At 62.8% G+C, this 54524-nt stretch carries 65 protein-coding genes and 1 tRNA gene (1 of these 66 running past the window's edge); 46 read left to right on the top strand and 20 right to left on the bottom strand.

Annotated elements, in window-relative coordinates:
* From AC2FNJ_RS01905 to AC2FNJ_RS01765, 29 genes are all read left to right on the top strand, one after another.
* Window positions 1-172, top strand: the 3' portion of a protein-coding gene (locus AC2FNJ_RS01905; protein WP_496761974.1) for a DUF58 domain-containing protein. Its footprint begins 815 nt before the window's first position; only the last 172 of its 987 coding nucleotides appear in the window; the start codon falls outside the window, past its left edge; its stop codon occupies window positions 170-172.
* Window positions 169-666, top strand: a complete 498-nt coding sequence (locus AC2FNJ_RS01900; RefSeq protein ID WP_496761972.1) for a DUF4381 domain-containing protein — start codon at window positions 169-171, stop codon at window positions 664-666. Before AC2FNJ_RS01905 ends, AC2FNJ_RS01900 begins: the two co-directional genes overlap by 4 nt.
* Entirely contained in the window at window positions 663-1646 is a 984-nt protein-coding gene (locus AC2FNJ_RS01895; RefSeq protein ID WP_496761970.1) for a VWA domain-containing protein, read from the top strand. The genes AC2FNJ_RS01900 and AC2FNJ_RS01895 overlap by 4 nt, the downstream gene beginning before the upstream one ends.
* Window positions 1643-3211 (top strand): VWA domain-containing protein, encoded by a 1569-nt coding sequence (locus AC2FNJ_RS01890; RefSeq protein ID WP_496761969.1) that lies wholly within the window; start codon window positions 1643-1645, stop codon window positions 3209-3211. The genes AC2FNJ_RS01895 and AC2FNJ_RS01890 overlap by 4 nt, the downstream gene beginning before the upstream one ends.
* Window positions 3208-4482 (top strand): hypothetical protein, encoded by a 1275-nt coding sequence (locus AC2FNJ_RS01885; protein ID WP_496761967.1) that lies wholly within the window; start codon window positions 3208-3210, stop codon window positions 4480-4482. Before AC2FNJ_RS01890 ends, AC2FNJ_RS01885 begins: the two co-directional genes overlap by 4 nt.
* A gap of 73 nt (window positions 4483-4555) precedes the next feature.
* Window positions 4556-4831, top strand: a complete 276-nt coding sequence (locus AC2FNJ_RS01880; protein WP_496761965.1) for a hypothetical protein — start codon at window positions 4556-4558, stop codon at window positions 4829-4831.
* Between the two features lie 87 nt (window positions 4832-4918).
* Window positions 4919-5311 carry a helix-turn-helix domain-containing protein gene (locus tag AC2FNJ_RS01875; protein WP_496761963.1) on the top strand — a complete coding sequence of 131 codons (393 nt, stop codon included), beginning with the start codon at window positions 4919-4921 and terminating at the stop codon, window positions 5309-5311.
* A complete protein-coding gene (locus AC2FNJ_RS01870; protein ID WP_496761961.1) occupies window positions 5308-5778 on the top strand; it encodes a hypothetical protein in 471 nt (156 codons plus the stop codon). Before AC2FNJ_RS01875 ends, AC2FNJ_RS01870 begins: the two co-directional genes overlap by 4 nt.
* Window positions 5779-6539: 761 nt before the next feature.
* On the top strand, window positions 6540-6755 hold the full coding sequence (locus AC2FNJ_RS01865) for a helix-turn-helix domain-containing protein (RefSeq protein WP_496761959.1): 216 nt from the start codon (window positions 6540-6542) through the stop codon (window positions 6753-6755).
* Entirely contained in the window at window positions 6737-7069 is a 333-nt protein-coding gene (locus tag AC2FNJ_RS01860; protein ID WP_496761958.1) for a hypothetical protein, read from the top strand. The genes AC2FNJ_RS01865 and AC2FNJ_RS01860 overlap by 19 nt, the downstream gene beginning before the upstream one ends.
* Before the next feature lie 168 nt (window positions 7070-7237).
* Complete coding sequence (locus AC2FNJ_RS01855; protein ID WP_496761956.1) at window positions 7238-8416, top strand: phage portal protein; 1179 nt, start codon at window positions 7238-7240, stop codon at window positions 8414-8416.
* Window positions 8406-8795 carry a phage-derived protein YdaY family protein gene (locus tag AC2FNJ_RS01850; protein WP_496761954.1) on the top strand — a complete coding sequence of 130 codons (390 nt, stop codon included), beginning with the start codon at window positions 8406-8408 and terminating at the stop codon, window positions 8793-8795. Before AC2FNJ_RS01855 ends, AC2FNJ_RS01850 begins: the two co-directional genes overlap by 11 nt.
* Window positions 8795-9298, top strand: a complete 504-nt coding sequence (locus tag AC2FNJ_RS01845; protein WP_496761952.1) for an HK97 family phage prohead protease — start codon at window positions 8795-8797, stop codon at window positions 9296-9298. The genes AC2FNJ_RS01850 and AC2FNJ_RS01845 overlap by 1 nt, the downstream gene beginning before the upstream one ends.
* Window positions 9299-9300: 2 nt before the next feature.
* Window positions 9301-10464, top strand: a complete 1164-nt coding sequence (locus tag AC2FNJ_RS01840; protein WP_496761950.1) for a phage major capsid protein — start codon at window positions 9301-9303, stop codon at window positions 10462-10464.
* A gap of 12 nt (window positions 10465-10476) precedes the next feature.
* Window positions 10477-10863, top strand: a complete 387-nt coding sequence (locus AC2FNJ_RS01835; RefSeq protein WP_496761948.1) for a hypothetical protein — start codon at window positions 10477-10479, stop codon at window positions 10861-10863.
* 155 nt (window positions 10864-11018) lie between these two features.
* Entirely contained in the window at window positions 11019-11363 is a 345-nt protein-coding gene (locus tag AC2FNJ_RS01830) for an HNH endonuclease signature motif containing protein (RefSeq protein WP_496761947.1), read from the top strand.
* An 11-nt stretch (window positions 11364-11374) separates the two neighbouring features.
* Complete coding sequence (locus AC2FNJ_RS01825; RefSeq protein WP_496761946.1) at window positions 11375-11848, top strand: hypothetical protein; 474 nt, start codon at window positions 11375-11377, stop codon at window positions 11846-11848.
* Between the two features lies 1 nt (window position 11849).
* Window positions 11850-12161 (top strand): head-tail connector protein, encoded by a 312-nt coding sequence (locus tag AC2FNJ_RS01820; protein WP_496761945.1) that lies wholly within the window; start codon window positions 11850-11852, stop codon window positions 12159-12161.
* Window positions 12158-12568 carry an HK97-gp10 family putative phage morphogenesis protein gene (locus tag AC2FNJ_RS01815; RefSeq protein ID WP_496761944.1) on the top strand — a complete coding sequence of 137 codons (411 nt, stop codon included), beginning with the start codon at window positions 12158-12160 and terminating at the stop codon, window positions 12566-12568. The genes AC2FNJ_RS01820 and AC2FNJ_RS01815 overlap by 4 nt, the downstream gene beginning before the upstream one ends.
* A complete protein-coding gene (locus AC2FNJ_RS01810) occupies window positions 12565-12978 on the top strand; it encodes a DUF3168 domain-containing protein (protein WP_496761942.1) in 414 nt (137 codons plus the stop codon). The genes AC2FNJ_RS01815 and AC2FNJ_RS01810 overlap by 4 nt, the downstream gene beginning before the upstream one ends.
* Window positions 12978-13292, top strand: a complete 315-nt coding sequence (locus AC2FNJ_RS01805; RefSeq protein ID WP_496761941.1) for a phage head closure protein — start codon at window positions 12978-12980, stop codon at window positions 13290-13292. Before AC2FNJ_RS01810 ends, AC2FNJ_RS01805 begins: the two co-directional genes overlap by 1 nt.
* Entirely contained in the window at window positions 13292-13687 is a 396-nt protein-coding gene (locus AC2FNJ_RS01800; RefSeq protein ID WP_496761939.1) for a phage terminase small subunit P27 family, read from the top strand. Before AC2FNJ_RS01805 ends, AC2FNJ_RS01800 begins: the two co-directional genes overlap by 1 nt.
* Complete coding sequence (locus tag AC2FNJ_RS01795; RefSeq protein ID WP_496761938.1) at window positions 13659-15266, top strand: terminase large subunit; 1608 nt, start codon at window positions 13659-13661, stop codon at window positions 15264-15266. Before AC2FNJ_RS01800 ends, AC2FNJ_RS01795 begins: the two co-directional genes overlap by 29 nt.
* 9 nt (window positions 15267-15275) lie before the next feature.
* Complete coding sequence (locus AC2FNJ_RS01790; protein WP_496761936.1) at window positions 15276-17603, top strand: phage tail tape measure protein; 2328 nt, start codon at window positions 15276-15278, stop codon at window positions 17601-17603.
* 26 nt (window positions 17604-17629) lie between these two features.
* Entirely contained in the window at window positions 17630-17938 is a 309-nt protein-coding gene (locus AC2FNJ_RS01785) for a phage tail assembly chaperone (protein ID WP_496761934.1), read from the top strand.
* 457 nt (window positions 17939-18395) lie between these two features.
* Window positions 18396-18866, top strand: a complete 471-nt coding sequence (locus AC2FNJ_RS01780; RefSeq protein WP_496761933.1) for a hypothetical protein — start codon at window positions 18396-18398, stop codon at window positions 18864-18866.
* A gap of 188 nt (window positions 18867-19054) precedes the next feature.
* A complete protein-coding gene (locus AC2FNJ_RS01775; RefSeq protein ID WP_496761932.1) occupies window positions 19055-19537 on the top strand; it encodes a hypothetical protein in 483 nt (160 codons plus the stop codon).
* Window positions 19538-19586: 49 nt separating this feature from the next.
* Window positions 19587-19802, top strand: coding sequence for a helix-turn-helix transcriptional regulator (locus AC2FNJ_RS01770; protein WP_496761931.1), 216 nt, complete (start codon window positions 19587-19589; stop codon window positions 19800-19802).
* Window positions 19799-20830: a site-specific integrase gene (locus tag AC2FNJ_RS01765; protein ID WP_496761930.1), complete on the top strand. Its 1032-nt coding sequence runs from the start codon at window positions 19799-19801 to the stop codon at window positions 20828-20830. Before AC2FNJ_RS01770 ends, AC2FNJ_RS01765 begins: the two co-directional genes overlap by 4 nt.
* 84 nt (window positions 20831-20914) lie before the next feature.
* Here AC2FNJ_RS01765 and AC2FNJ_RS01760 read toward each other — a convergent pair.
* Together AC2FNJ_RS01760 and AC2FNJ_RS01755 are read right to left on the bottom strand one after the other, a co-directional pair.
* Window positions 20915-20999 (bottom strand) — tRNA-Leu (locus tag AC2FNJ_RS01760).
* 76 nt (window positions 21000-21075) lie between these two features.
* Window positions 21076-22677: an NAD(P)H-hydrate dehydratase gene (locus AC2FNJ_RS01755; RefSeq protein ID WP_496761928.1), complete on the bottom strand. Its 1602-nt coding sequence runs from the start codon at window positions 22675-22677 to the stop codon at window positions 21076-21078.
* A gap of 168 nt (window positions 22678-22845) precedes the next feature.
* Between AC2FNJ_RS01755 and AC2FNJ_RS01750 the strand changes: the two genes are divergently transcribed.
* From AC2FNJ_RS01750 to AC2FNJ_RS01730, 5 genes are all read left to right on the top strand, one after another.
* On the top strand, window positions 22846-23184 hold the full coding sequence (locus AC2FNJ_RS01750) for a P-II family nitrogen regulator (protein ID WP_496761926.1): 339 nt from the start codon (window positions 22846-22848) through the stop codon (window positions 23182-23184).
* Between the two features lie 36 nt (window positions 23185-23220).
* A complete protein-coding gene (gene glnA / locus AC2FNJ_RS01745) occupies window positions 23221-24627 on the top strand; it encodes a type I glutamate--ammonia ligase (protein WP_496761925.1) in 1407 nt (468 codons plus the stop codon).
* Window positions 24628-24767: 140 nt separating this feature from the next.
* The gene (locus AC2FNJ_RS01740; RefSeq protein ID WP_496761923.1) at window positions 24768-25604 is read left to right on the top strand and encodes an amino acid ABC transporter substrate-binding protein; all 837 of its coding nucleotides are present in this window, start codon (window positions 24768-24770) and stop codon (window positions 25602-25604) included.
* Window positions 25605-25632: 28 nt separating this feature from the next.
* The gene (locus AC2FNJ_RS01735) at window positions 25633-26427 is read left to right on the top strand and encodes a lytic murein transglycosylase (RefSeq protein ID WP_496761922.1); all 795 of its coding nucleotides are present in this window, start codon (window positions 25633-25635) and stop codon (window positions 26425-26427) included.
* A gap of 197 nt (window positions 26428-26624) precedes the next feature.
* Window positions 26625-27539 (top strand): hypothetical protein, encoded by a 915-nt coding sequence (locus tag AC2FNJ_RS01730; protein WP_496761920.1) that lies wholly within the window; start codon window positions 26625-26627, stop codon window positions 27537-27539.
* 208 nt (window positions 27540-27747) lie between these two features.
* On the opposite strand, the gene AC2FNJ_RS01725 is transcribed toward AC2FNJ_RS01730, so the two are convergent.
* Entirely contained in the window at window positions 27748-28500 is a 753-nt protein-coding gene (locus AC2FNJ_RS01725) for a heme-dependent oxidative N-demethylase family protein (RefSeq protein ID WP_496761918.1), read from the bottom strand.
* 124 nt (window positions 28501-28624) lie between these two features.
* Between AC2FNJ_RS01725 and dddP the strand changes: the two genes are divergently transcribed.
* Window positions 28625-29968 carry a dimethylsulfonioproprionate lyase DddP gene (gene dddP, locus AC2FNJ_RS01720; protein WP_496761917.1) on the top strand — a complete coding sequence of 448 codons (1344 nt, stop codon included), beginning with the start codon at window positions 28625-28627 and terminating at the stop codon, window positions 29966-29968.
* 146 nt (window positions 29969-30114) lie between these two features.
* Window positions 30115-31329 (top strand): bifunctional alpha/beta hydrolase/OsmC family protein, encoded by a 1215-nt coding sequence (locus AC2FNJ_RS01715; protein ID WP_496761915.1) that lies wholly within the window; start codon window positions 30115-30117, stop codon window positions 31327-31329.
* A 133-nt stretch (window positions 31330-31462) separates the two neighbouring features.
* On the opposite strand, the gene AC2FNJ_RS01710 is transcribed toward AC2FNJ_RS01715, so the two are convergent.
* From AC2FNJ_RS01710 to AC2FNJ_RS01700, 3 genes are all read right to left on the bottom strand, one after another.
* Window positions 31463-32050, bottom strand: coding sequence for a biotin transporter BioY (locus tag AC2FNJ_RS01710; protein WP_496761914.1), 588 nt, complete (start codon window positions 32048-32050; stop codon window positions 31463-31465).
* Window positions 32051-32126: 76 nt separating this feature from the next.
* The gene (locus tag AC2FNJ_RS01705) at window positions 32127-32549 is read right to left on the bottom strand and encodes a DUF6314 family protein (RefSeq protein WP_496761913.1); all 423 of its coding nucleotides are present in this window, start codon (window positions 32547-32549) and stop codon (window positions 32127-32129) included.
* Entirely contained in the window at window positions 32546-32878 is a 333-nt protein-coding gene (locus AC2FNJ_RS01700; RefSeq protein WP_496761911.1) for a hypothetical protein, read from the bottom strand. Before AC2FNJ_RS01700 ends, AC2FNJ_RS01705 begins: the two co-directional genes overlap by 4 nt.
* 87 nt (window positions 32879-32965) lie before the next feature.
* Between AC2FNJ_RS01700 and purB the strand changes: the two genes are divergently transcribed.
* From purB to AC2FNJ_RS01670, 6 genes are all read left to right on the top strand, one after another.
* Window positions 32966-34270: an adenylosuccinate lyase gene (purB, locus tag AC2FNJ_RS01695; protein WP_496761910.1), complete on the top strand. Its 1305-nt coding sequence runs from the start codon at window positions 32966-32968 to the stop codon at window positions 34268-34270.
* A 120-nt stretch (window positions 34271-34390) separates the two neighbouring features.
* Window positions 34391-34546, top strand: a complete 156-nt coding sequence (locus AC2FNJ_RS01690) for a chitin-binding domain-containing protein (protein ID WP_496761908.1) — start codon at window positions 34391-34393, stop codon at window positions 34544-34546.
* Between the two features lie 107 nt (window positions 34547-34653).
* Complete coding sequence (locus tag AC2FNJ_RS01685; protein WP_496761906.1) at window positions 34654-35202, top strand: tetratricopeptide repeat protein; 549 nt, start codon at window positions 34654-34656, stop codon at window positions 35200-35202.
* Window positions 35203-35356: 154 nt separating this feature from the next.
* Window positions 35357-36367 (top strand): flagellar motor switch protein FliG, encoded by a 1011-nt coding sequence (locus AC2FNJ_RS01680; RefSeq protein WP_496761905.1) that lies wholly within the window; start codon window positions 35357-35359, stop codon window positions 36365-36367.
* 117 nt (window positions 36368-36484) lie between these two features.
* Window positions 36485-37339 carry a DMT family transporter gene (locus AC2FNJ_RS01675; RefSeq protein ID WP_496761904.1) on the top strand — a complete coding sequence of 285 codons (855 nt, stop codon included), beginning with the start codon at window positions 36485-36487 and terminating at the stop codon, window positions 37337-37339.
* A 9-nt stretch (window positions 37340-37348) separates the two neighbouring features.
* On the top strand, window positions 37349-38272 hold the full coding sequence (locus AC2FNJ_RS01670) for a lysophospholipid acyltransferase family protein (protein ID WP_496761902.1): 924 nt from the start codon (window positions 37349-37351) through the stop codon (window positions 38270-38272).
* Here AC2FNJ_RS01670 and AC2FNJ_RS01665 read toward each other — a convergent pair whose 3' ends face one another.
* Window positions 38273-38974: a DUF1223 domain-containing protein gene (locus AC2FNJ_RS01665; protein ID WP_496761900.1), complete on the bottom strand. Its 702-nt coding sequence runs from the start codon at window positions 38972-38974 to the stop codon at window positions 38273-38275. It lies immediately after the preceding gene.
* A gap of 224 nt (window positions 38975-39198) precedes the next feature.
* On the opposite strand from AC2FNJ_RS01665, the gene acnA reads away from it, so the two are divergent.
* Both acnA and AC2FNJ_RS01655 read left to right on the top strand, forming a co-directional pair.
* A complete protein-coding gene (acnA, locus tag AC2FNJ_RS01660; RefSeq protein WP_496761899.1) occupies window positions 39199-41889 on the top strand; it encodes an aconitate hydratase AcnA in 2691 nt (896 codons plus the stop codon).
* Window positions 41890-41961: 72 nt separating this feature from the next.
* Window positions 41962-42666, top strand: coding sequence for an SDR family NAD(P)-dependent oxidoreductase (locus AC2FNJ_RS01655; RefSeq protein ID WP_496761897.1), 705 nt, complete (start codon window positions 41962-41964; stop codon window positions 42664-42666).
* A gap of 9 nt (window positions 42667-42675) precedes the next feature.
* On the opposite strand, the gene AC2FNJ_RS01650 is transcribed toward AC2FNJ_RS01655, so the two are convergent.
* The 10 genes from AC2FNJ_RS01650 to yajC form a co-directional block, all read right to left on the bottom strand.
* Complete coding sequence (locus AC2FNJ_RS01650; RefSeq protein WP_496761895.1) at window positions 42676-43212, bottom strand: DsbE family thiol:disulfide interchange protein; 537 nt, start codon at window positions 43210-43212, stop codon at window positions 42676-42678.
* Window positions 43205-43363: a heme exporter protein CcmD gene (gene ccmD / locus AC2FNJ_RS01645; RefSeq protein ID WP_496761893.1), complete on the bottom strand. Its 159-nt coding sequence runs from the start codon at window positions 43361-43363 to the stop codon at window positions 43205-43207. The genes AC2FNJ_RS01650 and ccmD overlap by 8 nt, the downstream gene beginning before the upstream one ends.
* Window positions 43360-44133 (bottom strand): heme ABC transporter permease, encoded by a 774-nt coding sequence (locus AC2FNJ_RS01640; protein WP_496761892.1) that lies wholly within the window; start codon window positions 44131-44133, stop codon window positions 43360-43362. Before AC2FNJ_RS01640 ends, ccmD begins: the two co-directional genes overlap by 4 nt.
* A gap of 61 nt (window positions 44134-44194) precedes the next feature.
* Window positions 44195-44851 (bottom strand): heme exporter protein CcmB, encoded by a 657-nt coding sequence (gene ccmB / locus AC2FNJ_RS01635; protein ID WP_496761890.1) that lies wholly within the window; start codon window positions 44849-44851, stop codon window positions 44195-44197.
* Window positions 44848-45462 carry a heme ABC exporter ATP-binding protein CcmA gene (ccmA, locus tag AC2FNJ_RS01630; RefSeq protein WP_496761889.1) on the bottom strand — a complete coding sequence of 205 codons (615 nt, stop codon included), beginning with the start codon at window positions 45460-45462 and terminating at the stop codon, window positions 44848-44850. The genes ccmB and ccmA overlap by 4 nt, the downstream gene beginning before the upstream one ends.
* A 70-nt stretch (window positions 45463-45532) precedes the next feature.
* The gene (locus AC2FNJ_RS01625; protein WP_496761887.1) at window positions 45533-45886 is read right to left on the bottom strand and encodes an Mth938-like domain-containing protein; all 354 of its coding nucleotides are present in this window, start codon (window positions 45884-45886) and stop codon (window positions 45533-45535) included.
* Between the two features lie 12 nt (window positions 45887-45898).
* Complete coding sequence (locus tag AC2FNJ_RS01620; protein WP_496761885.1) at window positions 45899-46651, bottom strand: TSUP family transporter; 753 nt, start codon at window positions 46649-46651, stop codon at window positions 45899-45901.
* Window positions 46644-47612: a protein translocase subunit SecF gene (gene secF / locus AC2FNJ_RS01615; RefSeq protein ID WP_496761884.1), complete on the bottom strand. Its 969-nt coding sequence runs from the start codon at window positions 47610-47612 to the stop codon at window positions 46644-46646. The genes AC2FNJ_RS01620 and secF overlap by 8 nt, the downstream gene beginning before the upstream one ends.
* Window position 47613: 1 nt before the next feature.
* On the bottom strand, window positions 47614-49275 hold the full coding sequence (secD, locus tag AC2FNJ_RS01610; RefSeq protein WP_496761883.1) for a protein translocase subunit SecD: 1662 nt from the start codon (window positions 49273-49275) through the stop codon (window positions 47614-47616).
* A 33-nt stretch (window positions 49276-49308) separates the two neighbouring features.
* Complete coding sequence (gene yajC / locus AC2FNJ_RS01605; protein WP_496761881.1) at window positions 49309-49593, bottom strand: preprotein translocase subunit YajC; 285 nt, start codon at window positions 49591-49593, stop codon at window positions 49309-49311.
* Window positions 49594-50142: 549 nt separating this feature from the next.
* Here yajC and AC2FNJ_RS01600 point away from each other — a divergent pair.
* Together AC2FNJ_RS01600 and serS are read left to right on the top strand one after the other, a co-directional pair.
* Entirely contained in the window at window positions 50143-50559 is a 417-nt protein-coding gene (locus AC2FNJ_RS01600; RefSeq protein WP_496761880.1) for an SET domain-containing protein, read from the top strand.
* A gap of 125 nt (window positions 50560-50684) precedes the next feature.
* Window positions 50685-51977, top strand: coding sequence for a serine--tRNA ligase (gene serS, locus AC2FNJ_RS01595; RefSeq protein WP_496761878.1), 1293 nt, complete (start codon window positions 50685-50687; stop codon window positions 51975-51977).
* Between the two features lie 51 nt (window positions 51978-52028).
* Here serS and AC2FNJ_RS01590 read toward each other — a convergent pair whose 3' ends face one another.
* The 3 genes from AC2FNJ_RS01590 to AC2FNJ_RS01580 all read right to left on the bottom strand — a co-directional run.
* Window positions 52029-52556: a helix-hairpin-helix domain-containing protein gene (locus tag AC2FNJ_RS01590; protein WP_496761876.1), complete on the bottom strand. Its 528-nt coding sequence runs from the start codon at window positions 52554-52556 to the stop codon at window positions 52029-52031.
* Between the two features lie 101 nt (window positions 52557-52657).
* Window positions 52658-53644, bottom strand: a complete 987-nt coding sequence (locus AC2FNJ_RS01585; protein WP_496761875.1) for a fatty acid desaturase — start codon at window positions 53642-53644, stop codon at window positions 52658-52660.
* A gap of 164 nt (window positions 53645-53808) precedes the next feature.
* Window positions 53809-54524 (bottom strand): GTP-binding protein (locus AC2FNJ_RS01580; protein WP_496761873.1); only part of this gene is annotated, 716 nt, incomplete at its 5' end.

Genomic DNA, 54524 nt, shown 5'->3' with positions numbered 1-54524 from the left:
GATCGACACTGGCGACGCCATCAGCCATACCCGCCTTCAGGACATGGCGCGCGGCAGGCTGGCGCAGGTCATGGACTGGCAGCGCCGCTTTGGCGTTCCCGTGCTGCCCCTGACCTCGGCCGAAGAAACGCTGCCGCAGCTCAGGCGCCTGATGGGGTTGGGCCCGGCATGAGTACGCAGACGGAAACACCAGACACCACCAGTCTGGTCGGATTGATCGACCGGCTTGTCGAACCGCCCCCGCCCGAGCCTGTGTCGATGGTTCCCCAGACCGCCGGCTGGGTCATGCTGGGAGCCGTCTTGGTGCTGATGCTCGCGGCGGCCGCTTGGAAATGGCTTCACGTCTGGCGCGCAAACGCCTATCGGCGCGCGGCCCTGGTGGCGCTCGATGCCGCTGGCGACGACCCGGCCGAGATCGCGACGGTCCTGCGACGGGCCGCCCTGGCCGCCTGGCCGCGTAGCGAGGTTGCAGAGCTGTCGGGTGCGGACTGGCTGGCCTTTCTGAACCGCACGGGCGGCAAGACCCTGTTTGCGGGACGTGACGGTGAAATGCTGGTCACAGCGCCGTATTCGACAGCGCGTGTCCCAGCCCCGCCGGACTTGCGGCATGCGGCCCGCGACTGGATCCGGTCGCATCGCTCGTCACGGAGCGAGGATCCCGGATGATTTCGCTCGCTTTCCCCTGGGCGTTCGCTCTGCTGCCCCTGCCCCTGTTGATCTGGTGGCTGGTTCCGCCACATCGCGAAAGAACGCCAGCCCTGCGCTTTCCGTTCTTCCGGCGGATCGCCGAGGCTGCGGGGGCGGAACCCCGCGCCGGTGCGGTCATCCTGTCCCGCACGCGCCTGCAGATGGCGGCGGCAATTCTGGTCTGGCTGCTGGCAATCCTGGCGCTGGCGCGGCCGGACCGGGTGGGCGCACCCGTGGAAGTCACCAAATCCGCCCGCGACCTGATCCTGGCCGTCGATATTTCCGGCTCCATGGACCAGCGGGATTTCCTTGCGCCGGACGGCACCCGCCTGCAGCGGCTGGAGGGTGTGCGCGGCGTGGTTCAGGAGTTTGTCGCCGGGCGCGAAGGGGACCGCATGGCCCTGATCGTGTTCGGCACCAAGGCTTATATCCAGGCGCCGCTGACCGAAGACCTGGCGACGATCTCGGACCTGCTGGACCGGACCGAGGTCGGCATGGCCGGGCCGCATACCGCGCTGGGCGACGCCATCGGCCTGTCCATCCGCACCTTCGAAAACAGCGGCATAGAACAGCGTCTTCTCATCCTGATGTCGGATGGTGGCGACACGTCAAGCCGGATGAGCCCGATCAATGCGGCCGAGATCGCCAAGGGCGAAGGCGTCGAGATCTTCACCATCGCCGTGGGCGATCCCGAGGCGACCGGCGAAAACCGCGTGGACATCCCGACCCTGACCGAAATCGCCGCGCGCACCGGCGGCGAGACCTTCTACGCCAATGAGGAGGCGGCGCTGTCCGAAATCTATGCCCGCATCGACGCGCTCGCCCCGCGCGAAACCGAAACACTGTCCTATCGGCCCCGGCAATCTCTGGCGTGGATCCCTCTGGCCGCCGCACTGGCCATCAGCCTGGCGACCCTGGCCATTCTGACGATCCAGTCGCAGCGGAGGCGGCGGGCATGACCGGGTTCAGCGCCTTTCTGTCCGCCTTCCACTTTCTGCGGCCGTGGATCCTGCTGGCGCTGCCCGTCATCATGTATCTGTGGTGGCGCGTGCGCCGGGGATCGGCGCGCGACGGCTTGCCCCGGACCGGGATGGCCACGCATCTGCGGGATGCCCTGACCATCGGCGCGACACACAGACTGAGAGTGCGCCCGATCGATGCGGTGGCGCTGGCCCTTGCCTGCGCGGCCATCGGGGCGGCAGGACCGACATGGTCGCGCATTCCGAACCCGCTGATTGCGCAATCGGCACCGGCCGTCGTGGTGCTCGAGGTCACGCCCTCGATGCAGGACACCGACATAGCCCCATCCCGGCTGGAACGCGGCAAGCAGAAGATCCGGGACTTTCTGGATCTGCGCGCGGGTGCCCGAACCGCTCTGGTCGCCTATTCCGGCACGTCCCATCTGGTCGTGCCCATGACCGAGGATCCCGCCGTCGTGGTGCCCTATCTCGAAGGGCTGACGCCAGACGTGATGCCCAAGGACGGGACGCAGGCGGCCGCCGCCCTGGCGCTGGCCGAACAGCTGCTGTCATCGGAAGACGTGCCCGGTGGCATCCTGTTCGTGACCGACGGCATCGACCCGGCCGATGTAGCCGCGCTGGATGCGTCCGGACAGTCCGTCGCGATCCTGTCGATGCTGCCTGCGGGCACACGCGACCGTGGCATCGACGCCTTCTCCGGCCCGGTGGTTTCGGTCACACCGGACACCAGCGATCTGCACCAGATCGACCGGCTTTTGAATGCCGCGTTCCGTCAGGCGATGCTGGAAAACTCCGATCAGCCATGGGACGATCGCGCCCATTGGCTTGCCTGGCCTCTCGCCCTCTTGACCCTGCTCTGGTTCCGGCGCGGCTGGACCATGCGCTGGGCGGTGGTTGCGGTGGGGGTCGCGCTTGGTGGCGTTCCGTCCGGAGCAAGAGCCGAAGGGCTGGCGGATTGGTTCCTGACGCCGGACCAACAAGGCCAGATCGCGTTCAACCGCAAGAACTACGCCGAGGCCGCCGAGCGATTCACCGACCCGCTTTGGCGTGGCTATGCGCTCTACAAGAGCGGCCAATACGAGGAGGCGGTCGAGGTTCTCGACCGGGTGGACAGCGCGCAGGCCGCCTTCATCCAGGGCATGGCCCACATCAAGTCGCGCGGCTACCGGGACGGCGTGCGCGCGTTCGAGACGGCGCTCGAACGCGATCCGGACTATCCCGGAGCGCAGGAAAACCTCGAAACGGCGCAGGAGATCGTTGAATATGTCGAAAGCGTACGCGAGCAATCCGATACCGGAGAGGAAAGCGGCATCGGCGCCGATGAGGTCGTATTCGACAACGAGGCCGCGCGCGGCGCCGAAACCGAGATCGATGCCGAACAGGATCCGGTCGACAGCGGGTTGATGACCGCCGAGCACTGGATGAACACGGTCGATACCCGCACCGGGGATTTCCTTCGGCAACGCTTTGCGCTAGAGGCCAGCCTCGGCACCCAGTCGGCCGGCAACGAGGCCGAACAGAACGACGCAGGAGACTCCCAATGAGACACCTGCTTGCGGTGCCCGCGCTGCTATTGCTTGCCTGCACGTCCGTTTTCGCGCAGGGCGAAACCGGCACAAGTCCGTTTTTGCGGACCGAATTCGAGCAAACCGAGGCCATCCCCGGCCAGCCACTGAGCCTGCGGCTGACGGTCATGGTGCCCACCTTCATGCCGAACCCACCGGTATGGCCGAGTTTCGAGATGCCCAATCTGATGGTGCGGCTGCCAGAGCGGTCCACCAACCCGACCAGCGAGACAATCGATGGCCGGACCTGGTCGGGCATAACCCGCCACTACCGCCTGTCTCCGATGGTCCCGGGCGAATTCGACCTTCCGCCTCAGCTCGTCACCGTCACCTATGCCGATCCGGACACAAACGCCCCCACGCGGATCGACCTGCGAACCGAGCCGATCGCGTTCCGGGGCGTCCTGCCGGAAGGGGCCGAAGGGCTCGATCCATTCATTGGCGCGACAGATCTGACGCTCGACCAATCCATCGAAGGCGATCCGGCAAACATGGTTCCCGGCCAAAGCGTGACCTGGACCGTTACCGCATCGGTGCAGGGCCTTTCGCCGATGTTTCTGCCCGAGCTGCTGCCTCGGCCTGAAATTCCAGGACTCGCCATCTATCCCGACGAACCGGTGCTGGAGGAACACAGCGACCGCGGCCTGCTGTCCGGAACCCGCCGCGAACGCCTGACGCTGGTGGCCGAGGGCGGCGGTTCAGGTGAGATGCCGGGCATCGAGGTCTCGTGGTACGATCTGGAAAACGGTCAGGTCGAAACCGCGTCGCTGCCCGGCTTCGGCGTCAACATCGCCGGGCCGCCGGCCGGAGCCGACCGGCCCGCGCATTGGCGCTTTCTGGCCTGGATCGTCGCCGGAGCGGCCACGGTGGTCGCCGCCGCCTTGCTGGGGCGCAGGTTCGGGTCCGGCCTTCGCGACCGCATGGACGCCGCGCGGGAAAAACGCCGTGCTTCCGAGCGCTATGCTTATCGTGCGTTGATGCAGGTTGTCCGCCGCAAGGACCATGCCGCGCTCCACGCGGCGCTGGCAAACTGGACCAGCCGTCTGCCGGCCGGGTCGGACCCCCGCGGCGATCCCGACGTACAAACGGCTCTGCTGCGCCTCGGCGCAAGCCGGTATGGCCACGCCGCCGGTGATGCCGATGAGGATCCGGCCTGGCGCGATCTCGCGCTTGCCTTGCCCAAGACACGCCGCCGATCCGACAAGCACAGCAGCGTCCCCGCCCTGCCCCCGCTCAATCCCGGCGTGTAGATCGGTCTCGATCCGGGCCGAAACGCGGCGAACACCTGCTTGTTTTCTGGAAATCTGGTGCGGGTGGAGGGACTTGAACCCCCACGCCTTGCGGCGCCAGAACCTAAATTTTATGAACGCGGAACAGAATCAACGACTTGGCGAAGCAGTTTCGCAGGACATTGCGCGAACAAGCCATGAATCTGCGAAAACCGTGATCGCTGACCAGCCAATAGAAAACCCCGGCGCGCTGGCGGGCGCAACCGGGGCTCATTTCAAAAACGAAGTCACCATGCTTCCCCCGCACGATACGGCATCACTGGCGGCACGTCATCCCATAATCGCACTGCATTGGGGGATCGTTGCATGACAAGATTTGCGGCCAGTAAACAAGCGGGGCGTTGGGCGAAGCTCAACAACAACGGCAAGCTGCGCCTGCCGGGGCGGGAGGGTGACGATGATCTCGATCATCCCCGTTGAAAACCAGGTGTCCATTCCGGCCTCGACCATCGAAATGGTCAAGCGTGCCGTCTGCGAGGAATTCGGCGTCAGCAGGAGCGAATTGGTTGGATCATCGCGGCTGCATATTCATTGCTGGCCGCGTAGCGTCGCCATGGCGCTGATCCGCGACCTGACCGGGTGCAACCTGTCGGAAGTCGGCCGGCAATCCGGCGGACGCGACCACACCACGGTACTGAACGCACCGAGGTGGGTGGAAGGGGTACATATCGGGAATGATGCGTTCCGAGCTCGATACGACGCACTTCGAACGCGAATCGAGGCGCTTCTGTCGCCGGTGTTTATGCGCGAACCGGTGTTCCGGCTAGTGCGCGAAAGGGTTGCATCATGACAAAAGCGGCTTCGATCATCGAGGGGATGCTCTGGCCACTCAAGCGCGGTGAGACTTTGTCGAACCATGATTGGTTTCCCTTCTACACGCACCGTTTTCTCTCGTCCGGCTTCGTCAATCAGGTGGCGCTGGGAGCGCGCGGCAGGGCCGATCTGGGCACGGCGCTGATCCTCTGGGCGGAATCGATGCGCATGGATCCGGCGGGCACCCTGCCGGTCGATGACATCGATCTAGCAAGCGCTGCTCGGTTCCACTCGGTCGTTGCCTGGCGCGAAGCACGGGACGGCGCGCTGTGCGATTGGGCGCTTGTCCGGGTCGAAGATGAATGGACCGGGGATCTGGTCGAGCGGCTCGGGCATCCCTTCACTCTGGACGTTGTGGCCGAGATGATTACACGCGCTCCGGCGCGCTCGATCGAATGGGATCAGCGGCCTGTTGCGCCCCCTGATAGCGGGAGGGCGGTGTAGTGGGACGCGACAAGCAGAACGAAAATCGCGGCGAAAAGGCAACGATACTTCGGCTCTCTATGATGCAGACCCCTGCATGGCGGGCGCTATCTCCTACAGCGCAGGCACTTTACGTTTGGATCAAGCACGAGTGGCGCGGGGCGAAGTTCAACAACAATGGCAAGTTGCGCCTATCAGTGCGGCAGGCGGCAGAGCGCATGGGCTGCGTGCGAGACACGGCGGCCAAAGCTTTCCAAGACCTGCAAGCCAAGGGGTTCGTTATCCAGACAGAGGGCGCTTGCTTGGGCGTAGAGGGCATGGGGAAGGCGCCAGCCTACGAACTGACCGAAATACCTCCATCGGGCGAGAACGGCCCCGGCAAACAATGGTTTAAGAATTGGTCCCAGGGGCACGACTTCCCGGTGAGGATCACACCTACCAAGGCCCGCACCGGGCCCAAGCCGAAAACAGAACCCTGTCCTAAGAATCAGGACAGTACTGTCCTAGAATTTAGGACGAAGTAGCCATGGCCTGTCCTATTTTTTATGACACCCTGTCCTATTTTTTAGGACGAAATGCGCCAAATCCGGCTCTACCCTGTCCTAAAAATCAGGACATCCTTAATAGCCATGGGGTGGTGGTCGGGGGCGAGGTGGACATTCCCGCCAGAACACCCTCGCCGAAGAGAGATAAGCAGGCAGGCTGTCCGGTAGACACCAAATATCGGACGGACGGCCTGCCTGCGTTGTCGTTCAACTCACCAACAACAAATGAGCAGAGCAATGGACAGTAAACCACCACTCGATCCCTGGCGCTTCGACGCCCTCACCGACGGCCCCGAACGGATCTGGGGCGTTGAGGCGATCGCCCGCGCGATGGGCGTATCGTCGCAAACCGTGCGGAGGTATGCCGCACGCCCCGATACACCGATCTATCGCCCCGGCGGCAAGTACTTCGCCATCAGATCGGAATTGAATGAATGGCTGAGATCGAAATAGAGAGGGAGCACACCGTGACGCAGGGCAACGACATCAATACGATGACAATCATCGACGCATCGGTGAACCAGTTGGGCAACAAGCTTTTGGCAATCTTCGACGTGACGACCCGCGGCATCCTAATCCAGGGATGTGTCCTGATCGCCCATGCCGATGGCAGGGTGATTGCCAAGGGACCAATCGGCAAAACGCATACCGGCGCCACTATCCGCGTTCGCTTCGACGATCCGGCAATCCGCGATGCCGTCACACAGAGGGCGATACGGGCCTATGCCGCGCTGACCGGTCGCGAGCTTACCGGGGCGCAGGCATAGGGGGGGTGGTCTCGAACTTTTGGGAACCCATGGGGACCGGCGCGGGGTAAGTGGCGCGAGATTTGTACGAATCTGGTTTTACCAAATGGCCGAGAATGGCAGAGTTTGGAACATTCTGGAAGATTCTGATATCTAGCGCCGCCGCTACTTGCTTGAAATTATGGCCTCATGTGGCCATTCAAGCGCAAACCCAAAACCGAGACCAAGTCGCTCACGTCGCCGGAAGACTGGCTGGCCGAGATTTTCGGCGTGACGCCTACCAGCGCGGGCGTGAGCCTGTCGCCCGATGCGGCGCTCTGCGTTCCGGCCGTGAATTCCGCGATCCGGGTCATTTCCGAGGCAGCTGCAAGCCTTGACGTTTCGGTCAAGTCGCCAGACGAAAAAACGACCTTCGACGATGATCCGGCGCTCAAACTTCTGGCCGGCGCGGCGAATGAATGGACGTCCGGGTACGAGCTTATCCGAGACCTTGTTATCGACGCTCTGGGGCGCGATCAAGGCGGTCTCGCCTGGGTCAACCGGATCAACGGCAAACCGCAGGAAATCATTCACTACAAACCCGGCGTGATCACCGTCGAGTATGACCAGGACACGCGAGAACCGACCTATCGGATCAACAACCGCGTCGAGCCCGCTGCGAACATCATCCATCTGCGTTCCCCGTTCGGCCGGGCCCCGTTGACGCTGGCACGAGAGGCAATCGGCGTGGCTTTCGTCATGGAGCGTCACGCGGCGCGGTTGTTCGGGCGTGGGGCCCGTCCTTCCGGTGCTTTGATGTTCCCGAAAGGCATGGGCGAGGAAAGCGTGAAAAAGGCGCGCGCGGCGTGGCGTGCGACGCACGAGGGCGAGGATGCCGGTGGTCGGACCGCGATTTTGTACGACGGCGCCGAGTTCGTGCCGTTCACCCTGAATTCGACCGACGCGCAGTATCTCGAAAATAGGAAGTTCCAGATCCTCGAGATTGCCCGGGCGTTCCGGGTTCCGCCCTCGATGCTGTTCGAACTGGATCGGGCCACATGGAGCAACACCGAGCAGATGGGCCGTGAGTTCCTGGTCTATTGCCTCGAGCCGTGGCTGAAGGCGCTGGAAGCCGCCCTGGGCCGCGGGTTGTTCTTGCCGGATCAACGAAAGGACCGCGTCATTCGCTTCGATCGGGACGACCTGACCCGTGCGGACCTGAGCACCCGTGCGACCGTCATCAGCAGCCTCGTCTCCAGTCGGACGATCAACCCGAACGAAGGCCGCCGCTGGCTGGGTCTACAGCCTTACGAAGGCGGCGACGACTTCGCCAATCCGAACATCCAGACAACCCCCGATACCAGCAAGGAGCCAGCGGATGCAGCTTGATGAGATCATTGCGGACGCACAGGACCAGGATCGCGGTCGAGAGTTCGAGCTTTCCGATCCGGTCACCGGCAAGCCCACCGGCATCAAGCTGCGGATCGCGGGTCCGGACAGCGCCACGCAGAACCGTGCCCGGCTGCAACTGGCCGACGATCTGGCGGCAAGCGCCGATCTGGATGGCCGGGTGTCGGCAGGGGCCCGAGAAAAACTGCGAATCAAATGCCTGGCGACCTGCGTGCTGGGCTGGGAGATCGAGGAAGACGGCGAGCCGGTTCCCTTCTCCCAAGCGAATGTCATCCGACTGCTGACGGCCGCCAGCTGGGTGCAGGCCCAGGTCGACGATTTCGCGTCCAACCGGGCGGCGTTTCGGGGGGGCGTGTGATGGAGCGACTTTACATCGATACCAAGGTTCTGGCCGAGGATGACGGTTCGATTTCGGGCATTGCCTGGAAGTTCGGCCAGGGCGATCGGGTTGGTGACTGGATCGAACCCGGTGCCTTCAAATCCGTTTCGCTACCCTTGCCGATGTTGTTCGGCCACGATCAGAACGATCCGGTTGGCGCCTGGGATCTGGCCGACGAAACCAAAGACGGACTGCACATCAAGGGCAAACTCCTGGTCGATGATGTTCCCCGCGCCCGTGAAGTGCGCGCCTTGGTCAAAGCCGGTGCTGTTCGCGGCATATCGATCGGCTTTCTCACCAAGGATGCCGTAGCCCGCAAGGGTGGCGGCCGCACCATCAAGTCGCTCGAACTTCTGGAAGCGAGTCTGGTGACCCTGCCCATGCATCCCGGCGCCCAGGTCACATCCGCAAAATCCGCAATCGAGGCCCTGCGCCTCGCGACTTCCCTTCAACGCGCCACGGCGCAAATTTCAAAGAGGTAGGTATGAAACACACGCGATTGAAAGACCTGCGCGGCAGCACGGCACTGATCCGCAAGGGAGATGACGAAGATCCGATCGATGTCGTCAACAAGGCCCTCACCGACCTGACCAAGACCGTCGATGAGCGGCTTGGCGAAATCGAGGAAAAGGCTGACACGACCGAGATCGTCGAGCGGCTGGACAAGCTCGAAGCCAAGGCCAATCGCCCGGAGGGCGGCGGCAAGGACACGAAGGATGAGCCCTCGGCAGAGCGCAAGGCGTTCGCGACGTATCTTCGCCTGGGCAACAACACCCCGGCAGACGAGCTGAAGGCCCTGACCGTTTCCAGTGATCCGTCAGGCGGCTACCTTGCGCCGGCCGAGATGTCCTCTGAATTCATTCGCGACCTGGTCGAGTTCTCACCGGTCCGCAGCATCGCCAGCGTTCGCCAGACCGGCGCACCGTCGGTGATCTACCCCACCCGCACCGGCGTCACGAACGCCAAGTGGAAGGGGGAGGCCCAGGCATCCGAGGCATCCGAACCCGGCTTCGGCCAGGAAGAGCTGTTCCTGAAGGAGCTGACCACACACGTCGATATCTCCAACCAGTTGCTGTCCGACAGCGGCGGCCAGGCTGAGGCAGAGGTTCGCCTGGCACTGGCCGAGGACTTTGGTCGGAAAGAGGGCCTGGCCTTCGTGAACGGCGACGGTGTTCTGGAACCCGAGGGGTTCATGACCAACGACGACATCGCCGAATCGATCAACGGCAGTACGACCGCGATCGATCCGGACGCGATGATCACGTTGATGTACGCGCTGCCCGCGATGTACCGAAATGCCGGAACCTGGGTGATGAACGGCACCACGCTTGGCGTGATCCGCACCCTGAAGGACGGCGACGGCCGCATGCTCTGGCAGCCGAGTTTCCAGGCAGGTCAGCCGGAAACCATCCTTGGCCGCCCGGTGGTCGAAATGGTCGATATGCCCGATGTGACAGCCAACGGTTTTCCGATCATGTTCGGCGACTTCTCGGGCTATCGCATCGTGGATCGTGTGGCGATGTCCACCCTGGTCAACCCGTACTCGCGGGCGACCGAGGGTATCACCCGCATTCACGCCACCCGTCGCGTGACCGGCGGTGTCTTGCAGGCGGCCAAGTTCCGCAAGCTGAAAATGTCCACCTCGTAACGGAGAGAGCCAATGCGTGACATGTACCATAACATCAAGGCGGTGGCGGCTCTTGCTCCTGCCGTGCAATCGGCCTCGGTTGACGGGGCTGCGATCGACCTCAAGGGCGCGAACCGCGCGGTCTTTGTCCTGAACACCGGCGCGATCGTTTCGTCGGGAGACTTCAGCGCCAAGGTCCAGGAAAGCGACACCACCACACCCGGCGACTTTGCCGATGTGGCGGCCGACCAGGTCGATACTGACGCCCCGGCCACGCTCGAGGCGACGAGCACCTACAGGATCGGTTACCGCGGTCACAAGCGTTTCGCCCGGATCGTGCTGACCAAGGCGGCCGGCACGAGCATCGCGGCCGGCGCCGTCGCCGTCCTTGGCGATCTGCGCACCCGTCCGGAGGCGTAAAAGATGGCCTGCGCGATCCTTTCTGAGGGCGATGCGATCCGCCCAAAAGCGATAAGGGCCCTCCCCGTCGCGCAGGTTGAGATATTCGTGGGGTCAAGGGCCGCGAGATCGCAAACGGGCGGGGCACTCAGCCCCGTCCGATCAAGGGGGATAGGATGCCAAGAAAACCGCCGAGGCTCTGCGCGTGCGGCTATCGGGTCCCGGCCGGATTGCGGTGCCCCTGCGAACGCAAGTCGGACGCTGCAAGAAAGGCGCGGTTCGATAAGCGCCGTCCGAATTCCAGCGCGCGCGGCTATACCGGTAAATGGGATCGGGAGCGCAAGACGTTCCTGGAAAAACACAGACGATGCGTCCGGTGCGGGAAGCCCGCCGATGTCGTCGACCACATCACACCGCATCGGGGCGACGCCGATCTCTTCTGGGATCGGGCCAACTGGCAACCCCTGTGCACAACTTGTCATTCCGGCGCCAAACAACGTGATGAGCGGCGCATAACCTAGGGGAAATAACAATGGCAGTTTTCGCATCCAACGGCGCCAAAATCTTCATCAGCACGACGGCGCAGACGGCCGAACCGGCTGACCTGGCAGCCTACCAGGCGCTCAGCTATACCGAGATCGGGGAGGTCGAGAGCCTTGGCAGTTTCGGTGACAGCTCGAACGAGATCACGTTCACCGCTGTCGGGGATTCCCGGCAGCGCCGTTTCAAGGGCGCCCGCGACGCGGGGGTTCTCGAGCTCGTGATGGGCATCGACTATGCGGACGCAGGCCAACTTGCCCTGATCGCGGCCGAGAAGGAAATCCACGATTACGCCTTCAAGATCGTGTTCAACGATGCTCCCCCGGCCGGCACACCGTCCGAGCGGTATTTCATCGCCATGGTGGCCAGCGCAGGGGAACAGCTGGACAGCGCGGACAACGTCATGAAGCTGAATTCGTCGCTCTGGATCAATTCCGAGGTCACCCGAGTGGCGGCGTCCGCATAACATGGCGATCCTGGAACTTGGCGACCTCGAACAACACTTGTCGCTGACAGGCGACGAGGACGGCTGCGACTCCTGGTTGCTGTCGCGGCTCATCGAAGCCGCGCAAGGCCACGTCGAAAGGTTGCTGGGATACAAGATCGAAGACCAGTTCGGAGGCCAGGACCAGGATCCGGTGCCGGAAGAACTTGTTCAGGCCGTGAAGCTGCTGGCTGCGCACTGGTACGACCAACGGGAAACGGCAGGTGAAGGAATGAAGGAGGTTCCCTTCGGGGTGACCGAGATCGTGACAGAATATCGGGAGTTCACGTTTTGAGCGATGGTGGCCTGAAAAGCTTTCAAAGACGCATGAATGCGATTCCGCGTGAAGTGAGAAAGGCGGTCGAGCCCGCCCTGCTCAAGTCTGCGCACGAAATGCAGGACGCCATGGAAACCCTGGTGCCCGAGGATACGGGCGATCTCAAGGGAAGCATCGCCGTCACCGGGCCGGGGCAGGCGACGCCGCCGTACTCGCAACCGGGCGGAAGCCATGTCGTGCCGCCCGACGCGGTGGCGCTGACGGCCGGGAACACCGATGTGCGCTACGCCCACCTTGTCGAGTACGGCACCGGGTCGGCACCCGCGCAGCCGTTTTTCTGGCCGGCCTATCGCCTGTTGAAGAAGCGCAGCGCCAGGCGGATCAAGGCCGCCATTTCCAAGGCAGTTCGGGAGACGGGCAAATGACGTTGGATCTCGCTTGCCAGAAAGCCATACGCGCCCGCCTGGTGGCCACACAGGCCGTCACGGAACTGGTACCGCCGGCGAACATTCTCGATCGCAATCAGCGCCCGGCACCAAGCCCAAGCATCGTCCTGGGCGAGTCGCAAATGGTGGATGAAGGCAGCTCGCTCAGACGCGAACACAGCCGTGTCTATCACACGATCCATGTCTGGAAGCGGGAAGGATCGCTCGAGGGCGTAAAGCGCATTGGCGGGGCCATTCGCAACGCCCTGCAATGGAACCGGCTTGAGCTCGATCCCGGCTACCACGCTGCCGATGCCAAGGTTTCCGGCATGCGCTTCGTGCGCGATCCGGACGGCGAGACTTCACACGGCATAGTCACGGTCGAAGTACTGGTTGCGGAGGTGGCGTGATGCAGGCGGGAAAGTTGATCAACGTCATACGGGTGCAGCGGGTCACCGCCATGCCCAACGAGTTCGGCACGCCGTCGGAGGTGTGGTCTGACCACAAGCGGCTTCGTGCCGAGGTTCTTCGGCAGTCGGCAGAGGAATTCATCAACACCCAGGGCGCCAACGATCGCGAGACTGTCGTGTTCCGAACCCACTACGTCGATGACATCGCGGCTGCGGACCGGGTGCTGTACCGTGGCGAGTATTTCAACATCAAGGGCCTGACGGAAATCGGCCGGCGCAAGGGCCTCGAGATCAGGTGCGAGGTGCTGGACTGATGCGCGGAACCAAGCCGTATCTCAAGGAAGACCCCGAGGCCATCACCGATATGGCCCCGCCCAATTGGTTTTCTGCCGATGCTGCCGCGGAATGGAATCGCGTCATGCCAATCCTGGCGGAACGGCGGATCCTGACCGTCGCGGACCTCGGCAGCCTCGAAAACTATTGTGTTGCGATCGGCACCGTTCGGGAAACTGAACGTCATCTGCAAGAATACGGCCACGTTCTGGACGTAGACGGATTGTTCAAGCGCAACCCTGCCGTCGGCATCCAGGCCAACGCGATCCAGCAGGCCCGCCTTCTGGCGGCCGAGCTGGGACTCACGCCGGTGTCCCGATCGCGCCCAACGATACGGGAGAATGACGATGCTGATTCCCTCCTGGATCTCTGGTGACACGGAAATCCCGGATCCGCTCGGCTACGGTCAGCGCGCCGTCGATTGGCTACGCCGTCTGAAGCACCCCAAGAACCCGGCGCCAGGGCATCCCTTCCAGCTGGACCCGTGGGCCGAAAAGACGATCCGGAGAATCTACGGGCCCCGCAATGAAGACGGCACCCGCGTGGTGCGGCGGGTGATCCTCCTGGTACCGCGGGGGAACCGCAAGACGTCTCTTTGTGCCGCCATCACGCTCCTGCACCTGGTCGGACCGGAATGCCAGCCTGGCGGGCTGATCGTCTCGGCGGCGTCTGCGCATGATCAGGCACGGGAGTTGTTCGAGGAAGCCGCCCTCATCGTCGAAAACGATCGTCGCCTGGTCAAGCACCTTGAGGTTCGTGACTACACCAGCCGGATAACCTATCAGAAGAAACGGTCGCGTTACGCGGCGCTTTCCGCCGATGGCAAAGTTCAGCACGGCAAAACGCCAAACTTGGTGATTGCCGACGAATTGCACGTGTGGGAAGGCCGCAAGGGATTGATGCTTTGGGAGGCATTGGATTCAGCGTTGGTCAAGGTGCCCGGCACGTTGATGATCGTCGCGAGTACATCCGGTCGTGGCCAGGAAAACCTTGCCTGGAAAACCGTCGAATACGCGCTAAAGGTTCAACGGGGCGAGATCGATGATCCGGCCACCTTGCCGGTCATCTTCATGGCCGAACCCCAGGACGACTGGGCGAGCGAAGATGTCTGGTTCGCCGTGAACCCCGGCCTGCGGCACGGCTACCCGGACATTGCCGGGTTCCGGGACAAGGCGCGCAAGGCCCAACATTCGCTGTTCGAGCGCGACAGTTTCAGACAGTACAATTTGAACATGTGGTTGGACCAGTCCACGTCTGGATTTGTCGAGATGCACATCTACGACGAAGGCAACCATGCCGTCGATCTGGATGAGCTGGAGATGGTTCAGGCCCCCTGTTGGCTGGGTGTCGATCTGTCCAAGAATGAAGACCTGACCTGCGTCGTGGCGGCGTGGCAGGATGGTGACGATGGCTACCAGGTGTTTCCCTGGTTCTTCTGCCCGGAAGACAACCTGCGAGACCGTGGCGAGCGGCACGGGGTGGATTACATCGCCTGGGCCGAGGCGGGCCACATCATCCCAACGCCTGGCAACACCGTCGACCTAAGGGCCGTGGAAGATCACATTCGCGAGCTTTGCGCGCGGTTCGACGTCAGGGAAATTGCATTCGACCCGACATATGCGCGCGGCATGATGGCAGATCTGAACGACGAAGGATTCCCAGTTGTGGAGTTTCGTCAGGGATGGGTGAGCATGGCCCCGGCCGTCAAAGAATTGGAGCGCGCCATTCTGGCACGGCGCTTCAGGCACGGTGGCCATCCGATCCTTCGGTGGAACTTCGACAACATCCATTTGCATGTCGATCAGGCTGGGAACCGATCCTTCCACAAGGGCAAGTCCGGCGGAAAAATCGACGGCGCGGTCGCGACGGCAATGGCGGTTGCTCGCTGCGCGGCCGGGGAGATTCGGTTCGTGACCGAGGCCGATTGGTTCAACGATGACATGTTTCTGGCGTGAGGTGGGTAGATGCCTGATGAAGAGAGATTGATCGTCCAACTCGAGGCCCGCATAGCGGAATTCGAAAAGCGGATGAAGCGGGCCGAAAAACGAGGAACCACATCCTATACCCGGCTTCGCCGCGGATCGCGCTCCGCGACGCAGGCCATGGAGCGCGACATGATGCGCTCGACCACCGGGATCAACAGGGCGCTGGCGACCAGTTCCGTGAAGATCGGTGCCTTCAGCAAGGCGATGATCGGCGGCCTGGCCGGTGGGGCCATCACGGCCGCCTTTGCAGGGTTCTCCAGCAATCTGTCGGACGTGGTGAAAGGTATCGCGACCGTTGGCGATGAGGCCAAGAGATCCGGCCTCGACGTGAAAACTTTTCAGGAATGGAAATTCGTTGCAGAGCAGAACCGGATCGCGGTCGATTCCCTGATCGATGGGTTCAAGGAACTGAACCTGCGCGCGGACGAATTCGTCATCACGGGCAAAGGCACGGCGGCGGAAGCGTTTTCCCGCCTCGGGTTCGATGCCCGGAAACTCGAAAAGGCGCTGGAAGACCCGTCCGAACTAATGCTCGACATTATCGATCGAATGGAGGGCCTCGACCGGGCCGCGCAGATCCGGGTGGCCGATGAACTGTTCGGCGGCACTGCTGGCGAACGCTTCGTCGAGCTTCTCAGCCAGGGCGAACGCGGGCTCAGGGCGACCATCGGGCGCGCGCATGAGCTCGGCGCGGTCATGGATTCCGAGATGATCGAAAAGGCGGACGAACTGGATCGCAAATTCCAGGAACTTCAGGCCCGCATCAGCACCTTCGGCAAAACCATGGCCGTTGCCTTTGCCGAAGGCATCGAGGGGATGCTGAGCGCCAAGAAGGATCTCGAAGGGATCTTCGGCGATCTGGAACGGGCAGAGGCGGTTCTGGGGTCCGATCTGGCCGCCAGGCTGGAAGACGACAAGGACGCCATTGCATCCCATGCGGACGACCTGCGAAGCCTGCACGGAACTTACGACGAACTTTTCGGGTTGATCAACCAGATGACCGGGCCCGACGGTGTGCGGGTTTTCGAGATCGACGACACCGAGTCCCGATTTGCCCTGGCTGGCATTCTGTCCGACCTGAAGCGCCTGGTCGATGAGCTGGAAAACGGCAAGATCGAAGCGGCAGAGTTTGAAAGCGAAGTGACGGAACTGGTGGGCGAGGCACAGGATGTCGCGGCCGAGCTGGAGGCCATCGACGCGGTACGGTTTTCCGGCGTCATCGAGGCGATCGGCGACATCGGAACGGCGCTCGAGCGCGCCATCGGGCGGGCGCAGGAACTGAAGGCAAGCCTGCCCGGAGAGTTCAGCGCAGGGCCGCCTCGGCGGGGCGGGAAGCGGCGCACGAGTGAGTTCGCCCCGGAAGAGACGATCCGCCCCAGGCAGGCACCAGCGCTGCTTGGCGAACCGGATATCGGCTCCGGCGGCGGCTCCGACGGCGGCTCCGGCGGCGCGCGCGATGGTTTCGCGGCGGCGGTCGCGCGGATCAAGGAACGCACGGCGGCACTCAATGCCGAGGCGGCTGCATTGACGGCCGTGGCCGCGAGCGGAAAGGAATATGGATCCGCAATCGACTTCGCTCGCAAACGCGCGGAGCTGATGAACGCCGCCTCGAAGGCAGGCAAGCAGGTCACGCCTGAACTTCTGGCGGAGATCGACGCCCTGGCGCGGGCCTACGTGACCGCTGGGGATGCGGCTGACCACGCCGCGGACCAGATGGAAGAGGTTGAAGACGCGGCCGAGCGTGGAGCGGATGCGATGGGAGACATCTTCAGCGCTCTGATCGACGGCTCGAAATCCGCGCGGGACGCCGTGGTCGACCTGTTGATGGAGATCGCCAGACTGCAACTGCAGAAAGGCATCCGGGATCTGGTCGATTCCGGAGGCGATAACGGCTTCGTCGCGTTTCTCGGAAACCTTCTTGGCTTTGCGTCGGGCGGCTTCACCGGGCCTGGGGGAAAATACGAGCCCAAGGGTGTCGTTCATGGTGGCGAGTTCGTTGTTCAGGCTTCGCAGGTGCGCAAACCGGGCGTGAGGCCTTTGCTGGAAGCCATCAACAATGGCGTCCCGGGTTATGCAAACGGGGGGCTTGTTGCAGGGCCCGGCCCGGGACGCCCGCAACTGATGCCCGCCCAGAATACTCGCAGTGAGATCCATGTGGCGATGGATGTGCGGCTGTCAGAGGATCTGGATGCACGAATCGTCAATCGGTCACACGGCGTTGCGGTCAATGTCGTCAGGGAATACGACCGGAGCGCTCTGCCCGCACGAGTTCAGCAAATTGGTAGAGATCCGAGAGTGCGGGGATGATGTTGCGCAGAGGTACTGACAGGCTGATGCAGCAACTTGTGGACGCGATGCAGCTGCACCTGAAAACGGGTCAGCCGCCAAACGTCCCTGAGGCTGGCCGGCTGATCTGGCAAGCATTTCTGGTCCTGTCTCGGTCCCGGTCGTATGGCGGCGCGGGGCCGAACCCGATCAGCTTTATCGAGATCGAAGCGTGGTCGCGGCTCTACCGGACGCCGCTGCAACCGCACCACGTCGAGATGATCTGCGCGCTCGATCGGGCTTGGCTGCGCGCGGGCGCCAGGCAAGCGTCTAAGTCGGAGTTGACTGCAGAGGCGTTCGACGCGTTTCTAAAATGATGGATTGCACCGACGTGTTCGAAGAGCGTGGCGGTGCTCCAAGGCCGGGGCAGTTATCTTGGGAAGCGCTACTCGCAAATTGATCGAGCAAGGCCTGGAATGGGATGTCTCCAATTTTGGAGAGAACCCGAATTTGGGATCAGCAGTATGACGCAGCAGCCCCCAATGGGGCATTGCGCAACTCGCAGTTTTTCGGCAAGGTGTCCGTGGGCGTGGAAACCCGGACCAGAGACAACCGCATCCTTATTGGAAATTCGTCCGTTTGAGCGGACAATTGCGGTTTATGGCAGACTGCCTTGGCGGGCGTCTGACTTCGACACCTTATGTCGGGGTGCAGGCGAAATACAAGAGCCGCAAGGCAAATACGCCTGGCCTGTCTCTCTGGCAGGTTTCCAACGCCCCGGCGCCAGCCCGCCGCTGGCATGGCCTTGGAAAGCCAAACCAGAGAGAATGACAAATGACAGAATCCAAAATCGAAATGACACGTAGAGCCGCTGTGACCGCTGGTATCGCCGCCGCCGCAACCCCGTTGGCGGGTGTCACGCAAACGCCATTGGCACAACAACTCAGTGATTATGACCGAGGCTTTCAGGATGCTCTGCAACTGCTGTTGGACAAAGCTAGGGAAATCGCCGCGCTCCGAGCCATTCCGGACCCGCATACTGAGTGGCTGTTTGAATGGAAAATCCTGCGGGACAAGATCAACACCGAATATCCCGGCGACCACGATGCGATCTGGTCACGCTTGCGCAGGATCGAGGCCAAGCTGACGCAAACTCCCGCCACGACCGATGAGGGGTTGATCGCCCAAATCGAGCTTGCTTTGACCGACGGCTACAACTTGAGTGAGCCAGAGGGAGTGGCCCGAGACCTGGCAGAAACTATGATGACCGGCCTGAAAACGGTGACGGGTCCGGTGCCCGTGTGATAGCAAAATAGACCCTCGAAGCGTTGTTTCGCTCTATGACTGTCTTCCAACTTAAAGAGCTGATCCACCGGGTGTTTGAGGCTGATTTGATACCAAGGCAGTGAATCTAGTGCCTGCATTAAAGTTCATGTTGACCTTTTAGCGTCCTGGTGCATTATAAGGTCAACATGAACCTAAGGAGCCCAGCTATGCGGCCAGTCATCACTTCAATAACCATCGATTCAAACGCAACGGCTTCCACTCTCGGAACGCCCGTCGAGACCCTTGGAACGTGGGGCAAGCGGTACGGTTTGCTGGATCGTTGCCGAGGGGGACGAGGCTATCCTGCCGCCTTCACGTTTGCTGATGTACTAGCTGCATATGTCGCGAAACGTCTGATCGGTGAAGGTTTTTCGGGCGATAGCGCCTGCAAGGCCGCAAACAACGCCAACACCCTGACGGCATTTCTCAATTACGAGCCGGTCCATTTTTACACGCGTGGTCGCGAAATTTTACGTGGCGCTGCCGATCCGGAGGAGGATGTTTCCGTAATGGTGCCCTTGGAGCGGGCCGGGTGGGAAATCGCGGAGGCGTTCGCTCTTGACCTGGCTGCGCGCAAAGGCCGGCAGGCGGGTGCCGAAGCAATGAGCGAGTTCACCGCCCTTGTCACGGAACACAGGAGCCAGGGGTGATCATCGCCTGGCCGTTCGCCCGCCTTGATCAATCGAGCGCAGCCTAGCCATGCCTCGCACCAACTCCACAAACCGGTTGGCCGTGAAAGAGCAGGAAGCCGCAAAGCTCCTGTCCCTCACGGTTTCAGAGTTTGTGGAGCTGGTCGAGCAAGCGGCCTTGCCTCAGCCTGTCCTGATCGGCGGAAAGCATCCCCGGTGGCGGGTGTCTGAGATCGCCGCCGTTCTGACAGGTGAAAAGGTTGGAGACGAGGATTTCGAAACATGAAGCGACCCGATCTTCCGTATCTCGAATTCAAGACCATCAAAGGTCGGCAGTACATCTATTTCCGGAAAGGCAAGTTTCGCCGCAGGCTGCCAAGCGATCCGGATACCGAGGAATTCAGCCGGGAGTATTGGGCGACGCGCAACGGCAGGCGCAACACACCGGCCCGAACCACCTGGAACAAACTGATCATTCACTACTACAATTCCGCAGCGTTCAAGGCCTTGGCGAAGGGCACACAAGCCAACTACCGGCGCCATTGTGAAGCCATCCGGGAAAAGAACGGTGACAAGGATATGCGGCTCTTTCGGCGCAAGCATGCCATCGCCGCCCGCGACAAACTGGCCGACACATGGTCGAAAGCGAACGAGCGCGTTGCTGTTCTTAGCATCCTCTGTAGGCAGGCGGTCGATCTGGAATGGATCGATAGGAATCCGGTCGTCGATATCGCAAAGCTGAAGGGCGGCGAATACGAGCCGTGGCCCGCGGATAGGCTGGAAGCTTTCGAGCGGTACTGCGACCGGCACGATCTGACCGACGCCCGAACGATCTATGAGCTGTGCATTGGTACGGGGCAGCGCATTGGAGACTGCATCGCAATGCGTTGGGATGACTTCGACGGGGAATACATGCGCGTGGTGCAGGAGAAGACCGGCGCGCACATGTGGATCTACTGCCCCGAGCGGCTGCGAAATTATCTCGCTCGCCTACCCCGCAAGGGGCGTCACATCATGGCAAAGAACTTGAGCCAGCCCATAGGCAAGCGGGCGGCTCAGAAGACCGTCGAGGATGTCCGCACCGCTCTGGGCATCATGCACGGGAAAAGTCGATTGGTCCCTCACGGCTGGCGCTACACAGCGGCCGTGCAGTTGTCGGATGCCGGTTGCGGGGATGCAGAGGTCCAAGCCGTCACAGGTCACAAAACGATGGAAATGGTGCGAAAGTATCGCGCCCGACGCGATCAGAAAGCGGCATCGAAGCGTGCGCAACAGAAGCGCGACAAGCAGGAACAGAACAAGATCAGAACGTGAAAGTGCGAAACTGAGTGCGAAACTCACAAAACCAAAAACGGAGGCTAAGAGAGCAAGATGCTGAAAACGTCAATGAAAACAGAATGGTGCGGGTGGAGGGACTTGAACCCCCACGCCTTGCGGCGCCAGAACCTAAATCTGGTGCGTCTACCAATTTCGCCACACCCGCACGAATGGGTCGAAACCCCGAGGTGAGGCGCTCAATAGCAAAGCTTTGGGCCGAGCGCGAGGGGGAATCTGTGCCTTCACCCCACCAGTTCACGCAACACGCGGGGCAGTTCCTCGGGCAGGTCTTCGGCTATCAGGCCGGGGCCAAACGAGCGGGCGCATTCAACATGCAGCACGGCCCCGGTTTCCGCAGCACGCATCGGCGCGAATCCACGTGCCAGCAGGCCCGTTATGAATCCCGCCAGCACGTCCCCAGCGCCAGCCGTCGCCAACCAGGGAGCGGCCCGCTCACAATGCGCGGACCCGACCGAGCAGCCGCCATCCGGTTTCGCAATCACCGTGTCCGGCCCCTTGAGGAGAACGACGCAGCCCGCGCGTTCAGCGGCTTGGCGGGCGGCGTCGACCTTGGAAAAAGCCGGGCCTTTCACCGCGGGCTCGCCGAGCCTTGCCGCGATATCCGGGAACAGGCGCGCGAATTCGCCGCCATGCGGGGTCAGAACGCATTCCTCGTGAACAAGGTCGAGCAACTCGCCGGGATCTTCGGCAAAGGCGGTCAGCGCGTCCGCGTCCAGCACCGTCGGGCGTGGTTTCACGCCGCCCTGCCCCAGCGCCACCGGGACGAGTTCGCGCGCCCGCTCGACCCCAAGCCCCGGCCCCAGGCACAGCGCGTTCAGGCGCTCGTCCGCAAGCACCTCGGCCAGGCCGTCGGCCCCGTCGATACGCCGCAGCATCAGCGCCGTGATCTGGCTCGCCACCTCCATCTGAGCCGACGGCGGCACGCCGAGTGTCACCAATCCGGCCCCGATCCGCAACGCGCCACGCGCCGCCAGCCTCGCGGCCCCGGTCTTGCCCGCCCCGCCCGACAGGATCAGGGCGTGACCGTGCGCATACTTGTGCCCGCCTTCGTCCTTGGCAAGCAAATGCGGATATAGCCGGCACTCTTCGACGATCGGGCTCTTGCTGTTGAATAGCGCCCCATCCAACGGATGAGAGATCCCAAGCGGCTTGACGACCACCTTGCCCGAGACCTGGGCCGCCTCGTCCAGGCGATGCCCCAGCCGAAGGCGCTCGAACGTCACCGTCAGGTCTGCGCCCGGCAGCCTTTGCACGAACCGGTCACTGGCCTCGGGCCTTTCGGACAGACGGCGGCCACTGTCCGCGCAATAACCCGATGGCATGTCAACGGCCACCACGCGAACCGGCGCAGGTTGCTGGCGCATGATCCCCAGCAGCCGGACCGCTTGCGCAGCCACGTCATCGAGCCCACGTGCCAGGCCCGTTCCGAACAACGCATCGACGGCCAGAGCCAGCGGGCCCCCGGGCACGTCACTGAAGGTTTCGATGGGGTGGACCGCCCCGCCCAGTGCCTTCCACCTTTCGAAATTCAGCTTCGCATCGGGGGGCAGTCTTTCGGGGTCGCCATAGAGATAGGTAGCAACCTCCCACCCCCATTGCCTGAGCAACCGTGCCACAACGAATCCATCGCCACCGTTGTTGCCGGGTCCGCACAGAACAACGGCGCGCTGCGGCGCTTTGGCCAGATCCGGCCATTCTTCGAAGATCGCCTCGAGAATGCCCCGCCCGGCCTTCTCCATCAGCGCCTGACCGGTTGCCTGGCCGGACTCGATTGCCTCTTGCTCCACCGCCCGCATTTGTGCAGCCGTCAGCAATTCCGCCATCTCACCTCTCCTTGCGATTCACTTTTGCGCTTTTTTTGTGCAACGCGCCCAAAACTTCACCAACGCTACGGTTTCGGCACGGTGCACGGCGGCCATCCGCGCAAACGCATTGCCGCCCCTTCTTAGACGTGATCTGAGCCAGCCTGACAAGCATGCGAGGGACACCCGATGAAGAAGATCGAGGCCATCATCAAGCCATTCAAACTGGACGAAGTCAAAGAGGCGCTTCAGGACGTGGGCGTTCAGGGTCTGAGCGTGATCGAGGTCAAGGGATTCGGCCGTCAGAAGGGCCACACCGAACTCTACCGCGGGGCGGAATACGTGGTGGACTTCCTGCCGAAGGTCAAGGTCGAGGTGGTGCTGGACGACGATCAGGTCGACTCCGCCATAGAGGCCATCATCGCCGCCGCCAAGACCAACAAGATCGGGGACGGCAAGATCTTTGTCTCCCCCGTCGAACAGGCCATCCGCATCCGCACCGGCGAGACCGGTTCGGACGCATTGTAAGCAACATCCGAGATCGCAAACAAAGGACGAAAAAACATGAGCAAGGACGCAGTTCTTCAACTGATCAAGGAAGAAGATGCCGAATATGTCGACATCCGCTTCACCGACCCGCGCGGCAAGCTGCAGCATGTGACCGTGCTGTCGGACCAGGTCGACGAAGACTTTCTGGAAGAAGGTTTCATGTTCGACGGTTCGTCCATCGCCGGCTGGAAATCGATCGAAGCGTCGGACATGAAACTGATGCCCGACACCGCCAGTGCCTATGTCGATCCGTTCTATGCGGAAAAGACCATCTGTCTGCACTGCAGCGTGGTCGAGCCGGATACCGGCGAACCGTACGAACGCGACCCGCGCGGCACAGCGGAAAAGGCCGAAGCCTATCTGAGATCCTCCGGCATTGGCGACGCGGCCTATTTCGGCCCCGAGGCCGAGTTCTTCCTGTTCGACGACGTGCGGTATTCGAACTCGATCAACAAGGTGTCCTATGAAGTCGATGCGACCGATGCGTCGTGGAACACCGACACCGAGTACGAGATGGGCAACATGGGGCACCGCCCCGGCGTCAAGGGCGGCTATTTCCCGGTGAACCCGGTCGATGAATCGCAGGATCTGCGGTCGGAAATGCTGAGCACCATGAAGCGTCTCGGCATGAAGGTGGACAAGCACCACCACGAGGTGGCCTCGTGCCAGCACGAACTGGGCCTGATCTTCGACACTCTGACCAAGCAGGCCGACGAACTGCAGAAGTACAAATACGTCATCCACAACGTGGCGCACGCCTATGGAAAATCGGCGACCTTCATGCCCAAGCCCATCGCGGGCGACAACGGCACCGGGATGCACGTGAACATGTCGATCTGGAAGGACAACAAGCCGCTCTTTGCCGGTGACAAATATGCTGATCTGTCGGACGAGGCGCTGTGGTACATCGGCGGCGTCCTGAAACACGCCAAGACGCTGAACGCCTTCACCAATCCGGGCACCAACAGCTACAAACGCCTGATCCCCGGTTTCGAGGCTCCGGTCCTGCGCGCCTATTCGGCCCGCAACCGCTCGGGCTGCGTGCGTATTCCGTGGACCGAAAGCCCCAAGGCCAAGCGCGTCGAGGCCCGCTTTCCCGACCCGTCGGCAAACCCCTACCTGGCCTTTGCGGCCCTGCTGATGGCAGGTCTGGACGGGATCAAGAACAAAATCGATCCGGGCGAAGCCATGGACAAGAACCTGTACGATCTGCCCGCCGAGGAACTGGCCGGGATCCCGACCGTCTGCGGCAGCCTGCGCGAGGCACTGGAGGCGTTGGCCAACGACCACGACTTCCTGCTGCAGGGTGACGTGTTCACCAAGGACCAGATCGACGGCTACATCGCGCTGAAGATGGAAGAGGTCGAAACCTACGAACACACCCCGCACCCGGTCGAATACGCCATGTACTACAGCTGCTGACCGGCTGCAGGTTTCAAGCCTGAGAAAAGGGCGCCCGTGGCGGCGCCCTTTTTGCTTGGAGAGGCGCCGGCGGAATTCCCTTTGACCTTCGACCGGGCGGCGTTAGGCTGAAAATGATTTCAGACCGAAGGACTTGTTTCATGCGCTTCGTTTTCCTGACCCTCGCCGCCGGACTGCTCGCCGCGGCCGGCCACGCCCAGACGATCGACCGAATCCGGTCCAGCGGCACGCTGAACATCGGCTTTCGCAGCGATGCCGCCCCGCTGTCCTATGTCGACGGTCAGGGACGCCCGGCCGGATATTCGCCGCTGGTTTGCGACCGCATCGCACAGGGCATCGCCGATGCCCTCGACATGGAAACTCTTCACGCCGAATTCGTGACCGTGGGAACCGGCGAGCGGTTCGACAAGGTTGCCTCGGGCGAAATCGACCTGCTTTGCGGCGCGGCGACAATCACGCTTTCCCGTCGCGAAGCGGTTGATTTCTCGATACCCACCTATATCGACGGAACTTCGGTTCTGCTGCCACGGGATGCCAGCGACGATCTGGGGCAACTTGCGGGCAAGAGGATCGGTTTCCGCAGCGACACGACCACCGAACAGGCCGTGACCAACACCTTTACGGCGGAAGGTCTGGATGCCGAGATGGTGCGGTTCGCCGCTCATCCCGACGGGATCGGCGCCCTGGTCTCGGGCGAGATCGATGCCTATTTCGCCGATCAGTCGATCCTGCTTTTCAACTACGCGACGGGCAACCTTGCCAGCGATTTCAAACTGTCGAACCAGATCATGACGATCGAGAAGCACGGGCTCGCCCTGGCGCGCGGCGATACCGAGTTCCGCCTGCTGATCGACAGCATTCTGTCGGACCTCTATGCCGATGGCCAGATGGAGGAGATCTTTCGCGCCACCCTGCCCGGTGTCGAACCGGGCGCGGCCTTGCAAGCCCTTTTCGTGATTGCCCCGACCCTGCCCTGACCCGCATTGCATGACCCGAGTTTCGCCCATGCGTATTTCCACCCTGATCACCATTCTTCTCGCGCTGCTTCCGGCGGCTGGTTCCGCCGCCCCCTGCGGCAACACCGGCGCCGGGTTCGACGCCTGGAAAAAGGACTTTGCCCAACAGGCCAAACGCGCCGGGGTCGGCCGGCAGGGGCTTAAGGCGCTGGCTCAGACGCACTACGCGACGCGGACCATCGCGGCCGACCGCAACCAGAAGAGTTTCAGGTATTCCCTCGACAAGTTCATGCAGGTCCGGGGCGCGAACGCGATCGTGTCTCAGGGCCGCAAGCGCAAGGCCGCAAACCCGAACTTCTATGCGGCGCTCGAGCGCCAATACGGCGTCCCGGCCGGCGTTCTCATCGCCATTCACGGCATGGAAACGGGCTTTGGCCGCTTCATGGGCGACAGTCAAGTCGTTTCCGCAATCACGACATTGGCCTATGATTGCCGCCGCTCCGACTTCTTCATCCCGCACGTCATCGGTGCGCTGAAGCTGGTCGATCAGGGCTCGATCTCCATGGCGACAAAAGGTGCAAAACATGGCGAGCTTGGCCATACCCAGTTTCTGCCGGGCAATGCGCTGGTCTATGGCGTCGATGCGACGGGCGACGGGCGGGTGGATTTCTACAACATGACCGACGCGTTGGCTTCGACCGCCAACTTTCTGCGCCAGAAGGGTTGGAAACCCGGTCGCGGCTATCAGCCGGGGCAGCCGAACTTCAAGGTCATCGAACAATGGAACAGCGCGTCGGTCTACCAGAAGGCGATTGCCATAATCGCCCAGCGAATCGACGGCTGAGCATCCCGGTTGCGCGGCTCGCGCCACAACATCGCCGCATTTCGACGCGATCTTGCCGGCGTTCCCCTAGGTGTTGTGGTTTCCATTCCGAGATCAATCCAGAAGTTTGATCGAAACAATTCGCTTTCGGTCTAACTTTCCGCTACATCGTGAGGTAGTCTTTGCAACAGCAATACACGCATAGGAGGATTCTGGCAGTGACGCAAAAGGACAGGTACCACGGTGGTCTTGTATTTGCGGGCACAACGGAAGCCGCGCTGGACGAGTTCAGCCGGATCGTGGCTGCGACGCTGGAGGACTATGGGCACCACGTCGAGCGCCGCGCTCTGCTGAGCGCCCACGACGCGCGCGTCGTTTCGAGCCAGTACCTGGTGCGCCTGCATCTGGAGACCGATCTTCCCCGCGAAGAAAGCCGGCATCAGTGCCTCGACCGGGCCGCCGGTCTGAAAGGCGCGTCCGCGGCGCCGCGTCCATCCCCGCGAAACCGGCTGGTGATCACGATGACGCCGGTTTCGGACTTGTTGGACGACCGGGAAATCTCGGAAATGATGCTGGTGGTCATGATCTATCGGCTGGTGGACGCGCGGACCCCGGAGCGCATCGAATGGCTGTCGCCGTCCTCCACCCTGAGCGTCGAGCAATTCATGAGCGCTTTCGCGAACCTGTCGCCCAGCCGCCTGCGCGGACGCCGGCAGGTCTTCGGTTCGGTCTGCGGTCCTTTTGCGCCCGGTTCTTCGGACAAGAGTTCCGAGCGGCAACTGGCACCGAGCCCTGAGACCGATGCGGAACAAGATACGCAGAACAAGCACGCCGAGTTTTTTGACGATCAGGTGCTGGCGCTGACCTTTCGAGCAGAAGCGGATCAGGCGGCGGAGGACGAACCCGACCCGGAAGAGGCGCTCCGCCGCGATCTGCAAAGGTTGTCCAGTTGGTGCATGACCGGGGTTGTCGCCTTTCTGGCAACTCCGGTCGCCGTATCGCTGGCCGCCGTCAACCTGATCCGCGGCGAGGATTTCCGACTCAACACGCAGGTTCTGTCCTACACCGCAGCCATCGTGATGCTGGAACGCAGCGGCGCGATCGCCGATCTGGCTTCAGCGATCGGGATCTAGGGCCGCGGGTGTTCCCTTGGCCTGCGGGGATCAGGGGCTCTGCCCCTCTTGCCCTGTGGGCAATTCACCCCGGGGTATTTGGAACCAGAAAGAAGCATCGGCTTCATGAGCGCCCCGGCAGGTGTTGCGGCACCTGCTGCTTGAGCCGGTGAGGCCGGTCGCGGGCGGGCGTGCGAGGAATCTTTTTTGGGTGCCGCGCTGTTTGCTGTCAGCGCCGATCCGCGCCGGACTCTGGGCAGCGAAAATCAGAGGCTGCCAACACGTAGGTGTGGATCGAAAAGATCACGGCCCGGCTCTGCGGCAGGCGCAGCAGGCATTGTCGTTCGCTGCGCAGAAACGGCGCGCCCGCGGCATCGCGATCCGGGCGCGGCGCGCTGGCGCGGCGCGGCTGGAAAAGTTCGGCATCCCGATACCAGAGCGCGTTGTAGCGCCACAGGGGGCGGTCCGGCTGAATCCCGTCGAAAAGCCGCTGAACCCTGCGCGCGATGTTGGCGTCGTAACTCGCGACAGGCGCATGAATCGCGAGCAGTGGATGCAGAAACTTCTCGGACAGCGTCCAACTGGCCGGAAAACACAGGACCGCACCGGTCAGAACATGCGCGTCCGCGCGTTTCTGCAGGATGCAGAAATCCTCCTGCACGATCCGGCCCAGGGTGCCGAGCGGATCATTCCGGTCGAGTCTGACGACCGCGCCGTCCGGCCGGGTCACCGCGTCGCCGGCGACGGGATAGGCCCGATGCAGAACACTGGCAAGAAGTTCCTCCGCGGCGGAACGCGCGCCGTCGTCCAGGGCGATGACATCCGCGCGCCGTTCGGACAGGAGTTCCTCGCGGCGCGCCATCTGCTCGGCGAAGGCGTCGTCGCGATGCAGCCAGTCCTCGATCCGCAGCGGCTGGACGCCCGGTAGCGGCCGGCTGGTCAGAGGGTCATAGGGAATCGATTTCTGCAGGATCTCCGTCATTCCATCCCGGTTAGCACCGGAAATGTCGTCTGTCGGCACAAAAACGACGAGTCCCCCGTCGCAAACCTTGGCGACCGTGAGTCAAGAGACTCGCAGTCTGACCGGGCAAGCAGGGAGGCGCGCCGTGAACACGCATTATCGAGACAGCCGCAAGATCGACCCCAGCCGCGGTGCGGCGCTGGGCGACGGCACGCCCAACGACAATGACCGGATCGAGATCGGCCCCACTCAACTGGCCTTTGCCGAATGGGAGGCGGCCGGGCTGCAGTTGCCCAACCTGGAACGGATGCGCGAGTATCGCTGGCGGCGGCTGACGCAGGCGATCGTCGATAGGGGCTATGGCGGGCTCTTGATGTTCGACCCGCTCAACATCCGATACGCGACCGACAGCACCAACATGCAGCTTTGGAACACGCACAACCCCTTCCGGGCCGTGCTGCTGTGCGCCGATGGCTACATGGTGATCTGGGACTACAAGAACTCGCCCTTCCTTTCCACTTTCAACCCGCTGGTGCGCGAGCAGCGCTCGGGTGCGGACCTGTTCTATTTCGACCGGGGCGACAAGGTGGATGTGGCCGCCGACGTGTTCTCGAACGAGGTGCGGGTGCTGATCGAGGAGCATGGCGGCGGCAACAAGCGGCTGGCGGTGGACAAGATCATGCTGCACGGTCTGCGTGCGCTCGAGGCGCAGGGGTTCGAGATCATGGAGGGCGAGGAGGTCACCGAAAAGACCCGCGCCATCAAGGGCGCTGACGAGATCCTGGCCATGCGCTGCGCCAGCCACGCCTGCGAGACCGCCGTGGCCGAGATGGAGAAATTCGCCCGCGCCCATGTCGGCGATGGCAAGACCAGCGAGGATGACATATGGGCCGTACTGCACGCCGAGAACATCAAGCGCGGCGGCGAGTGGATCGAGACCCGGCTGCTGGCCTCGGGGCAGCGCACCAACCCGTGGTTTCAGGAATGCGGCCCGCGGATCACCCAGAGAAACGAGATCATCGCCTTTGATACCGATCTGATCGGCAGCTATGGCATCTGCATCGACATTTCGCGCACCTGGTGGATCGGCGACCAGAAACCGCGCCCCGACATGATCTATGCGATGCAGCACGCGCATGAGCACATCATGACCAACATGCAGATGCTGAAGCCCGGCGTGATGATCCCCGACCTGACGGCCAACTGCCACAAGCTGGACGACAAGTTCCAGGCGCAGAAATACGGATGCCTGATGCACGGTGTGGGCCTGTGCGATGAATGGCCCCTGGTGGCCTATCCCGACAAGGCCGTTGCAGGCGCTTATGACTATGCGCTGGAGCCGGGCATGGTGCTCTGCGTCGAAGCCTGCGTGGGCGAAGTGGGCGGCGATTTCTCGATCAAGCTGGAGGATCAGGTTCTGATCACCGAGGACGGATATGAGAACCTGACGACCTATCCGTTCGACAAGGCGCTGATGGGCGAAGACTGAGGGGGGCACTGCGCTGTTCGCGCAAGCTTTCGACGGGCACGGCCGCGGCTTCGGCAAGTGTCACCTCCGCGTGATTGGACGGACACAAAGCTTGTTGTCGCTGGCATGGCAACCCACTCTTGGCCAAGTCACCAAGGAGTCCCGCCATGCCCACCGAACGCATTACCTTTGCCGGCCATGACGGCAACCAGCTTGCCGCGCGCCTGGATCTGCCCGATGGGCCGGTTGTTGCCACGGCGCTGTTTGCGCATTGCTTCACCTGCTCCAAGGACATCCCCGCCGCGCGTCGGATCGCGGCCCGTCTGGCGGCGATGGGCATTGCGGTTCTGAGGTTCGATTTCACCGGTCTGGGGCATTCCGAGGGGGAATTCGCCAACACCACCTTCACCTCGAACGTGGACGACCTGGTTGCGGCGGCGCGGTATCTATCCGGACGGGACATGGCGCCCAGCTTGCTGATCGGCCATTCACTGGGCGGGGCGGCGGTGCTGCGCGCGCGGGCCGGTATTCCGTCGGTCAAGGCGGTGGTGACACTGGGGGCTCCGGCCGATCCAAGCCATGTCGCGCATCATTTCGAAGAAGCGATTCCGCGGATTCAGGCCGAAGGCACCGCCGAAGTGCAATTGGGCGGCAGGCCCTTTCGCATCGGCAAGGCGTTTGTCGACGATATCTCCGAAGCCTCCCTGACCGAGGCCATCGGCGGGCTCAAGGCCGCTTTGCTGGTGCTGCACGCGCCCCGCGATGAGACCGTGAGCATCGACAATGCCAGCCAAATCTTTCTGTCCGCGAAACACCCCAAGAGCTTTGTCACCCTGGACGATGCCGATCACCTGATCACGCGCGCCGCAGATGCCGAATATGCCGCCGAGGTGATTTCGGCCTGGGTGTCGCGCTATCTGGGCTTGTCGCCGCCCGCGCCGCCGCCCGGAGCGCCCGAAGGCGTTGTCCGCGTGACCGAGGCGGATCCGAACGGGTTCCTGCAGGACGTTCAGTCCGGCCCGAACCATCATGCCGTGGCGGACGAACCGGTGTCTTACGGCGGGACGGATCGCGGCATGTCGCCCTATGGTTTCCTGGCGGCCGGGCTTGGGGCCTGCACGTCGATGACGATCCGCATGTATGCCCGTCGCAAGGGCTGGCCTTTGAAAGGTGTGAGCGTCGATGTCTGCCACGACAAGGTCCATGCGCAGGATGCCGGGCTGCAATCCGACGGCAAGATCGACCATTTCCGGCGCAAGATACGGTTGGACGGGCCGCTGGACGCGGAGCAGCGACAAAAGCTGCGTGAGATCGCGGACAAGTGTCCCGTGCATCGGACCCTGGAAGGCGCATCCCACGTGACGACCGAGCTGGTGCCATAGGTCGATTTCCGTGACGGGTTTGGTCCACGCGCCTCAAAATCGCGAATTGGCCATGACGTGGAGCGGCCTTGGCCTCAAAAAAAAACCGCGCCCGGCGATGCCGGACGCGGGGTGTCGTGCATTATCGCGTGGATCAACCGCGGGCGCTGCCGACCAGTTTCCAAAGGCCCGGGATCAGAAGCGCTGCGAGAACGAGTTTGATCGCGTCGCCAACCAGGAACGGCGTCAGGCCCCATTCGAGGATCGGCTTGTCCCAGCCATAGAGCTGGCCCAGCCACAGCAAGCCGGGAACGTAGATGACGACATTGGCCAGAACCAGCGCCAATGCCATCTTGCCGAAGCTGCGGTCCCAGCCACGAGCGGCCAGGGCGCCCAGCAGCACGGTGGCCAGCAGATACCCCACAAGATAGCCGCCAGTGCCGCCCATCATGTAGGTCAGGCCGTATTTTTCTGCCGAGGAGTTGGCGAAAACGTCAAAGCCCAGCGCGCCGACCAGCAGATAGCCCAGCATGGTCACGAGCCCGAGGCGCGCGCCATAGGCCGTGCCGATGGTCAGCACGGCGAACGTACCCATGGTGATCGGAACCGGCCACATCGGCACTTTGATCTTGGCGGCCACCGCCAGGGCGACGATGCCCAGCGCCACCAGAACCACCTGTTTGACCCGCAGGGCCGTTCCTTCGCGCGGGCCGATTGCGTCGGCCAGAACACTCATGTTCATTTCATGGTCTCCCAGTTCTCTTTGGTATTGGCACACAGGAATGCCTTGTCACGCCCGGTGCTGCAAGTCGTTTCCTTCACCGCCGCGCGAATTCCGTCTGCATTTCGTAGGACTTGCGCGGGCCGGAAACGGACCACCGGACCCTCCAGCACGGCCAGCCGGAAAAATCATAGGCGGCGTCATAGCTGTCGGGGGCGCAGTCATGGTGATCGCTCGACTCACGTTGACCTAGGGTAAACTTATGAAAATAACGGCCATCTTCAAAACGTATCAGGATATGCTTCGACTCCTGATGCCACAGGTAACGGCGCGTCCCGCGCATGGGAGGCTGCCCGGGCACACGGAGTGCAAGTTCCTCGTCATAGACAAAGCCATCGCCGCTGCGACGCAGCGTCGCGACCCCCTGCCCTTGCAAGGCATGGCCGGCAAGGCGGTCGTCGATCACCCGACTCAGCGCCCATTCGCCTTCGAAATCCGCGATCGTCCGGGGCAGCGTCACCGTGCGTAGTCTCCATCGGTGATGTCGCCGCCAGGCCCGATGAACCGGATGGTTTCGCCCTGGCGTTCAACGTCGTAGCAGGCCCAGACATCCGAGGGTGGCCAGAGCGAACAATACTGGTCGTCCCGTACGGCCCAGCGGCCGATGCTGGGACGGTCCGAGACATACAGGGTCTCCATCGTCGGCTCGAAACTCTGCCGCGCGCCGTCCCGATAGTGCAGCGTGTGCCCGGCGAGCGCGGCAAGAATCTCATCGCCGTTCAGGTGCTGGAACCCATCGGCCAAAACTACCGAGGGCGCTGTCGCCAGAATCAGGGCAAACCGTCTCATCCGCGCTCTCCTGCCTTGTCCATGCGTCCGCGCGAGTCTAAGACCCGCGCCATCGCTCCTGCCAATCACAAAAAGGTGCCGTTGCCAATGATCCCCCGCTATTCCCGCCCTGACATGGTCGCCATCTGGTCGCCCGAGACCAAGTTCCGCATCTGGTACGAGATCGAGGCGCATGCCTGCGATGCCCAGGCCGAGTTGGGCGTGATCCCCAAGGCAAATGCCGAGGCGGTGTGGAAGGCCAGGGATGTCGAGTTCGACGTGGCCCGGATCGACGAGATCGAGGCCGTCACCAAGCACGACGTGATCGCCTTTCTGACGCATCTGGCCGAAATCATCGGCAATGATGAAGCGCGGTTCGTGCATCAGGGCATGACCAGCTCGGACGTGTTGGACACCACGCTGAACATCCAGTTGGTGCGGGCGGCCGACATTCTGCTGGCGGACATGGATCGGGTGCTGGCGGCGCTCAGGAAACGCGCCTACGAACACAAGGACACGGTTCGCATCGGGCGCAGCCACGGCATCCATGCCGAGCCAACCACGATGGGCCTGACCTTTGCCCGGTTCTATGCCGAAATGGACCGCAACAAGAACCGCCTGGAAAAGGCGAGATGGGAAGTGGCGACCGGCGCGATTTCGGGCGCGGTCGGAACCTTCGCCAATATCGACCCAAGGGTTGAAGAGCATGTCTGCGAAAAGCTGGGCCTTCGGCCCGAACCGATCAGCACGCAGGTCATCCCGCGCGACCGCCACGCCATGTTCTTTGCCACGCTGGGGGTGATCGCCAGTTCGATCGAGAACATCGCCGTCGAGATCCGCCACATGCAGCGCACCGAAGTGCTGGAGGCCGAGGAGTTCTTTTCCAAGGGTCAGAAGGGCTCGTCGGCGATGCCGCACAAGCGCAACCCGGTCCTGACCGAAAACCTGACCGGGCTGGCGCGGCTGGTGCGCATGGCGGTGATTCCGGCGATGGAGAACGTGGCGCTGTGGCACGAGCGCGATATCTCGCATTCCTCCGTCGAGCGTGGAATCGGCCCGGACGCCACCGTGACCCTGGATTTCGCGCTGAACCGGCTTGCGGGCGTGATCGAGAACCTTGTCGTCTATCCCGACAATATGCTGGCCAACATGAACAAGTTCCGCGGTCTGGTGATGTCGCAGAGGGTGCTGCTGGCGCTGACCCAGGCCGGCGTGAGCCGCGAGGACGCCTATCGCCTGGTGCAGCGCAACGCGATGAAGGTCTGGGAGGACGGCAAGGACTTCAAGACCGAGCTTCTTGGCGATCCCGACGTGACGGCGGCGCTGAGCCCCGCGAAAATCGAAGAAAAGTTCGATCTCGGCTATCACACCAAGCATGTCGACACGATCTTTGCCCGAGTCTTCGGAGAGTGAGCCGAGACATCCGGCGCAAGGTGCCCGTTTCGTTCCAAGATCCGTGCCGAAAAGGCTCGCTTTGCCAGATCGCGGGAAAACGGGTATGATGCGATTGAGAGTCGTTGGAGGAGACATGCGATGACGATCAAGACGCTCGCCTGCGCCGTGGTCCTAGGGCTGACGGCGTCCGCCGCGCTGGCCTGCCAGGCGCATCAGCAGCAGGCTCAGTCCTGTGCGCCGGGCACTGTGTGGAACAGCGAAACCCACAGTTGCGTGGAAGAGGTCAACAGCTGAACCTGACCTCACCGAAGTTTGAAAAGAAGCGGGCCACAATCGGCTCGCTTTTTTCGACTTGAGGCTATGATAAACACGAAATGATCATTTTGAATCGGAGTCCTTCGATGCGCTTGTTGCTTGCCACCGCGATTGCCTTTTCCGGATTTGCCCTTGCCCCCACCCATGCCGAAGCCGCGGGCGGCGGCAGCGCCAACCCGCCAACGACGACAAAGACCACCAAGAAGTGCCTGTTCGGCCGGGTCTGGGACGTGGACACGCAAAAATGCGTGAAACCGAACAGAACCAACTTCACCGACGACGAACTCTACGATGCCGCGCGTGAACTGGCCTATGACGGACAGTACGAACATGCCCAGAACGTGTTGAGGGTCATGGACGATCAGCAGGACGACCGCGTTCTGACCTATTGGGGCTTCACATACCGCAAGATGGGCGAAGTGGAACTTGCCAACGCGTTCTACCAGCAAGCGATCGACGCCAATCCCGACAATCTGCCGGCCCGCAGCTACATGGGCCAGGGTTTCGTCGCCGAAGGAAAGACCGCGCGCGCCATCGAACAATGGCGCGAAATCAAGGCCCGTGGCGGCGAAGGCACATGGCCCGAGACCTCGTTGCGGGATGCGATCCGGACCGGCCTGACATACAGCTATTGAGCTTCAGCCTTTCTTTACCTGCGCGCCACTATCCTCGCGGTCGGAATGACAGCGTTGGATGATGCAGGCAATGCGGAACGGCAGTGCTTTGGTTCAGGCGGCACCGGCTGGTCAACGCCTCGGTGCCGAATGTGATCCGCCGGAAGAACGGCGTGTGCCCCGGGATCTGACCAATCTGGAAAAGGCGGCGGTCGTCGTGCGGCTACTTCTCAACGAAGGGGCGGATATCCCGCTGGAAGAGTTGCCCGAAGACCTGCAGGCGCGTCTGACACAGCAGATGGGGCGCATGGGATTGGTGGATCGCGTCACCCTGTCCGCCGTAGCGCAGGAGTTCGTGGAAATACTCGAGGGAATCGGACTCGCTTTTCCGCATGGTCTGGCCGGGGCGCTGGATGCGATGAATGGCAAGATCGGCGCTGCCACGGCGGCGCGGCTGCGCAAGGAGGCTGGGGTTCGGCAAGCGGGCGACCCCTGGCAGCGCCTGCGGGCGCTGGACCCTGACGAACTGGCCGCCATGGCCCAGGCGGAAAGCACCGAAGTGGCTGCGGTGCTGCTGTCCAAACTCGACACGCCAAAGGCCGCGGCCTTGCTTGGCAAGCTGCCTGGGCCGGTGGCGCGCCGGATTACCTATGCCGTCTCGCAGACCGCGAATGTCACGCCCGAGGCGGTGGACCGGATCGGCTGGTCGCTGGCCGCGCAACTGGACCAGCGGGCGGTTCCCGCCTTCAAGGAACCGCCGGATGCCCGGGTCGGCGCGATCCTGAACCAGTCTCCCGCCGCCACGCGTGACGGACTGCTGACCGCGCTGGACGAGGAAGACGCGGAATTCGCCAGCAATGTCCGCAAGGTGATCTTCACCTTCGCCCATATCCCGTTGCGGCTGAACCCGCGCGACGTGCCCGCGGTGCTCCGAGGCGTCGAGCAACCGGTTCTTGTGACGGCCCTCGCCGGGGCCGAAAGCGACGGCGACCGGACCGCGGCGGAGTTCCTGTTGTCGAACCTCTCCAACCGGATGTCCGAAAACCTGCGCGAGGAAATCGGTGAGCGTGGCAAGGTCAAACCGTCCGAGGCGGAACAGGCCATGACCGAGATCGTCGGGGCGATCCGGGCGCAGGTCGATGAGGGCGCGATAACCCTCGTCGAACCGGAAGAAGAGGACGTCTGAGTCACACCTGGAACGTCGCGGCATTCCTTCCTGGACGGATGGACCGACGCAGCGCGTCGGCTTATCAATCCTCATGCGACCGGCTCTCTGTCCCCTTCCCTGCCCGCGGATTCCCGCATGAGCGCCCATGCCAGCCGCGCGATCCCCTACATGGTGCTCGCGATCCTGTGCTTTTCGCTGATGGATGCGTCGGTCAAGGCTCTGGCGCCGCAGACCGGTGTGCTGCCGGCGCTGTGGGTGCGCTATGCGGGTCAGATGGCGTTCGTGTTGCTGCTCGTCCTGCCGCGACTGCACCAGGTGGTGCGCACCCGCTATCCCGTTCAGCAATTCCTGCGCTCGCTTCTTCTGATGGGGGCGACCGCCTTTTTCTTCACCGGGCTGAGCCGCATCCCGCTCACCGATGCTGCCGCCCTGATGGCCATCAATCCGGTGCTGATCACACTGGGTGCCGCGCTTTTTCTGCGCGAACCCCTTGGCCCCCGGCGCATCACCGGAATCGCGGTCGCGGCTCTGGGTGCGCTCATGGTGATCCGGCCCGCATCCAGCGTGTTCCAACCCGCTGCGCTGTATCCCCTCGGCGCCGCGGTCTGTTACTCTTCTTACGCCTTGCTGACGCGCCGCGTCGGCCCGGACGAAGACCCTTGGACCTCGTTGTTTTATACCGGACTGGTCGGCACGGTCCTTCTGACTCTCATTGCACCCGCGCAATGGCAAACGCCGGACATTGCGGGTTGGGGCCTGATCTTTCTGGTGGCGGGATTCGGCACGATGGGCCAGATGCTGCTGATCCGCGCCTTCAGCCTGGGTGAGGCGGCGATGCTGGCACCCTACGCCTATTCAGGTCTTGGCTTTGCGGCCGTATGGAGCGTGGTGTTCTTCGCCGAATACCCCGACCTCTGGACCGTTTTCGGCACGCTTGTGATCGCGGGGGCGGGTCTGTATGTGTGGCACCGCGAAACGCAACTCCGGTGAGATCACTCAATGCCCGTCGAAAAATCGGAACTCAGCCGTTTTGAACTCGCGCAGTATTACCTGGCAAACCTGTTTCTCAAGGGCGTCATCGGCGGTATGCACCTTTTGCCCTATGACCGCCGGATCGGCGCGATGGGGGGCCTCGTGCGGACGCTGGCGCCGCTGGTCGGGTTTCGCAGGCGGGTCGAAAGGAACCTGAAGCTCACCTGCCCCGATCTGCCGGACGCGGAAGTTGACCGGATCTGCCGACGTGTTCCGGACAATGCCGGGCGCGCGATCATGGAGCATTTCTCGCCCGAGGATTTCGCCGCGCGTCAGAAGAACGCCAAAGTGTCCGGGTCCGGTGTCGCCGCTTTCGATCAGGCCGTGGCCGACGGGCGGCCGACGATGATGATCACCGCGCATTTCGGGCACTATCTGGCCGCCCGAATCGCTCTGCAGACCCGCAGCGGAAAACCCATTGGCTGCCTCTATCGACGCATGGCAAACCCCTATTTCAATGAAATGTACGTCGATGCCTTTCATCGCACCGGCGAGCCGATGTTCGAGCAAGGCCGGCGCGGCATGATGGAGATGGTGCGGTCGTTGAAACAGGGTGGGATCATCGCCATCGTGTCCGACCTGCACGCGCATGGCGGCGAGGAGTTGACCTTTTTCGGCAAGCCCGCCGTCACCTCGGTTCTGAATGCGGAACTGGCGATCAAGTACAAGGCGGTCATGATTCCGTGCTATGCGATCCGGCAGCCGAACGGGCTGGATTTCGAGATCGTGCTGCACGATCCCGTGCCCCATTCCGATCCCAAGACGATGACCCAATACATCAACGACGATCTGGAATCCGTCGTGCGTCAGCATATGGGGCAATGGTTCTGGATCCACCGCCGCTGGAAAGCCTGGAACGGGCTCGGTGTTCAGCCCGAGGAAATGCCCTGATCACTCGGCCCGAGCCGCGGCGATGATGGGGCCGTGATCGGCGCGCTGCACCAGAACCACCGCCGGCAGATCCGGATCGAGTGTCGCCGTATAGGCCGCGGAGTCCGAACCGTCCCACTGACCGGCGATCTCCCAGCTTTCGACGACATTGGCATAGTCCAGATCATGGCCCGCCAGTTCGCCACGCTTGATCGACGCGTGACGCAGCGGCGTATACTGCACCACCTGAACATCAAAGGTGTCTCCTGGGGGCACGGCCAGAGGGGCAACCTCGATGCGGATCGTGTCATCGTTTCGGGTTGCCGAAACGCGTGCGACCGGTTCGGCGGCGCTATGGGCCGCGATCAGGCGCGAAAGCTCCCGCTCCTTGGCGCCGACCACATCCTGCTGACCATTCACGACCATCTGCGGCGTGTAGATCATCGTCCGCCCGCCCTCGCGCGCATAGGCCTTTTGGCGCCGGGTGTGCGCCGGGTCGGCATATTCGTCCTTCCACCCGATATAGTCCCAATAATCGACATGCAGCGCGAGGCCGATGACATCGTCCCGTTTTGCCAGGTCATGCATGAGGCGGTCGGCCGGCGGGCAGGACGAACAGCCCTGCGACGTGAACAGTTCCACCACGACCGGGTTGCCCTCGGCTTGCGCGGCAGAGGCGATCATGACCCAGCAGGCCAGGGCGGCAGCGGTCGATTTCAGCATCTTCGTTTCCGATAGCGTTGGTGTTCCCCCCGGTTTAAAGCGCCGGCGCATCAATCGCCAATCAAGGTTTGTTGAGGCCAAATCGGCGTGATTGCGAAAAAATGTGTGCAATGGTATACAAAAATTGCCGCACCCCCTGCCTTCGACCTTGAACGACAGCCCGCCGTGATGCAGTAAGCCACCAGCGAATCCCATTTCCACGCCATTTGAGAGGGAGGCCACGGATGCCCATCAAAGTTGGACAGGATAGCGCCAAGACACGCAAGACGCTCAGCGTGAATGGCACGTCCGTTTCGTATTATTCGATCCCCGCCGCGCAAGAGGCCGGTCTGGGCGATTTCTCGCGGCTCCCGGCTGCCTTGAAAGTGGTCCTTGAAAACATGCTGCGGTTCGAGGATGGCGGTTTCTCGGTCTCGGTCGAGGACATCAAGGCGTTTGGCGAATGGGCCGCCAACGGCGGCAAGAATCCGCGTGAGATTGCCTATCGCCCCGCCCGCGTGCTGATGCAGGACTTCACCGGCGTTCCCGCCGTCGTGGACCTGGCCGCGATGCGCGACGGTATCAAGGGTCTGGGCGGCGACGCGCAGAAGATCAACCCGCTGAACCCGGTCGATCTGGTCATCGACCACTCGGTCATGATCGACGAGTTCGGCAACCCGCGCGCCTTCCAGATGAACGTGGACCGCGAATACGAGCGCAACATGGAGCGCTACCAGTTCCTGAAATGGGGCCAGAGCGCGTTCAACAACTTCCGCGTGGTGCCGCCAGGCACCGGCATCTGCCACCAGGTGAACCTGGAATACCTGGCCCAGACCGTCTGGACGGACACCGACCAGAACGGCGACACGGTTGCCTATCCCGATACGCTGGTCGGCACCGACAGCCACACCACGATGGTCAACGGCATGGCTGTTCTGGGCTGGGGCGTCGGCGGGATCGAGGCCGAGGCGGCGATGCTGGGTCAGCCGATCTCGATGCTGATCCCCGAGGTCGTCGGGTTCGAGCTGACCGGCCAGATGGTCGAGGGCACCACCGGCACCGACCTGGTTCTGAAAGTGGTCGAGATGCTGCGCCAGAAGGGCGTGGTCGGCAAGTTCGTCGAATTCTACGGCGAGGGTCTGGATCGTCTGCCTCTGGCCGACCGGGCCACGATCGCCAACATGGCGCCCGAATACGGCGCGACCTGCGGCTTCTTCCCGATCGACAACGAAACCCTGCGCTACCTGCGCAACACCGGCCGCGACGAAGACCGGGTTGCACTGGTCGAAGCCTATGCCAAGGAGAACGGGTTCTGGCGCGACGAGAACTATGCGCCGGTCTACACCGATACGCTGCATCTGGACATGAGCACCATCGTCCCGGCGATTTCGGGGCCGAAGCGTCCGCAGGACTACATCCCGCTGACCAACGCGCAGGAAGCCTTTCGCAAGGAAATGGCCGAGACCTTCAAACGCCCGATGAACAAGGAAGTTCCCGTCAAGGGCGAGGACTACACGATGGAGTCGGGCAAGGTCGTCATCGCCTCGATCACCTCGTGCACCAACACCTCGAATCCCTATGTGATGATCGGCGCGGGCCTGGTCGCGAAGAAGGCGCATGAACTGGGCCTGAACCGCAAGCCCTGGGTCAAGACCTCGCTGGCGCCCGGGTCGCAGGTCGTGTCCGAATATCTTGAAGCCGCCGGCCTTCAGGAGCATCTGGACGCCATCGGCTTCAACCTGGTCGGCTATGGCTGCACCACCTGCATCGGCAACTCCGGCCCGCTGCAGCCCGAGATTTCCGAGGCCATTGCCGAGGGCGATCTGGTCGCCACTTCGGTCCTGTCGGGCAACCGCAACTTCGAAGGCCGCATCTCGCCGGACGTGCGCGCCAACTACCTGGCCTCGCCGCCGCTGGTCGTGGCCTATGCGCTGGCGGGCACCATGGATATCGACATGGCCAATGGCGTGATCGGTCAGGACAAGAACGGCAACGATGTCTACCTCAAGGACATCTGGCCCACCCAGACCGAGATCGCGGAGCTGGTCGAAAAGACCGTGACGCGCGAGGCGTTCCAGACCAAATACGCCGACGTCTTCAAGGGCGACGAGAAATGGCAGTCGGTCGAGACCACCGATGCCGAGACCTATGACTGGCCGCCGACCTCGACCTATATCCAGAACCCGCCCTACTTCCAGGGCATGGGCCCCGAGCCGGGCACGATCTCGAATATCGAAGGCGCAAAGATCCTGGCCATCCTGGGCGACATGGTCACGACCGACCACATCTCTCCGGCCGGATCCTTCGCCACCACCACGCCCGCCGGCAAGTACCTTCTGGACCGCCAGGTGCAACCGCGCGAATTCAACTCCTATGGATCGCGCCGTGGCAATCACGAGGTCATGATGCGCGGCACCTTCGCCAATATCCGCATCAAGAACGAGATGCTGGACGGTGTCGAAGGCGGCTACACCAAGGGCCCCGATGGCGAGCAGACCTCGATCTACGACGCCTCGATGGCCTATCAGGCGCAGGGCACCCCGCTGGTCGTCTTCGGCGGAGAACAGTATGGCGCCGGTTCCTCGCGTGACTGGGCGGCCAAGGGAACGGCGCTGCTGGGCGTGAAGGCGGTGATCGCCGAGAGCTTCGAGCGCATCCACCGGTCGAACCTGGTCGGCATGGGCGTCATTCCGTTCGAGTTCACCGGCGGCGACAACCGCAAGTCTCTGGGGTTGAAAGGCGACGAAACGGTGTCGATCCACGGTCTGGACACCATCCAGCCGCTGCAAGAGGTGCCCTGTACCATCGTCTACGGCGACGGCACAGAGAAGACCATCCAGTTGAAATGCCGGATCGATACCGCGCCCGAGATCGAATACATCGAGAACGGTGGCGTTCTGCAGTACGTTCTGCGCAATCTCGCGAAAGCGAGCTGATGCCTGCCGACTTCCGGCTTGACGGGCGCCTTTCGGGGCGCCCTTCTTCTTTCAGGCAGGCGTGAGGCGGAAATGACCAAAGTGGCACTTGTCACTGGCGGCGCGCGCGGAATCGGGCGCGCCATCGTGGAAAACCTCCTGGCAGACCACCAGGTGGCGCTGACCTGGAACCGAACGGAACCCTCGCCGGATCTCTTGACTACCAACGAGGGTCTGGCCCTCCAGTCCGATCTGACGGCTGAGGATCAACCGAAGCAGGTGATTGATCAGGTCTTGCAGCGATTTGGTCGGCTGGACGTAATCGTCAACAATGCGGGTCTGGTGTCATCGACACCGAAGGACAAGTTCGACGCCAACGCGCACCGTTCCATTTTGGATCTCAACATCCTGGCGCCCGCCGCGCTGCTGGCCGCGGCTTTGCCCCACCTGAGATCGGGCGCGGCACTCGTCAACATCTCCTCGGTCAATGCAGTGCTGCCGCCGCGGGATGTCGCCGTGTACGGCGCAAGCAAGTCGGCATTGAACCTGTGGACGCGCGCCATGGCCAAGGAGCTGGGACCGCTGGGCATCCGCGTCAATGCCGTCGCCCCCGGAGCAATCAACATTCCCGAAGCGCCACGCCCCGATGATCTGACCGAATTGTTCGTCAGGGACACCGCCCTGGGTCGGATCGGTGCACCCGAAGACGTCGCGCGCGCGGTGCGGTTCTTGGCCTCGGAAGAAGCGTCTTTCATTACCGGTGAGGTTTTGACGGTTTCCGGCGGCTATCGCCTTTAGGATGCGCCTTCAGCCGCCCGCGGCCTTCTCCATCGCCGGGCGAAGGCGGTTCTCCAACTCGCGTTGGGTCAGCGGCCCGGCGATCCGCAGCACGATCTTGCCTTCGCCATCGACAAGAAATGTCTCCGGCACGCCGTATACGCCCCAGTCGATGTTCATGTCCTGGGTCGAAACGCCGACCGCGCCATAGGGGTCGCCGAGTTCTTTCATGAAGGCCAGCGCGTTGTCGGGATCGTCTTTGTAGTTTGCCCCGAAGATGGTGATGCCTTCCCGTTTCAGCGCCTCGAGATTGGGATGCTCGACCCGGCAGGGCGCGCACCAGCTGGCCCAGAAATTCACCAGCTTCAACTCTCCGTCGCGCAGATCCGCATCGGACCACAGCGCCTTGTCTCCAAGCTGAACCAGATCGACCTGCGGTGCCGGTTTGCCCGCCAGGGCAGTCGGCAGTTCGTCCTTGTTCTCGCGCATCATGCCGAACCCCGCCAGCAGAACGAAGGCGCCGAAGATCAGGGGCGGCGCGATCATCAGCGGAGAGACCTTAGCCATCGCGCGACACCCTTTGTTCGACCTTCTCCATCTCGGCGCGCACCTTGCGCCCGCGCAGGATGCTGAACACCACCAGCGCCACCAGCAGCACCAAGGACGCGGCATAGGCCGACAGCACCGTATCGGCGTATTTTCCCAGATCCGGCATCATGCGTTCACCCTTTCCCGCGCCAGAAGCGCCTTGATCCGCCGCGCCCGGATCTCGGTTCCGGTGCGGTAGAAGACCAGCGCGATGAACAGAAGCACAAATCCGATGATGCAGAGCAGCAGCGGATAGAAATAGATGTTGCTGACCTTTTCTTCGGTGTCGGTGCCGGTGATCGCCCCCGCGCGCATGACCGACGCGCCCTGATGCAGGCCCTGGTTCCAGAAATTCACCGCATAGCGGCTGAGAATGGCAAAGACCGAACCGACCAGGCACAGCACCGAGGTCAGATCGGCGGCGGTGTCCGGGTCTTCGATGGCTTCCCATAGCGCGACGTAGCCGAGATAGAACAGGAACAGGATCAGGAACGAGGTGAGCCGCGGATCCCAGGCCCACCATGTGCCCCACATCGGCTGCCCCCAGATCGCGCCCGTTGCCAGCGCGATCAAGGTCATGACGATACCCACGGGCGCAGCGGCGCGTGCGGCCAGCGCACTGACGTGATGGCGGCGCACCAGCCAGACCAGCGAGGTGGCCAGCATCATCAGCCAGCAATTGATCGCCATGAGCGCCGAGGGCACATGCAGATAGATGATCTTGACGGTCGAACCCTGCTTGTAGTCGTCCGGGGTAAAGAAGAACCCCCAGACGAGGCCCACCACCAGGCAAACCGCGCTGGAAACCCAGAAGAACGGCAGCACGCGCTCGGTCGTGGCCAGGAACTTTTTCGGGTTGGCATATTCCCAGAGGGAATTGGCTTTGGTTGCGAAAGTCATGGCGCTTATCTAGTCCGAGTCGGGCGCATTCTCAATTGACATTGATCAACGGAACAGCGTGTCACCGCAGATTGATCCGAAGAACGGCCGCGCTGGCGAAGGGCAGCAGCGCGATCGTCGCTGCGGTAATGCCGGCCAGCATCAACAGCGGCGTTGCGGTGTCCATCCCGGTCGCGCCCCGTCGGGCGACTTCGGCCCCGAAAATCAGCGTGGGCACGTACAAGGGCAGAACCAGCAGCGACAACAACAATCCGCCGCGTTTCAGACCGACGGTAAGCGCCGCGCCGAAGGTGCCGATCACGCTGAGCGCGGGCGTGCCGACCGCAAGCGACACCACGAGCCAGAAAAAGCCGGGAACGGGAAGGTTCAAGAGCACCCCCAGAACCGGCGCGGCCAGCACCAGTGGCAGGCCGGTGGTGATCCAGTGCGCCAGCGCCTTGATCGTCACCACCGATTCCAGCGGCAGTGGCGCGGTCGCCAGAAGGTCGAGCGAGCCATCCTCCCAGTCCAGCGCCAGAAGCCGGTCGAGAGACAACAGGCAAGCCAGAAGCGCGCCGAGCCAAAGAACGCCCGGCGCGATGGTCGAAAGCAACGCGGATTGCGGACCCACCGAGAACGGCACGAGCACCGTCACGATCAGAAAGAACGCGAGCCCCAGGCCGAAGCCGCCGCCGGCGCGGAGGGCGAGCGTCAGGTCACGCTTGAGCAGGGCGATCACAGGAACCCTCCGTCGAAGTCCTCGATGGGCTGCGGTTTTGCTTTGTAGGGGCCGACATCCAGAACCTCTCCGTCAAGACCCAGGTCGATATGGGTTGCGATCAGGGCCGAACCGCCCTGCCCCAGATGGCTTCGCACCGCATCCGCGAACTTCGCCACCGCATTGCGGTCGAGCGACACGGTAGGTTCATCCAGCATCCAGATCGGCCGCCCTGTCACCAACAGCCGCGACAGGCCCAGACGACGCTTTTGGCCCGCCGACAAAGTGCCCGCCTGACGATCCGCCAGATCGTCCAGATCGAACGCATCAAGAGCTGCCCGGATGTCGTTGATGCCGAAGACCGAGGCCCAGAACCTGAGGTTCTCCGTCACGGTCAGGGTCGGTTTCAGCCCGTCGGAATGCGCCGCATAGGCGATCCGGTCGTCCGCCCCCGAGATCGCTCCGGATCTCGGCGGCTGCAAGCCGGCCAGCGTGCGCAACAGCGTTGTCTTGCCGATTCCGTTCGGGCCGCGCAGGATCAGCGCCTTGCCCGGTTCGAGCGAAAAACTCAGCCCTTCGAGGACGGTCACGCCGCCGCGGGTGATGGCCAGGTCGGAAACGGTGAGTGTCATGGTTTCCGCTTATCCCATTGGCGGCGGGGGCAAAAGGACGGATTTGCCGCAGCGTGTCGCAGACGGGCCGTCAGACCGGGATGAGGGCAAGCGCCACGCGGCGGCCTTCGGAGAGGAGCACGTTGTAGGTGCGGCAGGCCGCCGGAGAATTCATGGTCTCGACGCCCATGCCCACCCCTTCCAGCTTGTGTCGCAACGCGTTCGGAATGGGCGCCATCTCGGCCCCGGTGCCGATGAACAGAACGTCGATCGACTCGGCCAGTTCCAGCAGGGGCGTGTCATCGTCAAAGCCGCCCCAGGCGCGGGTGCCCCCAGGCCCGGTCAGGACCGCATCGTGATGCACCTGGCCGCCGATGCGGAAAAAGCCCGGACCATAACCGTCAACCGGCTGGGCATCGGTGTAGGACACTTCGTTCAGACGCATGTCCGTCATCCTTCAATCGAGTATCGGCAGGCCCGAAATCACCGCCGCCGCGATCACCGAATACGCGGCGATCCGGTAGAGTCTTTCCAGCGACGGATCGAACAGCGCCTTGCCGATCAGGGTGGTCACAAGATACGGGATCGTCAGCAGAATGACCATCCAGACGGTTGCGGACCCGGCAAGCCCTCCGAACAGGATGTTGGTGACGATCACGACGTCGAGCATGGCCAGAAAGATGATCGTGTTGGCCCGCACCTTGCGCACGTCCCGCGCATTGGCCAGGTAGAAGACGATGACCACCGGCCCGGTGAGGCCGGTCATGCCGCCGACCGCCCCCGCCCCGCCGCCGATGGCGAAGCGCCCCGGCCAGCCCAGCCGCCCATGCCAGCGCCATCCGGTGATGACCGCCAGCAGGGTGAGACCGATGACCGCGCTCGCCACCCATCGCAGCGTCGTGGGATCGAGCGTGATCATGATCCACAAACCCGCCGGAACCGCGACCGCAGCCGCAAAAGCCAGGGTGCTGACTTCGGCCTTGTCGCATTCGCGCCAGGCTTGCGGAGCCAGCGCCAGGGTTGAGAAGATCCCGGTCGCCGCCATGAGGAACACCACGTCCGGGGCCGGCAGGAACTGCGTGCCGACCGGGACAAAGATCATGGCGGTGCCGAACCCGGTGAACCCGCGAACAAGGCCGGCGGCCCCGATCGTGAACATCATCCATTCGAGGCCCGGCAGCGCCAGGGCCTCGAGCAGGCCATCAGGCATCGATATTGGCAAACTGGTTGCCGGAGGTGTTCGAGGGCTTGGACCAGTCGCGCTTGACGCCGAGCCACAGCAGAATGGTCGATGCCACGAAAACCGAGGAATAGGTTCCTACGATCACGCCCCAGATCATCGCAAAGACGAAGCCGCGGATCACGTCGCCCCCAAGAACATAGAGCGAGATCAGCGCCAGCAGCGTCGTGACCGAGGTCATCACCGTCCGGCTGAGAGTTTCGTTGATCGAAAGGTTCAGAACGTCCTTGAGGTCTTTCTTCTTGTACTTCCGCAGATTCTCACGCACCCGGTCGAACACGACGACGGTATCGTTCAGCGAATAGCCGACGATGGTCAGCAGCGCGGCGATGATCGCCAGATCAAACCTGATCTGCAGTTCCGAGAAGATGCCGATGGTCAGGATCACGTCATGCACCAGCGCCGCCACCGCGCCCAGCGCGAATTGCCACTCGAAGCGCAACCAGATGTAGACCAGCACCGCGCCGATGGCGAGCACGACCGCGATCACCGCGGTCTGGATCAGTTCGCCGGACACCTTGGGACCGACGGATTCGACGGAAACGAACTGGATGTCGGGGACGACCCCGCGCAAGGCGTCCTCGACGCTGGCGATCGTGGCCGCTGACACCGCCTCGTCGTCTTCCTGGGCCTGAATGCGGATCATCGCGACGTTTTCATCGGCGCCGAAGGTAGGGTCGAAGATCTCGGTGATGGTAACGTCACCAAGCTCCAGCGGCGTGATGGCATCGCGATAGACCCCAACGTCGATCTCCTGCGCGCTCTGCGTCCGGATGGTCGTGCCGCCGCGGAAATCGATGCCGAAATTCAGCCCCTGGATCAGAAAGGACGTAAAGGCGACAACCACCAGCAGGGCCGAGACGCCCAGCCAGATCTTCCACCGGCTGAAGAAGTCGAACGAGGTTTCCTTGGGAACAAGTCTCAGTCGCATGTCAAACCTCGATCGTTTTCGGGCGGCGGCGCTCGAACCACATCACGATCATGAGCCGTGTCACGAAGATCGCCGTGAACACCGACGTGATGAGGCCCAGTCCCAGAGTGATGGCGAAGCCGCGCACCGGCCCGCTGCCCATCGCGAACAGGATCACGGCGGTGATGAAGGTGGTGATGTTGGCGTCCAGAATTGCCGACAACGCCTTTTCATAGCCCAGTTCGATGGCCCGTGCCGGTCCTTTGGCGGTCTTGAGTTCTTCCCGGATGCGCTCGAAGATCAGCACGTTGGCATCGACGGCCATGCCGACCGTCAGAACGATCCCGGCGATGCCGGGCAGCGTCAGCGTGGCCCCGATGAGCGACAGCAGGCCAAAGATCAGACCCACGTTGATGATCAGGGCGACGTTGGCGAACAGTCCGAACAGACCATAACTGAGCGCCATGAAGGTCAGCACCGCGGCGAAGGCCACGATGGTCGCCACCTTGCCGGCGTCGATGCTGTCCTGTCCAAGCTCGGGACCGATGGTGCGTTCCTCGAGAAAATCGAGCCCGGCCGGCAAGGCGCCCGCACGCAGCAGGACGGCCAGATTCGTGCTTTCCTCGACCGTGAAGTTGCCGGTGATGATGCCGGACCCGCCGGGGATGTGCGACTGGATCACCGGGGCCGAGATCACCTCGTCATCCAGCACGATGGCAAAGGGGGCGCCCACGTTGTCGCGTGTGTAGTCGCCGAACTTGCGCGCGCCGGTGGTGTTGAAGCGGAAATTCACGGCCGGCCGGCCGTTCTGATCGAAGGACGGTTGCGCATCCACCAGTTCTTCGCCGGTCACGACTGGCGCGGCTTCGATCGTGTAGAACACGCCCTCTTCGTCCAGCGCCGGAACGATCTTCTCTCCGACACCCGCCGATGCATCCGGATCGGTGCCGCGCGAAACGACGGGGTTGAAGGTCAGCTGGGCCGTGGTGCCGATGATTTCCTTGAGTTCGGATGCGCTTCCGATGCCCGGCACCTGGATCAGGATGCGATCCGCGCCCTGACGCTGGATGGTGGGTTCGCGCGTGCCGACCTCATCGATGCGTCGGCGGACGATTTCCAGGGCCTGACGCACGGTTCGGTCGTCCGAGGCCAGTTTCTCGGCCTCGCTGAGTTCAACCACGATCGTATCGCCTTCGGCGCGCACCTCGATGTCCGACGCCCCTGCTCCCGTCAGCGTCTGGATCGGGCGTGATAGGCCGCGCACCACTTCGAGCGCGCGGGCCATGCCTTCGGGCTGGCTGATCTTGACGCGAATCTCGTCCGTGGCCGAGGGTTGTTTGCGGATCGTGCCGATCGTGGCGCGTTCGTCACGCAGAGCGTCGCGGATCTCGGGCCACATGGCCTCCATGCGCGCTTCGTACACGTCACCGACCTGGACTTCGGCCAGCAGGTGCGCACCTCCGCGCAGATCCAGACCCAGATTCACCAGCGAAGACGGCATCCAACTGGGCCATTCGCCGGCAATCGCCTGCATCTCGGGCGTATCGTTTCCCAGCTCGATCGCCGCTCTGGCGTCGTTGGACTGTTCAACGCGCGAATAGAACGCATTCGGCAGGGCCAGAAACAGACCAACCGCACAGATCAGACAGATCAGAACCCGCTTCCAGGTGTCGATTTGCAGCATAACCCTGCCTTTTCAAGGAATTGTCGGGCGACGTTATTTCGCGGGCTCGGTCTTGTTCAACACCTGTGCGATGGTCGACTTGACCACGCGGACCTTGACGCCGTCGGCAATCTCGACCTCGATTTCGCCGTCTTCCTTGACCTTGGCGACCTTGCCGATCAGGCCGCCCTGAGTCACCACCTGATCGCCCCTGCGCAGCGCCTCGACCATGGCCTGATGTTCCTTCATCTTCTTCTGCTGCGGCCGGATCAGCAAAAAGTACATGATCGCGAAAATCAGGATCAGCGGGAGAAACTGGGCGATTGCGCCACCATCCATGGGATATTCCTTTGTCTTGCAGAGGCGGGGCCAGTCCCGCAAATTTTGCCGGGAACCTATGCGCAGAAACTGGGCTTTGCAAGCCAAGCCGTTCCGGCTTGCCGTCGAAACGAACGGGATCCCTGCAGCTTACGGCATCCGACGCCGGTCAGATCGGCCTGGAGCGCCCATTTCGCCGGAACCGGCAAGCCGTCCGGGTCGGCGGCGACCGGCGTGCTGGCCTACGGATACTCTCGCCTGCACAGGCGGTTCTGGCCGTGCGGACAGTTCCCCTTTCCCGTCCTCCAAGCAGCGAGGGCGACGGTTCCGGTCTTGCAGAAAAGCGTCCGCCGCCGAGGGCGAATCCCGTCATCGCGCGTGGGAAGGTTTCATGGCGGCAAACATCACCAAGAAAGCCGTCGGTTTCCGACCTGCATGTCGCAAATCGTGTTGCGCGCTGGACGGGAATGCCGCCTAGCATTCCCTCGCGCAAGCCGCCAAGCGCGGGGGTTTCCCCCTGATTCCGGCCCGGATGGCGGCCCGGCCATTTCAGACAGAAGGAAAAGGCGCATGATGATGGTGCGCTGCTATCTCGCCCCCTCCGAGATCGAAGGGTTGGGCGTGTTTTGTCATGACGACATCGCCAAGGGTGACAAGGTCTGGCGGCACGACAGAATGCTTGACATCACCTTTCCCGAAAGCAAGCTCGACAATGTTGAGCCGCATGTGCGCGAGTTTCTGGAACGCTACAGCTACCCCGACATTCACCGTCCTGGCTATCTGATCCTGGAAAGCGACGAGGGGCGGTTCATGAACCATTCAATGTATCCGAACCTCGACTTCTCGGACGGAATCTGGGGCGTGGCGAAAGAGAACATTCCCGCCGGAACCGAGCTGACCTGCGATTATGCCGACTTTCTGACCGGCGAGATCGTGATGCAGCCGCCACGGCACCGCGTGGCGCGGATGGGAACCGTTCTCAACTGAAGACCGCAGGGGCCGGGTTGCAACGCCCAAGCCAATCTTGAAAAGTTCCGGTCAGGCGGCGCTACACCCCGCCTGCCGGATGGTGCATAACCGGGCCAGTGATTCACCGATCAAGGATCTGACCCATGCACGACATCCGCGCCATCCGCGATAATCCAGCCGCTTTCGACGCCGCCCTTGCGCGCCGCGGAGAGCCGCCGGTGTCGTCCGAATTGCTGCGCCTGGACGAAGAACGCCGCGCCAAGATCCTGGCGGCGGAAACCGCTCAGGCCGAGCAGAACAAGGCGTCCAAGGAAGTCGGCGCGGCAAAGGCGCGCGGTGACGAAGCCGAGTTCGAGCGGCTGCGGGCGCTGGTGGCAGAGAAGAAGGCCGAAATCGCCCGTATGCAAGGCGAAGCCAAGGATCTCGACGCGCTGCTTTCGGACCGGATGGCTCATATCGCCAACCTGCCCGCCGAGGATGTACCCGATGGCGCCGACGAGAACGGCAATGTCGAAATCCGGCGCTGGGGTACGCCCCGGGAATTCGCCTTTGCACCGAAAGAGCATTTCGAGATCGAGAGCGTCAAGCCCGGCATGGATTTCGAAACCGCCGCCAAGCTGGCGGGCGCGCGTTTTGTGCTGCTGTCGGGCGCGGTGGCGCGGGTTCATCGGGCGCTGGCCCAGTTCATGCTGGATACGCATACCGAGGAAAACGGCCTGACCGAAGTGAATGCGCCGGTCCTGGTGCTGTCCGAGATGATGCAGGGCACCGGGCAGTTGCCGAAATTCGGCGAGGACAGCTATCAGACCCGCGAGGGATGGTGGCTGATCCCGACATCCGAGGTGTCGCTGACCAACATCGTCAACGATTGCATTGTCGAGGAAAGCTATCTGCCGCGCCGCTACACGGCCCATTCGCTGTGCTTCCGATCCGAGGCCGGGTCGGCCGGCAAGGACACGCGCGGGATGTTGCGCCAGCACCAGTTCGAAAAGGTCGAGATGGTGTCGATCACGCATCCGGACAAATCCGACGAGGAACAGCAGCGCATGTTGCGCTGCGCCGAAGGCATTCTGGAAAAGCTGGGCATCCCGTACCGCACCGTCGTCCTGTGCACCGGCGACATGGGGTTCGGCGCGCGCCGCACCTATGACATCGAAGCCTGGCTGCCCGGTCAGAACACTTATCGCGAGATCAGCTCGGTTTCGACCTGCGGAGACTTCCAGGCCCGCCGCATGAACGCCCGCTTCCGCCCCGCTGGTGGCGGCAAGCCGGAATTCGTGCACACGCTGAACGGGTCAGGTCTGGCCGTGGGTCGCTGTCTGATCGCCGTTCTGGAAAACGGACAGAACGCAGACGGCACCGTGGCCCTGCCCGAGGCGCTGGCGCCCTATCTCGGCGGCAAGCTGACGCTGAAACCGGACGGAACTCTGGGCTAGATCTTTCGGCCCTTGCGGGACGAGAACGGCTGCAGGATTGAAGGGGAAAGCCTATTTCCCCTTCTTGCTGCACTTCTTGTCTTTCTTTTTGCCCTTGTCCTTCTTCTTGTCCTTTTTCTTGGACTTCAGCTTTTCCTTCGCCTTCTTGAAGGCGGCCTCCATCTCGGCCTTCTTGCGCGCCGCCTTTTCGGCCTTGGCCTTGGCCTTGGCCTTCTTGCGGGCTTTCGCTTCGGCCTTCTCCGCTTCGGCCACCGCGAGCGCGGCCAGCCGCTCGGCCTCGGCCCTCTCGGCGGCGGTGGGCGCCGATCTGCGGGCCGCCGGTTTGCGGGCGGCCGACTTGCGGACGGCGGGTTTGCGGGCCGGCGCCCGACGCGATGGGGTCTTGGTGGCCGGTTTCTCCGCTGCGACCTCCTTGGCGGCGGCAATCAGGATCGGCGCGCGGGTGGCACCGATACCGGGGACCGTCACCAACTGTTCAGGCGTCGCCTTGGCCAGATCGGCCGCATTCTTGTAGCCTTGGGCGTTCAGCGCCGCGCCAAGTGTTTTTCCAACACCGCGCACGTCGGTCACAGGTCTCATCGCTGGTCCTTTCCTTTTGTCCCCGGTTCGTCGTCTAACGTATATACATGGGATATACTCCGCCGCAAGGGCGGAGGACGACGACGCCAGATCCCCGCGCTTCAGCCGCTATGCGCCAGCCTTGCCTTGCGCGCGGGCTTGGGAAACGGAACCAGCCGTTTCGCGTCTTCATCCCAGAGTTTGAGGTTCAGCGCCGCCACCGCCTCGGGAAACTTGATGCGGCGCGGCGCATATTCGGGCGGCAGGTTGTAGTGGCAGGCGCGCAGCCGATAGGACGGAATGCGCGCGTTGAAGTGATGAATGTCGTGCAGCGTGATGCAGGCCACCGCGGCGTCGAACCACCACCCGAAATCCAGTGCGGACGAGCCTTGCAGCGCCGCCAATTGCGGATCGAGGTCCGGGCGGCGGTCCCAGTAGGTGTCCTCGAAATTGTGCTGAAGATAGACGAGAAACACGCCGATCATTCCGCCCAGCAGCGAAAAGGCCAGCCAGACCAGCATTCCGGTGGTTCCGGCCACGTAGTACAGCAGGCCCAGCAGCAGAACGATAGAAAGATTGTGGAGCACGACGCCCTTGACTCCGAACCGCTTGGTGTTCTTGGGCCAGCGGTAGCGGATGAAATAGGTGAACAGCGCGCCCAACGGCACCAGCAGGAACGGATTTCGGTACAGCCGGTAGAACAGGCGCGTCTTCCAGTCGGCGGCGTTCCATTCCCTGAGCGTCATGGTGTGGATCTCGCCGGTCTCGCGATGCTCCAGATTGCCCACGCCTGCATGATGCAGGTTGTGGTTCTGCTTCATGACCTCGAACGGAGCAAAGGTGAACGGGGACAGGACATGCCCTGCGATCTCGTTCTGCAGGCGCGTCTCGAACAGCGAATGATGGCCGCAATCGTGCTGCAGCACATAGAGCCGCACGGCGCTAAAGGCAAAGACGATACCCGCGGGAAGCATGATGTACCACAGATCCACAAACCGGATCGCCAGCCACAACGTTGCGAAATAGACGGCGAAGGTGCCGAAATAGCTGAACGCGGCGCGCCGGTTGTCCTGCACCGCATATTGCCGTGTATATGCCCTCAGATCCATGCCGTCCGCTCCCCAGCTTGGCCGGTCGAATTCATCCTCAAATTGGTATCGGCTTGTGCGATGGCAAGCCGCGCGCGTGAAAATCCCCGCACGCGCGCCGATGCTAACGCCATCAGCAGGCGATTGTCACGCCCTGCAATTGAAAACGCAGCAAATTGGCGCGGTTACGCCTTGCGTTTGAGATGCTTGGCCAGGGCACCGGCATTCTTCGCGCGCCGGCCCTTGTACGGGTTCTTGTCCCCCTGCCCGCGCATGGTCAGCCGGATCGGCGTGCCGGGCATGTCGAAATCGTCGCGCAGCCCGTTGACCAGATAGCGCGTGTAGCTGTCCGGCATCTTGTCCGGGTGCGAGCACATGACCACGAAGCCCGGCGGCCGCGTCTTGGCCTGGGTCATGTAGCGCAGCTTGATGCGTCTGCCCTGCGGCGCCGGAGGCGGGTGCTGTTCCAGCATCCCGGTCAGCCAGCGGTTCAGCGCAGCCGTGGGCACCCGGCGGTTCCAGACCTCATAGGCGCGCAGGATGGCGTCGTGCAGACGGTCGAGCCCCCGGCCCGTCTTGGCCGATACCGTCACCAGCGGCGCACCGCGCAGTTGCGGCAGCAGGCGGTCGAAGGCGGATTTGAGCGCGCGCAGCTTTTCCTGCTTGTGCTCTTCGACATCCCACTTGTTGACCGCGATCACCACCGCCCGGCCCTCGCGCTCGGCCAGATCGGCAATGCGCAGATCCTGCTGTTCGAACGGAATGGCGGCATCCAGCAGCACGACGACCACCTCGGCGAATTTCACCGCGCGCAACCCGTCCGAGACCGAGAGCTTTTCGAGTTTTTCCTGCACTTTTGCCTTCTTGCGCATCCCGGCCGTGTCGAAGATGCGCATCGGGG

The sequence above is a fragment of the Ruegeria sp. BHSB196 genome (assembly GCF_059613135.1).
Note: the sequence above shows the minus strand (reverse complement) of the source record. Positions and strands in the feature narration are given on the sequence as shown.

Bases quoted from the DNA above. Each gene is read 5' to 3' on its own strand.
- AC2FNJ_RS01885 (WP_496761967.1), top strand. From the start codon at position 3,208: ATGAGACACCTGCTTGCGGTGCCCGCGCTGCTATTGCTTGCCTGCACG.
- AC2FNJ_RS01765 (WP_496761930.1), top strand. From the start codon at position 19,799: ATGAAGCGACCCGATCTTCCGTATCTCGAATTCAAGACCATCAAAGGT.
- AC2FNJ_RS01830 (WP_496761947.1), top strand. From the start codon at position 11,019: ATGCCAAGAAAACCGCCGAGGCTCTGCGCGTGCGGCTATCGGGTCCCG.
- AC2FNJ_RS01875 (WP_496761963.1), top strand. From the start codon at position 4,919: ATGATCTCGATCATCCCCGTTGAAAACCAGGTGTCCATTCCGGCCTCG.
- AC2FNJ_RS01840 (WP_496761950.1), top strand. From the start codon at position 9,301: ATGAAACACACGCGATTGAAAGACCTGCGCGGCAGCACGGCACTGATC.
- AC2FNJ_RS01900 (WP_496761972.1), top strand. From the start codon at position 169: ATGAGTACGCAGACGGAAACACCAGACACCACCAGTCTGGTCGGATTG.
- glnA (WP_496761925.1), top strand. From the start codon at position 23,221: ATGAGCAAGGACGCAGTTCTTCAACTGATCAAGGAAGAAGATGCCGAA.
- AC2FNJ_RS01700 (WP_496761911.1), bottom strand. From the start codon at position 32,878: ATGAGACGGTTTGCCCTGATTCTGGCGACAGCGCCCTCGGTAGTTTTG.
- AC2FNJ_RS01715 (WP_496761915.1), top strand. From the start codon at position 30,115: ATGCCCACCGAACGCATTACCTTTGCCGGCCATGACGGCAACCAGCTT.
- AC2FNJ_RS01855 (WP_496761956.1), top strand. From the start codon at position 7,238: ATGTGGCCATTCAAGCGCAAACCCAAAACCGAGACCAAGTCGCTCACG.
- AC2FNJ_RS01890 (WP_496761969.1), top strand. From the start codon at position 1,643: ATGACCGGGTTCAGCGCCTTTCTGTCCGCCTTCCACTTTCTGCGGCCG.
- AC2FNJ_RS01755 (WP_496761928.1), bottom strand. From the start codon at position 22,677: ATGGCGGAATTGCTGACGGCTGCACAAATGCGGGCGGTGGAGCAAGAG.
- purB (WP_496761910.1), top strand. From the start codon at position 32,966: ATGATCCCCCGCTATTCCCGCCCTGACATGGTCGCCATCTGGTCGCCC.
- acnA (WP_496761899.1), top strand. From the start codon at position 39,199: ATGCCCATCAAAGTTGGACAGGATAGCGCCAAGACACGCAAGACGCTC.
- secD (WP_496761883.1), bottom strand. From the start codon at position 49,275: ATGCTGCAAATCGACACCTGGAAGCGGGTTCTGATCTGTCTGATCTGT.
- AC2FNJ_RS01600 (WP_496761880.1), top strand. From the start codon at position 50,143: ATGATGATGGTGCGCTGCTATCTCGCCCCCTCCGAGATCGAAGGGTTG.
- AC2FNJ_RS01650 (WP_496761895.1), bottom strand. From the start codon at position 43,212: ATGGCTAAGGTCTCTCCGCTGATGATCGCGCCGCCCCTGATCTTCGGC.
- AC2FNJ_RS01800 (WP_496761939.1), top strand. From the start codon at position 13,292: ATGCGCGGAACCAAGCCGTATCTCAAGGAAGACCCCGAGGCCATCACC.
- ccmD (WP_496761893.1), bottom strand. From the start codon at position 43,363: ATGATGCCGGATCTGGGAAAATACGCCGATACGGTGCTGTCGGCCTAT.
- AC2FNJ_RS01850 (WP_496761954.1), top strand. From the start codon at position 8,406: ATGCAGCTTGATGAGATCATTGCGGACGCACAGGACCAGGATCGCGGT.
- AC2FNJ_RS01590 (WP_496761876.1), bottom strand. From the start codon at position 52,556: ATGAGACCTGTGACCGACGTGCGCGGTGTTGGAAAAACACTTGGCGCG.
- AC2FNJ_RS01735 (WP_496761922.1), top strand. From the start codon at position 25,633: ATGCGTATTTCCACCCTGATCACCATTCTTCTCGCGCTGCTTCCGGCG.
- AC2FNJ_RS01845 (WP_496761952.1), top strand. From the start codon at position 8,795: ATGGAGCGACTTTACATCGATACCAAGGTTCTGGCCGAGGATGACGGT.
- AC2FNJ_RS01785 (WP_496761934.1), top strand. From the start codon at position 17,630: ATGCAGCAACTTGTGGACGCGATGCAGCTGCACCTGAAAACGGGTCAG.
- AC2FNJ_RS01860 (WP_496761958.1), top strand. From the start codon at position 6,737: ATGGCTGAGATCGAAATAGAGAGGGAGCACACCGTGACGCAGGGCAAC.
- serS (WP_496761878.1), top strand. From the start codon at position 50,685: ATGCACGACATCCGCGCCATCCGCGATAATCCAGCCGCTTTCGACGCC.
- AC2FNJ_RS01810 (WP_496761942.1), top strand. From the start codon at position 12,565: ATGACGTTGGATCTCGCTTGCCAGAAAGCCATACGCGCCCGCCTGGTG.
- AC2FNJ_RS01825 (WP_496761946.1), top strand. From the start codon at position 11,375: ATGGCAGTTTTCGCATCCAACGGCGCCAAAATCTTCATCAGCACGACG.
- AC2FNJ_RS01750 (WP_496761926.1), top strand. From the start codon at position 22,846: ATGAAGAAGATCGAGGCCATCATCAAGCCATTCAAACTGGACGAAGTC.
- AC2FNJ_RS01710 (WP_496761914.1), bottom strand. From the start codon at position 32,050: ATGAACATGAGTGTTCTGGCCGACGCAATCGGCCCGCGCGAAGGAACG.
- AC2FNJ_RS01820 (WP_496761945.1), top strand. From the start codon at position 11,850: ATGGCGATCCTGGAACTTGGCGACCTCGAACAACACTTGTCGCTGACA.
- AC2FNJ_RS01865 (WP_496761959.1), top strand. From the start codon at position 6,540: ATGGACAGTAAACCACCACTCGATCCCTGGCGCTTCGACGCCCTCACC.
- AC2FNJ_RS01620 (WP_496761885.1), bottom strand. From the start codon at position 46,651: ATGCCTGATGGCCTGCTCGAGGCCCTGGCGCTGCCGGGCCTCGAATGG.
- AC2FNJ_RS01770 (WP_496761931.1), top strand. From the start codon at position 19,587: ATGCCTCGCACCAACTCCACAAACCGGTTGGCCGTGAAAGAGCAGGAA.
- AC2FNJ_RS01775 (WP_496761932.1), top strand. From the start codon at position 19,055: ATGCGGCCAGTCATCACTTCAATAACCATCGATTCAAACGCAACGGCT.
- AC2FNJ_RS01790 (WP_496761936.1), top strand. From the start codon at position 15,276: ATGCCTGATGAAGAGAGATTGATCGTCCAACTCGAGGCCCGCATAGCG.
- AC2FNJ_RS01675 (WP_496761904.1), top strand. From the start codon at position 36,485: ATGAGCGCCCATGCCAGCCGCGCGATCCCCTACATGGTGCTCGCGATC.
- AC2FNJ_RS01665 (WP_496761900.1), bottom strand. From the start codon at position 38,974: ATGCTGAAATCGACCGCTGCCGCCCTGGCCTGCTGGGTCATGATCGCC.
- AC2FNJ_RS01895 (WP_496761970.1), top strand. From the start codon at position 663: ATGATTTCGCTCGCTTTCCCCTGGGCGTTCGCTCTGCTGCCCCTGCCC.
- AC2FNJ_RS01625 (WP_496761887.1), bottom strand. From the start codon at position 45,886: ATGCGTCTGAACGAAGTGTCCTACACCGATGCCCAGCCGGTTGACGGT.
- AC2FNJ_RS01670 (WP_496761902.1), top strand. From the start codon at position 37,349: ATGCCCGTCGAAAAATCGGAACTCAGCCGTTTTGAACTCGCGCAGTAT.
- AC2FNJ_RS01835 (WP_496761948.1), top strand. From the start codon at position 10,477: ATGCGTGACATGTACCATAACATCAAGGCGGTGGCGGCTCTTGCTCCT.
- AC2FNJ_RS01740 (WP_496761923.1), top strand. From the start codon at position 24,768: ATGCGCTTCGTTTTCCTGACCCTCGCCGCCGGACTGCTCGCCGCGGCC.
- secF (WP_496761884.1), bottom strand. From the start codon at position 47,612: ATGCGACTGAGACTTGTTCCCAAGGAAACCTCGTTCGACTTCTTCAGC.
- AC2FNJ_RS01725 (WP_496761918.1), bottom strand. From the start codon at position 28,500: ATGACGGAGATCCTGCAGAAATCGATTCCCTATGACCCTCTGACCAGC.
- AC2FNJ_RS01655 (WP_496761897.1), top strand. From the start codon at position 41,962: ATGACCAAAGTGGCACTTGTCACTGGCGGCGCGCGCGGAATCGGGCGC.
- AC2FNJ_RS01870 (WP_496761961.1), top strand. From the start codon at position 5,308: ATGACAAAAGCGGCTTCGATCATCGAGGGGATGCTCTGGCCACTCAAG.
- AC2FNJ_RS01640 (WP_496761892.1), bottom strand. From the start codon at position 44,133: ATGACTTTCGCAACCAAAGCCAATTCCCTCTGGGAATATGCCAACCCG.
- AC2FNJ_RS01805 (WP_496761941.1), top strand. From the start codon at position 12,978: ATGCAGGCGGGAAAGTTGATCAACGTCATACGGGTGCAGCGGGTCACC.
- AC2FNJ_RS01795 (WP_496761938.1), top strand. From the start codon at position 13,659: ATGCTGATTCCCTCCTGGATCTCTGGTGACACGGAAATCCCGGATCCG.
- AC2FNJ_RS01585 (WP_496761875.1), bottom strand. From the start codon at position 53,644: ATGGATCTGAGGGCATATACACGGCAATATGCGGTGCAGGACAACCGG.
- yajC (WP_496761881.1), bottom strand. From the start codon at position 49,593: ATGGATGGTGGCGCAATCGCCCAGTTTCTCCCGCTGATCCTGATTTTC.
- AC2FNJ_RS01690 (WP_496761908.1), top strand. From the start codon at position 34,391: ATGACGATCAAGACGCTCGCCTGCGCCGTGGTCCTAGGGCTGACGGCG.
- ccmA (WP_496761889.1), bottom strand. From the start codon at position 45,462: ATGACACTCACCGTTTCCGACCTGGCCATCACCCGCGGCGGCGTGACC.
- AC2FNJ_RS01685 (WP_496761906.1), top strand. From the start codon at position 34,654: ATGCGCTTGTTGCTTGCCACCGCGATTGCCTTTTCCGGATTTGCCCTT.
- AC2FNJ_RS01780 (WP_496761933.1), top strand. From the start codon at position 18,396: ATGACAGAATCCAAAATCGAAATGACACGTAGAGCCGCTGTGACCGCT.